Source organism: Bacillus sp. B1-WWTP-T-0.5-Post-4, assembly GCF_009183795.1.
Taxonomy (GTDB): domain Bacteria; phylum Bacillota; class Bacilli; order Bacillales; family Bacillaceae_G; genus Bacillus_A; species Bacillus_A cereus.
This window is the reverse complement of sequence record NZ_WEIJ01000005.1, coordinates 287,599-345,269: the sequence shown is the minus strand read 5'-3', so window position 1 is coordinate 345,269 and position 57,671 is coordinate 287,599. Positions and strand designations below refer to the sequence as shown.

The window sequence follows — 57,671 nt, the reverse complement described above, 5'->3', positions numbered from 1 at the left end:
TACTTAGATTGAATCCACGGAAGTAATTCCTTTGTTAAAAATGTATTCATTTTATCGTTATAAGTTAGCTCTTCTAATCGATCAACAGGATCTATAGTAACAGCAATACACGATGGGATTTCTTTTTCGTAAATTAAATAATTAAGTGTTTTTGTGATTGAAAGGTCATTAATGAATGAATTCCCATCAAATACAATGAGAAGTTCTTGAATATGTGAAGTGTGAGAATAATCATGAGGCGTATAAATATGAATTTTGCGTGTGTTATTTAAAATCGAACTATAAAAAGAATATGTTTCAATCTTTCCGGATGGATAATCATTTGAAGGAAAACGACTGCTATATTGCACCTCCATTCCTATGTTTAACACAGACGCTTTATTGGTACCTTCTCCAAATGTATTTCGATTAAATTGGTCTATTTCGTACTGTTCACTACGCTTTATCCAATCATTTTCGAAAACATCGTTTACTGAAAAATAGTACGTTGAAATAAAACTCTTATCCGTCCTAAACGTTACATACCAAATATCTGTCTGTAACAATCGTTGTAATTGATTTACAGACAGATCCCAACCAGGAAAACTACCGAATACATAAACATTTTCAGTATTTTGATCGCCTAACCATATATACGTTATAAGTTTATACTGATTATCTGCAGGGCATTGTTCTATTAGTGGCGTGTGATTTGACTTGATTTCATGCAAAAAAGTATAAAGAGCTTTTTTGTTTCCATTCTTTAATTGATTTTTAAGCTTCTCTAACTTAGGACTGATTATTGTAGTCACCTCTCTTTCTCCTTTGTAGTATTTATTCTATATGTAGTTTTTTTCATTAGAATCCCTATATAAAAGTAGTCGTAAGTTATTTGTTTAGCGAAGTTATTTATTAGAAAAATAATCAATTGCCTGAATAGAAAGTTCTAATGATTTTATTCTTCTTTCTAAAAGCGTTCTTTGAGGACTCCCAAGCTTTGACTTAACGTAAATCTTTTCAATTGATGGAAGCAAACCAATTAGAACATTACGAGCTTCTGCTAAATCTTCCTGAGTATAATGATGAGTTTCTTGCTTCCAAACACTTTCTAACATAGCTAAGCCGATACTAGCTGCTTTGAGTCTTTTTTTCACTAAAGTAGTATTTGATCCTTTTTGAGTCATCTGTGATAAGGCATTTTCAAGTTTACTAATTGTTGACTGTAAAGATTTTATTGATTCTACTTTATCTATATTTGATACGTTTTTCATGTTAATGTTATCCCTTCTATGTTGCTAACTTGTTTTGTTTAATGTTTAATGAAATCCTTAAAAGCTTGATTTCACTCGAAATATTTTAACATAAATAACTAACTGTATTCGAGTTGGACAATAACTTAAAGTAAAACAGCTATTCCTCTCTCCTCCCCTGTATCATTCTATTATATGTACTTCTTTCTTCTCATTAGAATTCCTATATAAACTAGTTGTTAATATTGAATGTTTTATGAACAAAAAAACGTACAAGTAATGTAACCTGTACGTTTTCGCTTTTATTCAGTAAGGTAATAAAGTAATAGCTTTCTGGTCTTCTCATAACTTATGAAATCTCTATACAAAATGGGATAATTCACAATTTCTGTTTCTAGAAAACGATATTGCGGAAACCACTCGAAAAACGATTTTCTTAACCACTTTATTTGTTGAAACGTAATGTTCTGTTCGTTTCCATTTAGTACAGAATTTAAAGTAGCTGCTGTATGCATCCAATAATGATTAAAATCAGCGTTTATACAGTCATCTTCGGTAAATTTACTTTTTAAATCTCGCTGCAATTTTGCTGTAGCACGATAAGGAAACGGTTTATGAAGTGGACTATGCATTTTCTGCAATTCCTTAAAAATAATTCGTTTTCCTAACTTCAACTTTCCACCCCTTTATTTCTCTATCCAATTTAATAAGTTTTCATAATGATATTGAGCATCGATATACCCAAGATTATATAGATTAACGAGCTTTTCCTTATTTCTTTCTATTCCGCTTATAGGAAGCTGTACACTTGGTTGAATTACATAAAAATTATCTTTTTGTTCTTCTCGATTCATATAAGATATCGTCTCATTATAAAAACGATAATGGTCTACTAAATTCTCTGCGATTTTCGGATATTTTCTATATAAAATTTTAGCCAGGCCTGAAAATTTATTTCGCTGCTTCTCATATCCTTCTGGCTTTGTCATAATTACAACGTTCTTTTCATAGCCATCCTTTTGGGCTTTCAAAACAGGTATAGGGTCTATAATCCCTCCATCTAATAATTTTCGATTATTATATTCTACAGCAGGTGCTATAAACGGCACAGAGCTAGATGCACGAATGATTTTTAAAATATCATTTCCGTGTTCTGCTTTATTATAATAAATGGCTTGTCCTGATTCGCAATCAGTTGTCCCTATAACAAACTGTTCATTACAGTTTAAGAAAGTTTGAAAATCAAATGGTACAATTTTATTAGGTACTTCATCAAATAAAAAATCCATTCCGAATAATTCACGTTTTCGAATTAAGTTTCGATAAGATATATACCTGTAATCTGATACTAGCTCTGTATTTACTTTCTTATTTCTACCTTTTTGACGTGACAAATAGGTTGCTCCCATACAGGCTCCAGCTGATACGCCGACTACATATGGAAAGAATAAGTTCTTTTCCATGAAATATTCGAGTACACCTGCAGTATATAAACCTTTCATTCCTCCGCCCTCTAATACTAAACCAATATTCTTCATGCTATATCCCTCTGCTTCTTTTTTCTTAATTTCATATTAGCATAAGATTTTAAGATGAGGTTATATAAACTAATTACAACAATAACCAGAAACTACTAAAGTAATGTCATAATATCTTTGTGAGTAACATGTTACAATATAAGTAATTCATTCCACATATATTAAAGGAGGAATTTAATATGGGTTTATTTAGCGGTATTTTAGGAAATGCATCAAATACGAGTTCTGAAAGTGTAGAACGTGATTTAGAGAAGATTATGCTAGACGATGAAAAAGTAGAGCATGCTTATAAATTAATTCGTGATCTAATCGTATTTACAAATCGTCGTCTTATATTAGTAGATAAACAAGGAGTAACTGGCAAAAAAACAGAATACCATTCTATTCCTTATAAAAGTATTACACAATATAGCATCGAAACGGCTGGGCATTTTGATTTAGATGCAGAACTTAAAATTTGGGTGTCTAGTATGGAGGAACCAATTACGAAAGAATTTAAAGGTGACGATAGTATTTTAAGCATTCAAAAAGCGCTAGTAACCTTTACGACAAAGTAGCGGTTTTTGTATCTTTATTCATTTTCAAAATTACTAACCCGAGTATTTTGGAAGAACATACATTATTTTTGTATATTTAATCTGAAATAACATAAAAAGGTAAAGCGTATTTTAAATGCTTTACCTTTCTTTTTTGTAATAAACAAGTGTAGTTTTATCATTTAATTTCTTTATTACTTCTGTTCTTTTATACCCCATTTTCTCGTATAGAAAACAATTTCTTTCTTCTTCTAAAATCGTAGCAAGTTCAAAACTTCGTGCTTCTGGAAACATTTCTTCAATTAAAATAAGTACCTTCTGAGCAATTCCTTTCCCTTGATAGATTGGATGAATAAACATTGGACTAATCCAAAATTTATAAGGTAGTTCTTTTGCGGATATACATATTGCTCCAACAAGTTTCGAATCTATTATCACCTTATAAAAATTACTGCTGGGATTATTTATTCTAAAAATAGTTTTTTCAATAGTTTCATTTGCTGGATTTGTTTCATAGTCTTTATATTTATGTAATAAAGAGCTAAATGAGTCTATTTGCATTTGAAATATAACTTCTGCATCAGTTTCTGTCACCTTTTCTAATATAATCTCCATGTTACCAATTTAGACGCTTTCTTAAAGAAGTAATATGAGCGGTATGGTGACGACCATGCCATGCATATAGTCCTATTGCAACAGCAAGTTCTGTTTCACCAGTTTCAGGATGGTTAAATGTCTTTTCTAAATCTTCAATTTCTAGAGAATATAAAAGGTTAACCCATCTTTTATGTAATGAATCTAGCATTACTAGTGAAACATCTACCGGTAATTTTGAATCGGGTAACTCTGCCCACTTCTCTTCTTTATACGGTTTAATAGTTGGATTCTTTTCTGTAAGTGCTAATTTGAAGCGTATGTAGCTATTCATATGGCTATCAACAACGTGATGAACAACTTGACGGACAGTCCACCCTCCAACGCGATATGGTGTATCTAACTGCTTCTGATCTAAATCTTTAATTGCCCTTGTTAGTTCATTAGGTAAATCTTCAATTTCTTGAATCCATGTATCAATCATTTCTTCAGTTATAGGACGTTTGTATGTAAATTGGCCAATTGGATAACGTAAATCATTCATGAATAAGTCCTCCTTATTATAAGTGTGAAGTATTTCTCCAAATATAGTGTACAAACTTCACATGTTCTCCATTTAATTCTACAGATGTTATATCTGATTCGTTTTGATAAGAAGAAAATCCGCTTTTTTCTAGTACAATTTGTGATGCGAGATTATTAGTCGTTGTTTTAGCATAAACTTCAGTAATTTCATTATTTTCCGCTACATCTAAAATTAATTTTACGGCTGCTGTTGCAACTCCTTTTTTAGTAAATTTTTCTCCGACCCGATACCCGAGGGAACTAATTCGAGTTTCCGTATCTATATCTACTAAATTAATTCGCCCTACAATTTCTTTTTCTTCATTACGAATTAAATAAAAATAAGAATCTCCATCCGCTTGTTCTATTAATAAATCGTCTAGTAGTTTTTGGAAATATTCAAATTCAAAATATTTTGAGCCACGATTTGGTACCATTGTTTCAAAAAAAGATTTATTCGTAAGTTCAAACATAAATAAATCCTTAGCATCTTGTTCCTTTAGTTGCTCTATGTATATTTCCATCCCGTATTCTCCTTCTTGATTTACTAACTGTTATACATTCTTTTTTAATCAATTATATTCCTGCTATTTCTTTCGATTAAGTAATATAGATAGTAACACTTTCGGATGAAAAAGATGAAATGGATTACGAATTAAGTTCATCACTCGTACTAACCGAATATAAACATCAGAATTACTTGCAGATAGTCGATATATTTGTTTCGTATACCATAGCTGAAATTTTTGTTTTGTAGTTAATTCTCTCTTTAGTTGCGGGTGACGTGATATTTCTGTTGTTGTCATATCCCAAGGGGTTTCTATTATAGTAGCTGCCTTTTTATAAAATTGTTGTGTAAATGTTTTATCAAGATGTTTTCTATCTTGCAAAAGTAATTGCAATTGGTGAGCCTCCATAGCAGCAACTGATACGCCTTGGCCGAAAACGGGATCAAAACGACATTGCGCATCTCCAACAACTAATAATCCTTCTGGTACATTATTCACTAAATCAAATCGCCGGCGTACTTGATAAGGAATTTTGTATGTCTTTATATCAGTAATTCCCTCGGCCTTGTTTAAGAAATCTGTAACATTAGAAATTGATAGGTTTTCAGCAAAATCATAAAACTCATCATCTGTTTGTGGTGCTTTCTCGTTTGCGTATCCACTGAAAGTAACAAAATAACGATTATCTTCTATCGTTTGAATAAGAACGCCATAAGGGTTATCAGGGAAACTCGGAGACATTAGCACATTGCAACAGTCTAATTTCTCATTTTCTTTAAGTTTGAACATTTTCGTTGCGTAAAATAAATCAATACGAACTTTCTCTTCTTGTACTTCAATTTCGTATTCTCGTAGCCACTCTATACTTTTTGAGCCAAATCCACTCGCATCAACTACAAGATCCGCATGAACTTCTTCTTGTGTGTTTGTCTCTAGATATTTAACTTTTACTCCACACACTTTGTTAAGCTTTGCATCTACCAATAACCCTTTAACCAATGTTTCATATTTAATAGTAATATTTGAAATTTGATGTATTCGTTTTTGAATATGCCATTCTAGCAAAGGACGACTTTGTTGAATCATATGTACTTCCCCTATGAATGGCTGTTTCCATAGACCGAATTGATGCCATTTCAAATCACGAGTAAAGTTATTTACGATACTACCTGCTTCTATTAATTCATTCGTAATATTAGGAAACAATTCTTCAATTGCGTTTTCTCCACCTTTTAATAACACGTGAGGATGATTACTTTGTGGAACTCTTTTTCTCGAAGACTTTCCATCCCATCTTTCACCAGCTTCTATAATGATTACTTCTTTAAAAGAAGTTGATAATGCTTTTGCTGCAAACTTTCCTGCCATACTTCCACCAATAACGATAGCCTTATTAAACATATTTTCCCCCTTAATAAAAAGAGATCCTGCCTTGTATGAATGAAACAGGATCTTAAACTAATTAACTTCTTTATCATTATACTTAAAATACATCAGTAAATTGCAACATTAAAATTAAAATACCTAATCCCCATACGTAATACGCGAATACTTTTAAGGAGTGACGTTTTAAATATTGAATCATCCATGAAACAGCTATGTATCCAAAAAACGCTGCTGATAACGTTCCGACAATTAAAGATGTACTAGAAATAGATTCTGCTTTCCCTTGAAAAACGTCTATAAATTGCAAAATGATAGCTCCAACAATGGCTGGTGTCGATAGTAAAAAAGAAAAGTAAGCAGCAGTTTCACGGTCTAATTTTCTCCATAATGCAGCGACAATTGTCATTCCAGAACGGGAAATGGCTGGAAAAATAGCAGCAGCTTGAAATGAACCGATAATTAATGCGTCTTTATATGTTATGTCATCCATTTTTTTACGACCATTCTTTTGTTTATCTGCCGTGTAGAGAAAGAATCCGGTCACTAAAAACTCCCAACCGATCGTGATTCCTGTTTTTGAAATATCTTCAAAGAAATCTTTAAACAATAAACCAATTACAACTGCGGGTATTGTCCCAACGATAAGTAATAACATGAGCTTTGAAAATGGGTTTTTAATTAAATATATAAATTCTTTTTTGTAATAAATAAAAACCGCAAGTAAAGTCCCAATATGCAGCATCGTATCTAAAAATAAGCCAGCCTCATCTAATCGGAACAAATGCCTTCCTAAATAAAGATGTCCGGTACTACTGATTGGTAAAAATTCTGTTAAACCTTGAATTATACCTAGTATGAAAGCTTCTAACCAATTCATGATGGTCTCCTTTCTCTTTTGCTTGTACCAATATATGAGGGTTAAATTTTCGATATGAAAAAAACTATATTTCTCTATGAATTTACTTTTCATTTATGGATATATATGTAAAGAGGGTTAAGGAGGGTTATTATGTGGAAGCACACAAAATTCGGTAATGTATTACTTTGGGTGGGCCCTATCCTTGTATTTTTAGGACTATGTATGACAAATGTTATTTCAGATATTCCTTTCTTTGAGGGAAAACATAAAACGGTTGGTATTGTACTTATATTTATAGGTGTAATCTGTTTTGTTGCTGCTAATCATTTGAAAAAAGGAGAAAGATATGAAGAATAAATCTAAATAAAAAACAATCCTGGCATATTAGCTAGGATTGCTTTTTATTAATGTTGATTATTTGTAGAATACTTTATCAACGTTATATTTCGCTTTGTATTCATTAATGATATATGTTTCGTAAATTTCTCTTTCTGTTGGATCTTCTACGATACATGCATCAATGCGGTATACTTCATCACGGTGATTTTTAATTGGTGAAACATTATCTTCAAAATGCTTCTTAATACGTTGTCTAATTTTACGAGCTTTACCTACGAAAAGAAGTTCGTCATTAATATTGTAAAACATAAAAATGCCGCCTTTATCTCTAGGGAACAAGTGGAAATCGATAAATCCATTAATTGGAGTAATGATTGGCTCGTCTCCTTTAATAACTTGTTTACGTTCAGTAATTGAAACATCAGCTTCAGGAATATTAATTTTAATCAAGTTCATTCACGTCCTCTTTTATTATAAAGATAAATAATAGCATACATAAGTAAGAAAAGCTATGTTCAGAGGCATATTTCATTTTATAATTCAAATATTATAGGTGTATCATGTAAACTTTTCTTCCAAATCATATGATCACTGGATTCTCCCCAGTAATCTTTCAATACATAGCTAGGTTTTCCAAACTTTTTCATCCATATACTTTGCGCATTTTTATATCCACTATCTAAACAATATTCTGTTATCCCTCTGCTAAGTAATGTAAGAAACATTGTATGTAGTAATAAACTCCCTATTCCCTTTCTCTGATACTCCGGAAGTATGAATACAGTTCCTATTTCATACAAATTTTTAAGTACACCACCTGTACAACTATTAATCAATGTACTTGCTGGACCGATTTCGATTGTTCCAATGATTTTATCGTTACTTGTATCAATTGCTAATAAAAAGTAACAACTTTCTCCGTTACTATCAAAATCACTTTTCAAATACTGCTTTTTTGAGTTAATTTCATTTTCTATGTCATCTAATAATTGTGACAATCCTTCATTTTTGTATGTATTCGTAATAACTATACGGAAAAATAAATATAGTTCATCTATATCATTCAAATTCGGTCTTCTAACTGCAACGTTAGTCATGAATTCAATCTCCAATCCTCATTATGCCATTGTCAATACAACACTTTATATAATCTATTCATCATTATTCTGCAAAAACCTGCATAAATCCAACAGTATAGAAAACTCATTATAAATATTGATAAAATAATTTTTATATCCATAGTTGTATGAACAGCAGGACCAAGTACCGGAAAACGGAAAACATCGAGAACGATCATAATACCAATAAGTAGACAAGTTGCTGAAAAGGAAACAATCCAAATTCTCCTCTTTAATTTTAAAAAAGATACTCCTAAGGCTAGACCTAATAAGCCTGTAGTAAAAGGAAAGACAATTAGTTCACTGGGCTCAATAATAAATAATAGAAAAATAGTAAGAATATAAGAAAGTATTCCCTCACGAATAGAATAGAAAATAGCAAAAAAAATCGGTAATGTCGAAAATGGACTAATGAGCAAACCTATACCAGGAACTAAGTTCCCAGCTGCTTGAAACATGGTGGCCAATGCACTCATCAAAGCTGTAAGTACTAACTCATTCGCAAGGGACAATTTTCTTTTATGAACAAAGCTCGTATCATGTTCTATCATCAGTTGATACCAATAACGTACAAACCGATTCATCAATATCTCCCCCTAAAGATGCCTCATTCATTACTTTCTATATTATTCATACAGTAGTGGTTTATGAGCTGCTTTCTACTTGTTATGAATTACTATATAATAAAAGACTTTTAGGGGGATAAATTGTGCGTTTTGAAACAAAATAAATTCCTTGGATTATTAAACTACGATTGTATATCGTATCAGGGAATAATTTCAAAAATGGTACCTTTGTTAAAATCAGTTACTTTCATAGAACTGTAAACTCCTAAATATAATTTAGTTTGATCCGAATTTGTTCCTAAACTCATATAATAAGCTGGTTGCGTACCAAAATCATAATTGGTTTCAATAGCATGAAAGTCAGCATGTTTACCGTCTGTACCTGCTCTAGTATAGGCTAAAACACCCTTAATTGGAGACTGAGATTCTCCTTTCTTGGCAAGGTCAGTAAAAACAACGCTACCTGTTAAATTTGGAATTGCATTTCCCATATATGGCTGAACTCCTGTAAGTGAAGTTCCTCCAAACTTATCTGTTCTAGAATCTTTATGAAAATAACTAAGTAGAGGCAGAATACGCTTGACTGAAGTTTGTATTGTTTCATCATAATAAACCATTGTTCTCTCATCCAAAGTCTGATTCTCAGAACAATGTCGTATAAAAGAAGTAGGTAAATCCCCTTCCCATCCTCGCCACCCAAAATTGATAACCCCATCTTGATTGGGAGTTAACCTCATAAAATGCATTTGAACAAGTTCTGTAACCGGTATAGGTTTATATTGAATAAATGAAAAAATAGACTCTACAATATCTTGTCCGACATTTCCGGCGTATTTGATATATTGATTATAAAACCTTTGAAATGAAATACCGGTTATATTACGAACACCTTTCGCAATTACTGTAAGTGTTTCTTGTATAGATAGAGGAAGTTCATTAAAGCGTGTAACGAATGGAGGATTATTTATGAATGTATTTTTACTTACATCGATTTCAATAATTTTACCTGCTATTTCTAAATCATCTTGGCTTAAATTGAACGGATCATAACCCGAGCCACCATCTCCATTTGTAAAAACAAGTTTCCCCGTCTCTGGAGAAAAGTTTAAAGTATTTACTCCATTATGATTAAAAAATGGGCGTTTTATATTAAGTAATGTTCTACGTTTTTGAGGGTGCCCGTTTGATTGTAAAATCCATTCTTCAATTGTATCGATATGATCATATTGCGTATCTCTATTTAGCCATTTTAAATTTAAAGTTTTCGAGTCACAAGGATTCGGTTTAAATTGTTCAGAAAGTGCACCTGGCCCTTGAGTTCCAGCGACGGAATAATGAAGATAAAATAAACCGTTTTGATAAAATTGTGGATGGAACGCAAGTCCAAGCAATCCTCGTTCATCATAACCGCTACTAGAAACACCTTCTTCAAATGTACCTAATTTAATAATTAGGTGACGAATATCTAAAAATATCTTTATAACTCCATTCCCTATGTAAAAAATCTCTCCTAATTGGGTTGCGATAAATAGTCTTTCGGTCGATTCGCCTGGAAGTATTGTTGTTTTCAATACGGTTGGTAAATTTATATTATGAACAATGGGTCGTAAACTAACTTTAACTTTTGTCAATTAACTGTACACCCCTTTTTCTTCTTTTTATAGAAGAATATGATTAGAGTAGTTCTGTTAGTATCAAATAAGTCGTATTCCTTTTTATTACAATTTTTTATATAATATAATTATAAATAATATGGGGGACGAACTATGATAATCGTACTACAAATCATCTTACCACTAATTTTCGCAGTCTATTTATTTACCCTCTATCATAACGGGACGTATGGATCAGCTTCATTCATTTTAGCAGTCATGATAGGAATTTTCGGTTTAGAGAATATTTTTCAATATGCTAGTCTAACAGATCATGCTATTTATCCATATTGGGGAAGTTTGAAGGCTGTTGTTATCGTTTTATCAGTCTTATTTCTATTTAAAAAAGGTGGTTTAACAGGAAAATATTGATTTGTAATGCGTTACATATTTTCTTGTTAAATTGCTTTTATTTTATAAAAGAAGAAATATTTATGTGAAAACAAGAAGGGATGTGTTACATATGTCTATAAATATTATTTCAATAATCTCTATCATAATATGGATTGTGTTAATTACAGAACTTATAAAACCTTCAAAAGAACAGAATGGACGAAAAATAGTAACTTTAGTAACTGCTGGTTCCGTATCAACACTTATTTTAACGGTTTCATTTATTCAAAATATCCCGTTTTGGAATTGATAGTGATATAACTAACAAAAATATGTATAAATAAAAAGATTAGGATTCACTCCTAATCTTTTTATATTTTGAGGTAGCACCATATGCCCAGCAAGCTAAGGTCTTGAAGTAGCCCCTAAACAAAATTTTAAATTTTTCTAAAGTTATTTATGTGAATTCAAATCGTTTTCAGGAACATATGTGGTCCTTTTATAATTTGAAGTTCTTTTTAAGCTTCTTATATTTTCTGTACGAACGTCTAACAATGTTTAACATAAAATACGGTATTTTAACGGGGAAAGGCAATTTATAAATGAAAGGAAAATAAAAGGTGAAATATGCCTTTTCTAGGTCTCTCCACTTACTATCTTCTTTTGTTTTTAAGAAATCAGATACATCGACTACATATCCCCTTCCTTTTTCCATCATCACATTTTTCCCGTGAACATCACAAGGAGTTAATCCCTGTTCCCTCGCATACTCTAAAGCCTCATTAATATCAAGTATTACTTGCTTAGGAATTTTAATCCCCTTATGAATAGCATCGTATAAGGTAATTTCTTTTAAACGTTTCAATACTATGAAATTTTCTCCTTTATATATAAGCTTTGAATAAGAAGGATGATCTCCGATTCTTCGGTATACTTCTGACTCTTTTTCAATTCCTTCTCCTTCTCGCACGTAAACTTTCACTACCCAATCTTTGTATTCTTTGTGCATGAATACTGCGGCATAATTACCTGTTCCTAAACACTTCCAAAGTCTAGGAATATCTTTAACTACTACAGGCTCGAATTCATCCTCACTTCTGATACTTACCTCTTTTAATAATTCGTTATTTATCAATCCCACAAAACTATTTATACTCATCATTCCCACTCCGGTTTTGCTAAAAGGGGGCCCACCCACATTTTAACGAAAATATACACTAAGCGAATTTTAGCATAAAACGAGTCATCTTTCTTCCTAAAATAAAAAGCTAACTCGTTTTATTTGAACTGTTGAATACTTAATATTTATTCCGTTATTCATAGCCAAAAACCGTACGATATAAAAATATTTCTAACTATTTTCATTTTTTCAGAGTCAACTGTATAGGGCTTTTCTTAGTACAAGTTCTCTTAGTAAATTACCTATACAAAATCTATATTACTCTATTTTATAATCTAAAACATTGTTTAGAAGTGTAGCAAAGGTTTGTTAATGGTTCCATTCTTGTTCCAATACTATCTTTGTTAGCTAAAACTTTTATTGTTTTAATAGTCTTTTGTTTAATTCCCACAATGCTGTTTTGTTGCTATCCCATTTCAAAAACGTTATTGCTTCCTCAAAGCATAACCATTTATAATTGAAGTGTTCTTTAGATAATGATATGTTTTTTGTAGGGACTTTAAATCCAAAAGAAAATTCTTTTATTACATAAACCTCTTCTCCCCAAAGGAATCCTCCAACTACATCTTCTACTGATAGTGAAGACACAGAATCTAATTGTATATATGGACATTCTCTTGTAATACCAGCCTCTTCAAATGCTTCCCGTTTTGCTGATTCAATAGGAATCTCACCGTCTTCTCCGCCACCAGCTATTCCTTGCCAATAACCATAATCACTTCGGTTAAAAATGGCATATTGAATAGAATCGGCAGTTTTTATATAAGGAAATATCAATACTTGATATGGCGCTCTCATTACTTAACCTCCTCTCGAAAATAAGTTTTAAAGCAATATGAATAAAGAGCCGACATCACAATTCTACATTATTAATGCAGGTTTATAATGTCGGCCCTCTATTTTTAAATAATTTTATTTTTCATAAACAGGCTTACTCTTAACAGAGGAAAAACTACTTATTCTCTGTCGAATTTGTTTAGCATGGTTTTTCATAAATGTTAGTAGTACTCCATATTATTCAATTGCGCCAGCAACGTCATAATCATTTAAATCTAATTCAATCGGTTGTCTGAGCGCTAGTTTAGCAAGTTCCGCTCCTAAGTATGGACCAGCTGTTAAACCCGAAGCCCCTAATCCATTCGCAACGAGAATTCCTTCAAAGTTAGGTAGTGGCCCGATAACAGGTAAGAATCCTGGTGTGAATGGTCTGAATCCAACTCTCGTTTCAAGCATTGTAGCATTTTCTAAGCCAGGCGCAACTGTTAATGCCTTATGGAATACTTCATGTAAACCACCTGCTGTTACACGATGATCAAAACCAGTATCATTCTCATGTGTTGCACCAATTACGACATGCCCATTGTCAAACGTTAAAATATATTGATCGTTCGGTGGCATAACAACTGGCATATTTTCTGTTGCTGTATTCTCGATTTGCAGATGAACAATTTGTCCTTTTTGGAATGTAACTAAGAAATTAATTCCTAATGGTTTCAAGATTTCATTCGCCCATGCGCCTGCAGTTACAATAACCTTTTCTGCTAAAATTGTTTCATCGTTTACTGTAACTCCCGTAATATGATTTCCTTCACGGACTAATATAGCATCGCCTTTTATGAAAGTTGCACCATGTTTTTTCGCAGCACTTATTAATGCATTGCGTAATAATCTCCCATTTACTCGTGCAGCACCACTAATATGAACAGAACTATATTCGTCTGATAATGCTGGGAATAATTTTTTTGTTTCTTCAGCTGATAAGCGAGTGATTTCACCAATCTCCGGGGCATCTTCACGTCGTTTATAAGCTCGCTCTTCCATTTGATCTAACTTTTTCTCGTCAGTATGTAAACTAATTGCACCTACACGATTATATCCTGTGTCAGTTTCACCGTCTTCTTCTAATTGCTGAATTAACGAAGAATAGTAACGTGCACCGCCTTTAACAATTTTATACCATGCTTTATTACGACGCTGTGATAACCATGGACATACAATTCCTGCTCCTGCATCAGTTGCTTGCCCTAATTGTTGGCGATCCACGATAGTAACATTCGCACCTGTCTTAGCAAGATGATAAGCAGTAGACGCTCCTAAAATTCCAGATCCAACTACAATATACGATTTCATTTCAAACACCTTTTCTCTTTTGCTAATTATATAAATATAAGAACATTCCTTAGTATAATGGAAGGAATGCTTTTTTCAATGTACTCATCACAATTAATTGTTGCAGCATTGTGACTTCCTTAATCATTATTTTTTCTTCTTACGGAATAATTCAATTGTTTTATAGCCTTGTGAAAGGATTTCTATCATTTTCTCTAGACGTTTTTCACGAGTTTTTTCTTGTTTCACAGAAAAAAGATTACGTGCCCAATCTTTTTGGTATCCAGGCGTTAAACTTTGATAAAACTTAAGTTCATTCGGATGATTAGCTAGTAATGCTTCAACATCTTTAATTCGATCTGCATAATCGGCAACACATTGACTCATAGCAGATGTTTTCGTTATTTTTTTCTTTTCACGTTTTAAACCTACAACAGTAAAGACTTCATCCATACTTACCATTCGTGCAAATTTAATATCGCTTTCTCCCACATAACCATCTTCTCCAACGTTTAATGCCGGAAACATCTCATCACGGTGAATAAACGTACTATAACGAGCATTACCTTTTTTCGGATATGCGAAGAATAGGTAACCTTTTTCAATTAGTAATTCTTCATTACTAATAATAAAATTCGTTTGTTTCACCATTTCATCAAGCGTTTCTACAAATATAAAGATAGCATCGTGTTCTTTTGAGAATCCATTTTCTTTACCTGTAAAAATGTCATAATCACTTGGTTCGTTAATAACGACCATATTTGTATACTTATTAAGTTTCAATTTATCAATAACTGACATAATAATCTTCCTTTACATTCAAAATTCATTGTACATACTTTTTCGTACTGTTCTAGTGTATTATATGTATTAAGAAAATCAAACTTTAAATCGTGTTATTCTGCTGCAAAAGAACAGAATTCTTTAATAGATGGGGTGGTTTTATGCCATATGTAATCCGGGATGAAGGGCTAGTTTTACAAGGGGATGATGGAAAAGAACCAATTTTTCATACATATGAAGAAGCTGAGGAAACATTAAAAACATTAACTATACCGCAGTTTCCGAAACGTATTAGAAGAAAACCATTTACATCAAAAATAATAAAAATAGCCGCTTCTGAATAAGAACCGGCTATTTGTTTATTCATAACTTAATAGAAAATAAAGTATATAAAAACTCTCTATATTGATCTTCTGTAATTTCAAGCTTAGTTTTTTCCCCATGAATAATTTCAGTTAAACTTGTATTCGTTAATGAAATATGACCGGAGTTCGTCAACTTTACTGCAATTGGTCCTTTATTAAAAATAGACTTCTCATCTTCTATCACTCTTCTTTGAACATCGTTTACTACTATCTCATCAATATTATGTTTATAAAAAGCATGACAAACTTTCCATTCTCCATCAGTATCTATTCTTTCTAAAACATAATTTCCTTTACTCGTATCTTTTCGTCTCACCCGGTACGAACCATTTTTTGAAGAGACAGACTTACCAGTAAAAGGTACAGGAACAAGAGGTACTAACGAAGCTATACCTACATCAATTAAATACTGTACATTATCATAAGTTAAAATAATTGTTATATGGCCATCCTCAAGTGCCCATGCATTTATATCGTTTTTATAAACCGTACCTAATGCCAGTTGTACATCATAGCCACAGTCTCTTAAGAAATAGTAAAAAAGAGTATTTAATTCGTAGCAAAGTCCACCACGGGAACTAGTTAAAATTTTCTCTCGTAAGTTTTCCAGAGAGATTTGATTCGTATTTCGTGCTATAACATCTAAATTCTCAAATGGTATAGTATGCGCAAACGAAAAGAGTATGGTAGGTAATTCTTCAAACGTTACTTCATTACGTTTTTTAAGATTTAATCTTGTGAAAAGCTGATCTTGTAAACTTGTCATATTTAGCACCCCTTAAAAATTTATAAGTTTAAATAATATATGCTGATTGTAAATTTTAAGGGGCACTGTAACAACGTACATTTCATTAAACTGTACCGGTACAAAAATTACGATTCACATAGGAGGTGTCATTACACATGTTTTTTGTAATCACTTCTTTTTGTGGCAAACCAAAAGCTACGAATATAAATTTAATAGTTTATCTATAGGCAAACTATTACTATCACTTAAATCAACAAAATATTGAAGTTGCCATGCTTGGCTCTTTTTAGCTTGATTACTAACAGTGGTATCCCAAACAGGATAAATTCTCATTGCCATTTTCCCTGTTTGACTTTGTGTTCTCAATATTTTTTCTTTAAGAAGAATCTCTTTAGGAAAAATAAATTGCCCTAGTTTATTATCAGCAATACAAGTGATTACTAATAAATCAGGAGCAGCTTCATAAGAGAAAGCTCTATTTCGCATATTTTCATCTTTCGCCCAAAAAGAAACGAATTGACCAATTTTATTAGGTGTAACTTTTGATTTTCTAAAACGAATGGTTTTGTTATTTAAGTGGAATAAACATCCGGCATATTCTGCGTTTTGCTTTTCTTCTTTTAGATTCGTAATCATTAAGTTGTTAGGTTTGTAAACTATATTATTTAAATCTTGGATTATATTATTAAAATTGTTCAAAAAAACTCCCCCTTTATTCATCTCTTAGTTTACCACAAACATCAGTTCTTCTATATCGTATATAATTATGAACTAAGTGAAATGGGGGAATTTAGCAGGATATAATTATTACTTTAATGTACTTAGTTTTTTAATTGCTTGTTGTTCAGTTGCTAAGTAAAAAATGTCATTCCCTTTATTACATTCATAAATAAAATCCTTTAAGCTTTTACTAGTATACATAGAGAAATCTCCAACAATAGCAATCTTTACCTTGTAGTTTATAAACTTTTGAAGGATATCGCCCGCAAGCCGTGTTTTTAGATCAAAGAAATCTTCACTTATTAAAGATTTATGGATAATAATATGTTTCGCATCTACCTCATATTGAACTGTTGCCATAGTATCTAATGCAGACTGAACATCCGATATTAATACCTTATCGTTTCTAATGAGCGCAATATTGATTCCATCGATTACTACTTTCTTTATTTCCATAGTCCCACCTGTACAGAGATAATAAAGTTGTTTAATTTACAATAAAGTCATTTAAAAAATAATATAGTAGTTTAAAAATCCTTCTTCTACTAACGAGGCAGGTTAGTGGAAGAAATAGCAAGTGGTTTTAACTAGGAGAAGTGTCGATGACATTAAAGAAGACACCGAGGTGTCTTCTGTTTTTTAAATTACGGATATCGATAAATTAAGATTTATTTACTTAACATTATACTTATTTTCGGACCGAAGCACCTAATCGATGAGTATATACAAACCAAGTAATGCTTGCTGTTAATAATGTTGACGAAATTAAAGCTGTAAGAACACTATATGTTTGCCAAATAAGTATCGTTGACCAATCGAAGGCAAAAAACATTATACACTGGGCAATCGTAGCGATTAGGAAAATAATTGTTACGATTGTTCTCTTTTTTGTCATTGGCTGCTGCTCATTCATTTTCCTTTTTCTTAATCCTAAGAAAAATAACAGAACGGCTAATAGGCAAAGAATAATTGTGGTAGACGACAAAATGATGTCCAAAAGCTGTGTGCCGCTTATTTCATATGACTGAGTTAGATTGCCGTTTAATATATCATTAACTTGTAGTACCAGGTTTATATTGGTATTTGCGCCGTTGCTCAGTAAGCAGATGGCTGTTCTTTCATTTGGCAGTATGGCTACTTTGGTACTAAAATTTGGATTACGCCCAGTGTGTTCTATAAACGTTTGTTCGGCGTTTACCGACCAACCTGCCGCATAATACATATCATTGACAGCCGAAACAGACATATCACCTCTATGTGATTTTTCGATGGCCCTGTGAAATATTTCGGGTATGTCCTGCACGATACCCATCTGTATGCCCATCCAACGCACCATATCTTTTGTATTAGAAATGATATAGCCGGCAGGTTTATTCCCAGCATAATCCGGAGCGTTAAATGGAGTTGTTATAAAAAAGGAAGAACGGTAGCCCTGTGCTAACTGTCCAGTGGCTTGAGCATCTTCTTTATAAACATACGTCTGGTGAAGACCTAAGGGTAGAAATACCTGTTCCTTCATAAAGTCTTCATAGCTTTGTCGTGATACAATCTCAATAACCAAACCCAATACGTCATAATTAACGGTTCCATAGTTATATTGTTCACCGGGAGAGAACGCCAATTCTGCATCTACCAGCGTTTCCACAGTCTTTTGCAACATATCAGGCGTATTACCTTGTGGAATATTTTGAAGATGTCTAATATTTGTTAGGCCGCTGGTATGGTGAAGAAAGTTATTTAGTGTAAGGTTTTGCATATCAACAGGTTTACCTTGATACTTTAACGTAAACCAAGGTAAATATTTTTGGATAGGGTCAGTCATTGATAGCAGCCCTTGCTCTTCCAATAGCAAAATCCCCATACCAGTAAAAGCTTTACTCACCGAGGCCAACTCATAGAGTGTATTTTCACTTGCAGACAGTCCCTTTTCAAGATCTGCATACCCAGAAGAAAAGTAGAACACTTCACCATCAGCAAGTATTGAGAGTGACATTCCAGGCACACCTGACGTACGACAGGCATCATCTAGCAATGCTTGTATTGCCACAGATTTCGAATCTGACAACGCATAACTTTGTGTTGCGAATCCTGAGAATAATATAAATATCGTTAATACAAAAACAATAGTCTTTTTCATACACTCTCCTTTCTGAAGAATTATAAGGGTATAAATAACTTATTTTTATAACTATAAACTAAATTCTGATTTATATTTCTATTTATCTATATAATATCAAATAATTGTGAAGAGTTACACTTAAAAACGGGGGCGTTAGTTTAATAAGAAGTAAACAACTTTATTATTCATTTTTTAAGCATTACATAAGCAGATGGATATAATTTGAAACAACTTTAAAGAGCCTTGCTGCATATAGAATGTAGTAAGGCTCTTATCTTTTTTAATCAAAATTCAATAACTTTATTATCACTATACACCACCCCTTTATAATTTACACAGTATGAGTAAAATTGTTTTACAAGACTTCGTATTAATCATAGATTAAATTAGCCACAGCTATTAAAATCGCCTCTATTTTTTATTGTAAGTATATATTTTTTATTACTAATACGGTCAATGAAATTAATGATAGTTTCTCTTTTTTTATATTTTTGAATATATATATGGAATTGCCTTTACTTGTTATAAAAATATTGTGGAGTAACATAACTTAACAAATTATCCAAAGTGTTAATCTCGGCATATGGTTGTATTTTGGTAGTATTATTGATTTTCTGAGGGTTAAACCACACCCCTTTTATATTTACATTTTGAGGACCAGCAATATCCTTTTCTAAGTCATCCCCAACAAATAAAGTATGTTCCGGTTGTAAATTTAGCTTATTTAATGCTAGTTCGAATATACGTTTATCAGGTTTACTAAATCCTACTTCTTCAGAAATAATGATTGTTTCAAAATACCTATTTAAATTCGTGTTAAATATTTTAGCTTTTTGCCTCTGAGTTGAGCCATTTGTTATAATTCCAACTTTACAGTGCTTCTTTATTTGATTTAAGAAATGAATAGTATTTTTGTCTATTGAAAAACATCTAGGGAAATTATTATTCCAAAAATCTTGGATGTAATTGCGTGGCAATCTATACCTTGGCGTGAATTCATCAAACAATGATTCTAAAACTGTCGTTTTATTACTTATGCCATATTCTCTTTTATCGTATTCTTTGAATTTCTGTAACATGTTGCTTTTAGCCGCACCATCTACATTTTCATAACACTTTTCTAAAACAATTAAAAATAATGCCTCTACTGCTTTATCCCTATCAAGTAATGTATCATCTAAATCAAACAGCATCGCTTTATAACCCATCAAATCATTTCACAACCTTTCTAGCATTATATAAATCTCTCCAAGTTTGTACCTTTAAACTTTTGGTTTAGCAAGAACATTATTATGTAGTGATTAACGATTAAATAGAAACTAGATGAAAGAAATCCAAAGTTCTTGGCACACACTCTAGTATTACGGTAGTTTCTTCTATATTGAAATTCCTTTTCCTCTTTTGGTAAAGAAGCAAAAGTATATTTTCACAAATTTTAAGAAACTACATACAATTCACATTATTATACATTAGTTTTTCGTAAATATTAATCGTACACCAATTCATACAATAAGTTTTTTTAAGCAATTATTTCTCCATAAAAAAGTAATAAAGCTAATAATACTTTTTGGTAGTAAGCGTTCTATGAAGTTTACTACTGTATCTCCACATAAACTCCAGATTGTACGGCTATAATGACTACCAGAGGTGATATTATGAAAAACTATCATATCCTCGTGGTAGAGGACGATCAAGAAATTCAGGAATTAATTAAACAATTTTTAATGACACAGCATTATACAGTGGTAGTCGCTTCAGATGGACTAGAGGGTATGACACAATTTAATAAGCAATCCTTTGATTTAATTCTTCTAGATGTCATGATGCCCAATCTTAATGGATTTGAAGTTTCTAAAATGATTCGAAGTCAGTCAAACGTACCAATTATTATGCTAACTGCGTTGGAAGAAGAAGAAGATCAAATGAAAGGATTCGATCTTGGGATCGATGATTATATAACAAAACCCTTTTCATTTCATGTTTTGATTAGACGAGTCGAAGCTGTACTTAGAAGAAGTTATGATAAAAATGTAAATAATCATTTGATATTTAAAGAAGTTCGTATCGATGTGGATGCATATAGAGTCTATGTAAATGATGTTGAAATTATATTAACGACAAAAGAGTTTGAAATTCTACAACTACTATTTCAAAATGAGAGAAAAGTACTTACAAGAGAAAATATCGTAGAGAAAGTTTGGGGTTACGATTATTTTGGAGAAACACGAATAATTGATACACATATTAAAAACCTACGCAAAAAATTAGCTATCCCTTATATTAAAACAATAAAGGGTATTGGTTATAAAATTGATGAATAGTATTGTGAAACTCATGAAAATGAAGCAAATCACTTATAAACTCTTTATGACTACATCTCTCATTTTGTTATCCTTTGCAGTATTGATTTATTTAACTTTATACTTCTTTCTCCCTACATTTTATGAGCAATATAAAACAGATCAACTTCAAACAGGGATAAACGAAATCATTGATAAGTCTAAAAATCTTACGTTTCAAGATGCGATACCACTTTTTGATGAATACGCAAAAAAAAATAATGCGATGCTTTATCTTCAAAATAAAGAAGGAGTAATTATTTACTCTCCTTCGTTTTCTTTTATTCAAAGTGGTACGCAAAAAACAGTAGTTACTAAAGCAACACGATTCGAGAATGCAAGTACCCTTAGCAATTCATATAACGTTACGAAACCAATTCAATTCCAAGATGGTAGTTTAACGCTTATAGTCTTTGCTACATTTCAACCGATTGATGAAGCTTCACAGGTTTTAGTCCGCTTTCTCCCCTATATTAGTATCATTGTACTCGTAATTGGTATAGGGAGTGCTTATTTTTATTCCAGGTTTATTACAAAGCCACTTATTTATATTAATGAAGGTGCACAAAAGATGGCAAATTTAGATTTCTCCGAAAAAATTGAGGTTCGCTCTACAGATGAGTTAGGAGAATTGTCTAATAGTTTGAATGACATGTCTATTAACTTACAACAAGCTATGTTTGATTTAAAAAAAGCAAATGAACAATTAAAAAATGATATTGAAAAAGAAAGAGAAATAGAAACAAAACGCAGAGAGTTTTTTGCGATTGTAGCACATGAATTAAAGTCCCCTCTTACTGTAATGAAAGGCTACTTAGAAGGGATGATTTACAATATTGGCCCTTATCAAAATCGCGATCAATATTTAAAGAAAAATCATCAAATTATTGAAAGTATGGAACAATTAGTTCGTGAAATTTTAAGCGTATCGAAATTAGAACAACACACCTTCAAACTAAAAGTAGAGGAAGTTAATCCTTCAAAGTTAATAGGTACAATCACAAAAGATCTCGAATTTTTTGCTTCTCAAAAAAGCATCGAAATAATAAAAGAAATTGATTCTGACCTTTCTATTTATACAGATTGTGCTCTTTTAGAAAAAGCATGTAAAAATATTATTCACAATGCGGTTATGTATTCACCACATAATGAAAAAGTCTATATAAAGTTAAGTGAGGATTCGAAACAAGGTCAAATCGAAATGCAAATTATAAATACAGGTGTCAATATTAAAGACGAAGATTTACAACAAATTTTCAAACCATTTTATCGAATTGAAAAATCAAGAAATCGAAATACTGGAGGAAGTGGTTTGGGGTTATATATTGTTAAACAAATTCTTGAAACGCTAGATATAAAGTATTCAATAAAAAATATGGAACATAGTGTACAATTTCGCATGAGCATTCCATTATCTAAACACAAAAACAAACAAACTCTCCTTTAAATAGGACGAGTTTGTTTGTTTTTGTAGTAAATATAAACTTATTAACAGGTTTTTCACTTAATGGACAAATGCTGCTTCTTAAATGGCGATTATCATAAGTAGTGACAAACTGTATTCAATTTACATATTTATCTTCTACTATAACAGCAAAAAAACGAAATTCCGCATAGCGCAAATTAGATTCTCTTATTTGAGATGCATTTCATCTATGAAACTAAAAAGGAGGATGAAAAATGCATATTTGCCTCCATTTTTCAGATTAATTTGGAATTCTTTTATGATAAGCTATATGTAAAGATTAAACATAAAGGATGATTCGTATGCAAATAAGACCACAAGTAAGTGAATATAGCTCCTATTATGCAACGTATACCAACTTGGTATCAGACGGAAATATCATACATATTCTAGAACAACAAATGAAGGAAACGAATCTCTTATTAAAGGAAATTTCTGATAGTGAGGGACTTTTCCGGTATGCTCCTACTAAATGGAGTATAAAAGAAGTAATGGGTCATATAGCAGATACAGAACGGATTATGGCGTATCGATTGCTATCTATCGCTCGAGGCGAGACAGCAGAACTTCCAGGCTATAATGATGATATGTATGTTCTTAGAGCTGCTTTTGATAAGCAATCTATGCAAAATCTTCTTGAGAATTTAATTGTTGTTCGCCAATCTACCCTGTGTTTACTTAGAAGCTTAGATAAAGAAGCTTGGTCACAAAGAGGAAATGCGAATAATTCTGAAGTTACAGTTCGTGCATTAGCATACATCATTGCTGGTCATGAGCTTCATCATCTTCAAATTATAAAAGAACGTTACCTTGGTTCTGATGTATATCCAGCAACTTAATATTTGAAGAAAAAGATTCCTATTTATGTAGGGCTCTTTTTCAGAATTTATAACGGATTAGCGCTTAGAACCATGGCAATTAAATGTCTTTATTTATAAAATTCACCACATAATATATATGTTATCCCCTCTTATTCTGTACATAATTTTCTTTAGGCTGATATACTATAAACACAATAGTTCTGGAAAGGTGATGATATTATGTATGAACAACAAAATAATAGAGATAGAGATCAAAAAATGATGTTTTCTATGCAAGGAGTTCCCACAAATAAAATTAACATGAATCAATTACCTAAATGGATTAGAATTTTTGGCTATTGCGCGTTTGGTTGGATGATAGTATTTAGTTTAATTATGATTGTAGGTTTAATTCTGCAATAACTATACAGATACATAGGGAAACGGGACAGCATTTAGATCATACATCTAGGTAATGTCCCGTTTTTTATGTGTAATTATCCCATGATATAGGTAACCAATTATAATAAAAAGAACTTGTAGGATATTCTACAAGTTCTTTTTCAAATATTATTAAAACGGGAACGACAAACTATTTTAACATTCAGTACAGGGAGACCATTTTGATTATGGCTTGATTTTATTATAAATCAAATATAAGCTTTTGAAAGGTCTAGTTTTTGAAAAATATGTGAATTAAACAGCTACGATGTTTATATTAGATTTCATTTATGACTAACTTCTTCTTACTTAAATACACTGCACGATCTGATTTTTTAGCAACCTCCTGTGAGTGCGTCACAACAATAATGCATTTATTCTCTTTATGTGCAAGTTCTTGAAACAGTTCTATTATATCCATTGCGGTTTCCTCGTCGAGATTTCCTGTCGGCTCATCTGCAATTAGTAAATCAACATTACAAGATAGTGCTCGAGCGATTGCTACACGCTGTTGTTGCCCGCCACTTAGTTGCAGGACGTTTCGTTTCGCTTCAGCTTCTGAGAGTCCTACCCTCTCTAATAATTCTAATGCTCTTGCTGTTTTATTTTGCACTTTAACACCTGTAATTTCCATTGCTGTTAAGACATTTTGAAGAGCGGTCATATAGGTAATTAAGTTATAAGATTGGAAAATTACAGATACATTTTGATTACGGTATCGATCCAAACCAATTTTTCTAATATCTTTGCCATTATACAGTACATAACCATTTTTAGGGACATCCAGTCCACAACCTAAGCTCAGAGTTGTGGTTTTACCAGATCCAGATGGCCCTAAAATCGTGTAGAAATGTCCTTTTTGAAAAGAAAAGTTAACATTATCTAGTATCGCTACATTTTTCCCATTACTTTCATAATAATAATCCAAATTTTTAAACTGTAAAATCGTCTCCATATCGAGCCTCCTCATTCATCTTTTAAAAGAATTTGTTTTGGGTTTAAACGTAGAATAGATAATGCTGGAAGAAGCGTTGCTATTATAGCAATAGCTAGTCCAATTCCACCCATTTTTCCTACATCTTCTCCTGTTACACTTACATCAATTTTATCAATTGGATCTTCTTTTTGATTTTGTAGAGTACCACCGGGTCCAGCCATCATTACAGTACCATGTTGCGAAGTATCTGTTTCTTCGCTTGCAGTAGCAATTTCATTCGAAAGTAAATTATCCCCGATATATTGAGAAACTTTAGCTCCTGTTGTTATGGATAATCCAAATGCTAAAATAGCGACACACACTACTTCTACTACGAATTGCGCCATCAGTTTCCACTTTTTCTCTCCAATAGACAATAGAATTCCCATTTCTTTACGACGCCCTTTAATTGATAGCATAATGATTAATCCTAAAATGATCGCACCTGCAATCGATACAATATAAATAATCATTTGAGAAGTCGAAGAGATATTTTCGATAGGACCAATCATTTGCTTGTACAATGAATCATGCGCATCTAATTTATAATAATTAAAATCAATGTTAGATTTTTTTGCTTCTTTTTTAAATGCATCAATATATTGTGGATCATTCAAGAAATACACGACTTGACCACTACTTATACCTTGGTCTACTTCTAATTTTTTCATAGTTGAATGCGGCATATATAGTTTATTAGCTGGATCCATAATAGGAGGAGCCTGTTGACCCATTGCTTGCTCATTTGTTTCGTAAATGCCGATAATTTCAACCTCAAGAGTTTCCTTCTTATCCCCTGATTGTACTTTAACTTTGTCTCCTACTTTCAAATTGTTTAATTCCGCTAATCGTTTTTCCATTAAAGCTACATTCTGATCCTTCATTTGCTCTGTAATTGGTTTTCCATCAATGATTTTACTTTTTCCGTTTTTAAAGCTTTCTTGTAATGCAGTCTTGCGAACTCCCTCAATCATAAAAGAAGCATTCATATCTATTTCTGTACCAGAGCTTGAACCGCCTCGCACAGCCGCCATTCCGGCTTTACCTTTTCCTTCTTCTTCTGAAGCTCCTACTAGTTTAAGTCCATCAGAAATACCAAAAGTGTTAGCTATGTAATTATAGTCTTTTACATACTTGGATTTCGCTAATTGATCTGTTTCTTTTGTATCGAGCTGCGGTGGATTTGGCATTTCTCCAGTTTCCTTAGCTTTTTGACCTAATTTGTCGAAATCAAGACCTAAAGTAACATCTGCACCAAGTTTTTTTCTCGCAGCATCCGCTGCTTTTTTTGACGCATTTTGGATTGTGAAACCTGAAAGAACCAAATTTGTAACAATCAGAAAAACTGCCATCAAAATTAATGATGTTCCTATCCTTTTTTTCATACTGAGAATTGCTCGTTTCATAAAATTCATTTTTTCTTACCTCCTTGATATCTTGTATTCTATATAGGTTATCTAGAGTTTATATGGAGCTAATCGGTAGTTTAACTAGAGATATAAGGAGTTTATGTGTAGTTATTTACCTGTTTCAGAAAAGCTAGAACACAAATTCAAAAACGTAGCCGTTTTTGAATATTGGTAAGGAGTTATTCCGTTTAATAAATTTATATAAAGGTTAAGATTAATTTAATATATGTAGCACAAAAAATATTTACTGTGTAATTTCTATACAATAAATATAGAGAAACCTATTTGGATATCTATAATAGGGATTTTAATATAGTTACTGTATCTCATACAAATCACGTCGCTTTAAAAGGTGCATCTTTTAATACGAAAATAAGCAAGTTAATATTCTCTTATATGAATAAGAATATTAACTTGCTTTTTAGATTTTAGTATAATATATTTATAGTTTTATTTTATTGCAAGCTTTATAATATGATATACAAATTTATCACCTACTATTAGGAAAAGAGAATATTTTATAATTAATTTACAACATAAATTTTGTCCAGGTTTTAAACAATATGTATTTTGGAGGAGGTTAATTTGATTTTTTCAAAACTCATTGATCGGTACGCCTTATATGATTTACACAAAAAAAGAAGTGTAGCGTTTCAGTTTACTTCCCTTTCTAACACTTCATTAAATATAAAGAACATAGAATCTTTTTATAAAGTAAAACCATCACATTTTCATTTTGACATTAAGCATTCAAAGCAGGAAAATGAATACATGGTTGGGCAATTCAACTATAAAAGTTCGATTCAATCCGGTGATTCACACAACGACTCTGTAACTGGGGAATTATTCTTACATAAAAATGAAAATGCACCTCATGTTATCTTTGTTCACGGTTGGAGAATGGATTCTAACGAACGTGTGAAAAAAATATTCCACGATCATATGACCAGCCTGAAGTGGAATATGTATTATTTCACTCTACCCTATCATTTTGAAAGAAAACCCGATCAATCCTTATTCAGTGGAGAGTATATGGTAAGTGCAAATATTGAACGAACATTACAAGCAACTAGACAAGCGGTAGCTGATTTACGAGCTTTGATTAAATGGATTAAAGCAAATAAAAAGGGGCCCCTGATTCTAATAGGAATTAGTTTAGGCGGATTTATTACTAACTTAACCTCTCTTGTTGAAGAAGAAATTGATGTGTTAGCATCCATTTTCTATGCAAATCGACTTTCTTATTCGATTTGGAATACAACTCCAGGTAAATTTATTAGAGAAGACTTGGAACATCATGGTGTTACGTATGATGATTTAATAGATTATTGGAAAATCACTGAACCGAGTCAAGCATTGCCAAAAGTAAAAAAAGAAAATATTTTATTAATTTCAGGTAAGCATGATCTATATGTGCATTCTGAGGATACAGACTACTTGTGGGAATCTTGGGAAAGACCTCCACGATATATTTATACATGCGGGCATGCCGGGATCGTTCTTAAACGTAAAAAAATTGCAACTGATACTATTGATTTTATTCAAAATCGATTGAACTCCCCACACTTATCCAATGTCATGCCTTAAATCGCGAGATTACTAAGTACAAAATCTTATACTTGTATTGTTATATTTTTTACTAGTCACCTTTGTAAATCTTAGCCCCAAGCCTTACACGATTGAAAATGAAATAAAATAAATAACTAAGGAACTAATTTACCATATGGAAAAACATTGCTCAGCATTTTCACCAGTGGTCCCTGTATATGAAATATTACATACAAAAATCTTTATGTATTACGTTATTAATTTAAAAATAAATTATTCATCCATTAATCTATACCATCCATATTTACAGTTATGGATACCCTAATTACATATGAAAAAGAGAGAAAAACATTGGTTAGTTCTTCTCTCTTTGTTTATTTTTAAGATAACCATCTATAAAATTTTGCTTTTCATAATTCTTCATGAGTCTAGAAAAGAAATTTTTCTAATGTACATAATTACAACGACATTAAACCTCTTTGCTCTTAAATCCACTACTTGTATTATTGATTGCATGAAACTCCTTCTTGAGAAAGGTTTTAATTTCCGAATATTCTGTTGACCGTTATAACATATCCAATTTACAATTTAATTGTGGTGTTCTTTCACAATTAAACTACTTAGAATACACTTCATTTATTTGAAAACAATTACAAATAGAGGTGCTAAAATGAAAACTAGAGTAAATCCAGAATTATTACAAGGGTTAGAGATGTTTCCGGATCTCGATTTACGCCCAGAAAATTTGCAATCAATCAGAGAAGGAATAGCTCAAATGAGACCACCTACCGTTGTTGATGACTCTCTTTCTTTAACAGATAAAGTCATTGTTGGGCCTGATGATAATCCGTTACCATTACGAATTTATCGTCCAAAATCAAATCATGAATCTTTACCTGTCTTATTATGGATACATGGTGGAGGTTATATCTTAGGGTCTATAAATGATAACGATGATACTTGTATGAGGTTTGCAAAAGAAGCTAGCTGTGTGGTCGTGTCTGTAGACTACCGCTTAGCACCTGAACACCCTTACCCAGCACCAATTGAGGATTGTTATTCAGCTTTAAAATGGATTGCTGATAATGCAAAGTCATTAAACATTGATTCGAATCGAATTGGGGTTGCAGGAGTAAGCGCTGGCGGTGGACTAACAGCAGCATTATCATTATTAGCACGAGATCGAAAATATCCTTCAATTTGTTTACAAATGCCACTATATCCAATGATTGATGACAGAAATGATACACCTTCAGCGAATGAAATTAAAGAGGGGTTTGTTTGGAACCAAAAGGCAAATGAAGCTGGCTGGAAAATGTATTTAGGAGAAATGTATGGAACGGATCAAATCCCTGCCTATGCAGCACCTTCTCGAGCTGAGGATTATAGTGACTTACCGTATACTTACACATTTGTTGGTCAATTAGATCCATTCCGCAGCGAAACATTAACCTATGTAAGCAAACTAGCACAAGCTGGTGTTGATGTGGAGTTTCATTTATATCCAAATGCCTATCACTGGTTTGAAGGGTTAAATCCAAATGCCGATGTATCTATTTATGCTGTGAACGAAATAGTACAAGCAATAAAGACTGGTTTCAAACGAGTATCCAAGGTTGAGGCTTAATCCCATTACAAGAGAAACACTTATAAATAGTATATATGTATTTATCATTTAAATATAATAGCCGATTCTAAATAAGAATCGGCTATTAATATGTAAAATCCGCCTAATATATCAAGGTTGAGAAACAGATATAAGATGTTTAGGCGATGTGTTTATTTCCTCTGCTAATGCTTTTATGTTCATCATGATTTGAAGTATTTCTTCTTTTGTTGTTCTTGGGTTGATAGAGCAAAGTCGAATTACTACTTTTTCTTTTAATTTAGTCGTACTTAGCATAGCAAATCCTCTTTGATTAATTTCTTCCACCAATTTTTTGTTTATTTCATGAATTGTATCTGTAGATGTTAGCTCACATGGAATATAACGAAAAGTAACAATTCCTAATTGGGCAGGTGTTACTACTTCCCAATCTTTTTCTTTCCTTAAAAACTCTTCAACTTGTTCAGCTAGCATAATGCCATGATCAATTGCCTCACGAAAAGCTGTAACTCCGAATGCTTTAAAAGAAAGCCATACCTTTAATGCTCTAAATCTACGAGAAAGTTCAATTCCACGCTCCCCAAAATTCACTTTTTCTTCTATATTAGTTTCTGTATCCTTAATATACTCTGGGATCATACGGAATGTTTCACTTAAATATTGGCTATTTCGAATAAGTACACAACCAACATCATAAGGCTGAAAAAGCCATTTATGCGGGTCTAACGTTAAAGAATCGGCACGATGAATTCCACTTAATAACTCCCTTCCTTTTTCACTGAGAATTGCTGCAGCCCCATAAGCCCCATCCACGTGTAGCCATATATCTTCATCACCACATACATCAGCCAATTCATCGAGGGAGTCCACCGCTCCGCAATTCGTTGTCCCTGCATTAGCAATAACACAGAATGGTTTTTTCCCTTTTAATCGATCTTCTTTTATTTGTTTTCTTAAAGTACTAACTGAAATTTTTAAGTCTTCATCTGTCTCAATTCGGCAAATTTGATGCTGTTTAAAACCTAATACTTTAAGTGCTCGATCTACAGAAAAATGAGTTTGGTTAGAAAAATAAACAATCGCATTTTCTATGTCATTATTCAGCTTGACCTGTCTCGCTACAGTAAGTGCAGTCAAATTAGCCATGGAACCACCACTGACAAATAATCCTTCAGCTGAATCAGGGAATCCTAGCATTGATTTTAACCAGTTAATTGTCGTTAATTCAATTTGTTCGGCACCTGCACCTACTATCCAAGCTGTAGGAAATACATTAAACCCACTTGCTAAAAAATCTGCTAATACACCAACATAATTATTAGGACCTGGCACAAAAGCCATAAAATGAGGATGATCCACATGAGTAATTTGATTAAACACATTGTTATTAAGAAAATGAAGTAATTCTTTTGGATTAGATCCGTTTTCCGGAATCGTTTCAATTAGCTTGTCTCTAAAAATATTACTATCAATCGTTTCTGAAACTGGTTTACTTTTTAAATGATTCATATGATCAACAATTAAGTCAACCGCTTGATATCCTAACTGACGCATTTCTTCGGCTGATAACTGTAATTTTTTTGTCATTTGATTTACTCCTATTCTATTTAAAAAGGCGAGTTCTTGCTCGCCTTTTCATTTTTTATAATTTGTAATCACAAATTGTTTGTATTGGATTTTGAAGAATCGTGTTGATTAACCCCTGGATGTGATTTAATATTTCCTGTATTTTCTCTGTTTCATATACCGTTTGATCATATCCAAACTTTATTGTAAGTCTTTCTTCAGGGAAGCACATAATTCCATACTTTACATGTGGCTCATCAACAACTTCGTAATCTGTGATAGCAAAATGTCTGTTTTCATTTGAAGAAAAGATTGCTGGATTAGTTGGATAGTTTTCAAAAACCCAAAGATGGTCAGTCAACTCAGTTTTTAATTCACTTTGCTTTTGTATATCAACAAATGAATAGTATGCATACTCATTACATTTCAATGTCTCTAGTTGTACCTTTTGCAGGAAGTCCACAAAAGATTGCGTTTCTGTCCATGCTAATCGGATAGGCAAAACATTTGTGAACAGACCGAACATATTTTCAATTCCTTCTACTTCGGGAGGTCTGACTGATACTAGATTAGGCAATACTACTTCTCTCGTTCCGTTGAATTTGCCAAGCAATATTCCCCATACAGCTAGTAATGCCGTATTCATAGTTATATTATTTTTAGTTACAAATGTCTGTAACTGATTAGTCAAATCCTTGTCTAATGTTAAATCCATAAAAGTGAAGTTTAACCCTTCACTTTTAGATGGGACTTTCTTTTTAGGAATACTAATTTTCTGATTGTATCCTGATAAATAATCTCGCCAAAAATGACGTGCTTTCTCATGATCTTGTGCCAAAGTCCAATCTATAAATGTTTCAAAAGGTTTTACCATGGGTAACCCCGCCGTAGTTCCGGCATTTGTAGTTTCGTAGAGCTGGAATAATTCGTCTATCAAAATGCTGACGCTCCAACCATCACATAATAGATGATGGGAACTCCAAATTACTTTATGCTCGTTATTACCTAGTTGGAATATACAGAGACGTGTCATAAGTTCATCATTTTTAAATCCTCGACTTAAATTTTCATTCATCCACTGTTTTAGGAATTCTTGCTGTTCTTGTTTCGTCATCTCAATCAAGTTTTTTATTTCTGAATTTATTTGAACATCATATAGAACAGCTTGCCAAGGTTTTGCTTGTTCATCTTGCACAATTATTGTTCTTAAAGAATCATGACGATCAACTAATTGTTGGAAACACTGAATAAAGAGTTTAATATCCAGCTCCCCCTCAAGTGCCCAAATTGTTTGTTCAAAATATGCATTTGTATCAGGTTCATTCGTAGCATGCTCATAAATAACTTCCTGGAAAGGTGCTAACGGGTAAATACGTTCTATTTTTATATCCGGCATTTTTTCTTGTATTTTGTTAAGTGTATGTTGATTAAGTTGTTTATCTTTAACATTTAGTAATGTAGCTTTATTATCGTTCATTATGTTTACATCATTTGTTTGTGAACTTGAAAACTGGTCTAGCTTTTTAACAAATTGAACCATGTCCCTTAATATAGGAAATGAAAATATATTTTTTGGTTCAAGCTCGAATCCTTGTCGATACAGTCTGACGGACACTTGAATCGCTTTTATCGAATCTCCACCTAAGGCGAAGAAATGATCATTTACTCCAACTTGATCTATTTTGAGTACTTCTTGCCAAATACTAGTTAATATTTTTTCCATTTCAGTTTTTGGGGCAATAAATACTTCATTTTTTTGTTTCTCCGGAGTAGGGAGCGCTTTTCTATCTAATTTACCGTTTGGAGTCAGGGGTAATTGGTCCAAATAAACAAAATAAGAAGGAATCATATAATCTGGCAAGTGATCTTGCAAATGCTTTCGTAGTTCTGTTGTACTAATATTTTGCTCAGTTACCACATATGCAACTAAAAATTTTATTCCGTTCTCATCTGTTTGATCAATTACGACAGCATGTTCGACTTGTTTATAAGTTAGAAGACAATGAGAGATTTCTTCTAACTCTACTCGATATCCCTGAATTTTCACTTGGTAATCTTGGCGGCCTAAAAATTCAATATATCCCTCAGAATGCATTTTTCCACAATCCCCTGTTTTATATATAAGACCAAAATCAGGATGTGACACAAACGCTTCATTTGTTTTCTTTTCATCATTTAAATATCCTTTAGCAAGGCCCACTCCCCCGATATATAAATCTCCAATTACACCAACAGGGCACATTTTCTTTTCATAGTTCAACACATAATACGTTTGGTTTGCCAAGGGCATCCCGTATGGAATACTATTCCAATGTGATTCCACCTGTTTGACCGGATAATAAATTGACCAAATCGATGCTTCTGTTGCCCCTCCTAGTGAGACTACTTCTGCAATCGGAAAATGTCGTTTTATTTTTTCTGGTAAAGAAAGCGGAATCCAATCTCCACTATGTAAAACTAAACGTAAAGAAGGATATTCAAAATGAGAACCTACTTGCTCCAATGCCAAATCCATGATTGCAGGCACTGTATTCCAAATTGTAATCCCTCTACGTTCGACAGTGCGGATTAATTCTTGCATGTCTCTCGGATCACGAATCATTACTAACATTGCACCTGTGCTTAAAGCTCCGAAAATATCGTATACAGATAGGTCAAAACACATGGAAGAGATACCAATAATACGATCATCTTCATTCACCTCATATTTTTGATTTATGTCTTGAATAGTATTTGTAACCGCTTGGTGAGTAATAATTACTCCTTTTGGTTTTCCTGTACTTCCTGAAGTGTATATAATATAGGCAATATCTTCTGGACCAGCAATAGCGGGCATATCTTCTGTTGTATAAAATGACAAATGATTTTCTTCATAAAGACTAGGTTCTAATAAAAGCTTGCATGAGCTATTTTTTAAAATATATGTTTGGCGATCTAAAGGATGATCGGGATCAATCGGAACATAAGCGGCACCTGATTTTAAAACACCTAACATATTAACAATTGTGTCAACTCGCCTTTTTGCTAAAAGACCCACTTTGTCACCTAGACCAATACCTTGCTCTTTTAAGAAGTGGGCAATTTGATTAGAACGTTTATGAAGTTCCGAGTATGTTAACCATTCTTGTTCAAATACCACTGCTACTTCATCCGGTGTACGTTTTACTTGGTCTGTAAATAATTGATACAGAGTAGTTGAAGGTATTTTTTCTGTTGTTTCATTGTATTGCTTAATTAAAGTTTGATCCGATTCTTTCATCTGCAAAGATGTTATATCGCTTTGTTTCACCAATTGTTCCAATAAGTCAACAAATTGGGAAAACATTGCTTCTATTACATCAACATCAAACAACTCTTCAACATAGTTCCAGCTAATTAATAACTCTCCATTTTTTTCAATTACTACATTATCCAAATACACTTGTGGAGTCCGAGCATGAATATAGCGAAGAGAACCAAGTTGTTCCCAAGAGAAAGCACCTGCACCTGCTAACATCGAGGTGAAAACGATTGGCATAACTGCTTTTGGCGTCATTTGATGATATCGAGTAAAATCTCGAATAAAGTTAACTCCATCGTAATGACGATGTTCAAGGCCATCTAATAAAGTAGCTTGCGTTTCTTTTACTCTAGTAAAGAAAGTTTGCTCTGGTTTTACATCAACATCCAATAAAATAAGTGATGTGAAATCTCCAACAATCTGTTCTACTTCATCATGAACAGGATAACGGTTAAATACAGTCAAGTTAATTGCTAATCGACGTTGATTACTCCAATATGCCAACACATCACCATATATTGTACAAAGTAGAGCGGAAGGCGTTACCTCTTTCTCTTGTGCTAACTTTCGTAGCTTTGTCCATTTTTTATTATCCAGGATTTTTGTAAGTGATTGGAATTTAGGAGTAGCAATCTCTGCTGGATCCTTTTTTAACAGCAAAGAAGGTGCAAACGGAAAGTCAGGAAGCTTACTTGTCCAATAATCTTTTGCTGTTTTATATTCTTCGCTTTGTTCCATTTCATCATAGATAAACATATAATCTTGAAAATCAAAAGATAAAGATTCTAATTTTTGATTTGGTTTATAATAATAATGCAACAAATCCTGTCCAACAATGTTCATGCTTGCTCCGTCCATTAATAAAGCATCGTATCGAAAACATAATAAATACATGTCTTCTTTTAAAAGAAAAGCTTTCAATTCAAACAAAGGCCATTGCCCCAAAGGGAATACATGGTTAGTCATTCGAGAACGCTCTTCTTGTAAGCGAGCATGTTGATTCCTATCATCTAAATCTATGAGACTCACTATTTCAATCTCGTAATCAGGAACGCTTTGTAATATTTGCTGTTTTCCCTCTGGTAAAATTACAGCTCGCAACATTGGATGACGATGAATTACCTTTTGAAAACTTTTTGAAAGACGATTGATATCCAAAGCTGTTTCATATTCAAAATATGTTTGAGGGGAAATACCACTTAATTCAAACTGTGAATTCCGTCCTATCATATACGCTGTCTGAACTTCTGTTAAGGAAAATGGCTTAGACAAATCTTTAACATGAGTTGGTCTACTTTCAAGGTTTTCCTCTTTATGCTCTAGCTTTACACAAGAACTCAGTTGAGCGATTGTGGGGTGCTTAAAAAAATCTGTTGTACTTATTTTTAAGCCGTCTTTTCTTAATAAATTAATTACCTGAAGTGCTTTAATAGATTCTCCTTTTAATGCAAAAAAATTATCATGAATACCGATTCCCTCGATCTCCATAACTTTTTCCCATGCACGCACTAATTTTTGTTCAATTTCATTGCGCGGAGCAACGTATGGAATTGATACATAATCCGTTTGTGTTATATCCAACAATCTTTTTCTATCCACTTTTCCATTTGGATTCAATGGAATCTCTTCTACCTGAATCATTTTTTCAGGAATCATAAACTCAGGTAATTTATCACTTAAATATTTTCTGATTTCATCAAAAGACACCTTGTTATCCGATACATAGTAGGCAGCTAATAATTTCCTATTTCCATACACTTGATCAACAACGATAGCCTGGTTTATTTCTGGATATTCCCTTAATTGAGTTTCGATTTCTCTTAATTCAATCCGATACCCCCGAATTTTCACTTGATGATCCATTCTACCTAAATATTCAAGTTCTCCATTAGGCAACCAACGAACGAGATCACCTGTATGATACATCATTTCCCCTGCCGCAAAAGGACTCGGTACAAACTTTTCATCTGTCAGTTTATTTTTACCAAGATACCCTCGTGCTACCGCTACGCCAGCAATGCAGAGTTCACCGGGAATTCCAAATGGTTTTAATTGGCCATACTTATTCAATATATAGGAATGATAATTCGGGTTAGGTTTGCCAATCGTAACTTCTTTGGAAGTGCTCAAGTCTTTTACTGTTGCGCAAATGGTTGTTTCTGTGGGACCATAAATATTTAAAATTGTTGCTTCACTGATACAACGAATTTTTTCAACCAAATCAATGGAAAATGATTCTCCTGCTAATAAAATAGATTTTAAATCTTTTAGAAAAATCGCCCCTTCTGGATCACTCAAAATCACTTCCATTCGCGATGGCGTTGATTCCCATAAATCCACCTTATGTTTTTTGACCAAATGAGCCAATTCTTTTGTTGCAAACTGGTCCTCTGTAGCAATTACTACTTTTGAACCTTGCGTTAAAGGAAGACATATTTCTAACAAGGAAATATCAAAAGATACACTAGCAAGAAACAAGAATGATTGATTAGCTTTTACTTTTTCTCTCATTACATTTAAAAAATGAACTAGCGATTTTTGTTCTATCATTACCCCTTTTGGATTTCCTGTCGATCCTGATGTGTAAATAACATAAGCTAAATCATTAGGATTATGTTCTCGTACTAAATTACTTTCTTCACCTTGAAAAAGATATTCTTTATCAAGATACAGTACTTCACCTGCAAATTGTGGCAATACTTCCTCTGTTCGCTTACTAAGTAAATATTTTGCTTGACTATCTTGTAACATATATTCAATTCGTTCAGTTGGGTAGTTAGGGTCGATTGGTAAATACGCTGCTCCTGCTTTTAAAATCCCCATCATACCAATAATCATTTCTAATGACCGATCTACCATAACGCCAATAATACTTTCTTTTGAAACACCTTTACTTTGAAGAATAGAAGCCAATTGATTCGCTTTCTTATTCAATTCTCTATATGTCAAAGATTGATCATTACAAACAACAGCAATTTGATCTGGAGTTTTTAATACTTGCGCTTCAAACAAATCTTGAAATGATTGAAACAAGTCTATGCCCGTTTGAAAAGTATTCAATCCTTCTAACAACTCTTTTTCTTCTTCTGCAATAATACAAATATCTTTCAATGCCAAATTCGGATTTTGTGAAACTTGCTTTAAAACATAACAATACGAATTGGCAAACTGTTGCAAAGAAGAGAATGAACGGGACTTGCAAGAAATTTGAAATTCAAATTCATTATGTATTTCATTCCATTTTCTTCGTATCCATAGGGCTAAATTATTCTCTGCGTATTCTTCTAGCGAATTTTCATTATGTAATCCTTCCATCCCGATTACAATTTGAAAAGGAGTTAAATTGTGTTTAACTAATAATTCAGAGAGCGGATACTCCTGATTTTCATACCCGAATAAAGTCGTTTGTTCAATCTCATTTACTAATTGTTTAAAGGTGTGATGCGGCTGGATTTCACTTCCTAAAGGAATCAACTTATTAAGATTCTCACATTGTTCAAGATTCTTTTCAATTATAGGAATACCAATAGTAATTCTTTCTTGATCTGTATAATGTGCCAAACAAACCCTTAAAGCGGCTTGAAACCAGCTAAATAATAATAAATCTTGAGACTTACTTATTTTTTGTATACTTTTACTAAATTCTACATTCACTATGACTTGAACGTATTCACAAGGTGTTTCTTTATTTAGTTGGTAATCGCTATTAAATTTAAATACAGAAAAATCGAGAATCTCGGAAGATAATTGCTCCTTCCAAAACGCTTCTACTTCTTTATTTTCATGAATCGAACTTCGATCTTTAATGTGCATTTTTATCTTTATCCCCCTAATATTCATTTCTTCTACTCGTTAATTTTCAAGCCAACTTCAAGCCCATGAAGAAACACTTGATGATTATCCAAACATAAAAATTGCTGAATATCTTCAAATTTCATATGACCGACTGAACAAACCCCTAAATTTAATGTCTCAGCAACCATATTTAAGGTAGCAGTGATAATGCCTGACTCAATACAAGCAAATAAATATCCAGCTGAACCGTATTTCGGGATGGAAGCGTTCGCATTATAAACCAAATAAACTGAGAAGGCAGATTGAGTAAATAAATCCTGATTAATTAACTCATGATCACTTTTGATTACTTGATCAATGTTGTTTACAATCACAAGACTATTTTTTGATGGGTTATAATAATAAAATCCAGCTTTCATATCCTCTATACGTTTTGGTTTTACATAAACAAAGATATCAATGGGATAGAGCCCGCCTGCACTTGCGTAATGATAGTATATTTTTTCTTCCCTAACCTGTTTTAGAGTTGATAAGAATCGGGAAAATTCCGAAAAACTAATATGTTTTTCCATATCAAATTGACGACAAGACCTACGTTCCTTGATTATAGTAGGTAGCTCATTTGTTGTTTCAAGTTGAATTTCGGTCGACCGTGCAGCAACGTGCGTGCGATTTAATTGTTTACTCATATACTTATCTAACTTTTCTTTAGAAAAGCGAATCTGCTTGCTATATGGATTTGAAAAAATCTTTTCTTGTGAAGAAAATACTTCTCTTGGGTGTAATATATTACTTACTAACACACGATTTTTTATCATGAGCTCTATGTTTTTTTGTGTCTCTTCTACATTTCCTAACGAAAAGCGCTCTACTAGTTCACTAATTTTCACACCTTTTTGAGCCATAAAATAAAAATCTGGAAACCACTCAGACAGAATACCTGTAAATCTCATTTCCCCTATCAAAACTTCATTATGCAACTTCTCCCAATGCTTAATCGGAGACCAGTAATAAATTTTCTCGCTCATATAACCCTCCATAAACGTTTAACTTATTTTTGAAATGCAATTTTCTAATTTACAAAAATTTTTTCGAATTCTGCTCCTTGTCTCATAGTGATTATAAATACATGCACTTTAACGAAACTTGAAAATAATGAAATAACTTTTTCTTCATTAAAATTTTTTATTTCATCATAAAAAATGATTTCTTTTTGGATATTTCACATCCTTTCCCATAGTAATCCTATAAGGTATAAACCATTTATAACATTGAGAATATTCATGTATTTCCAATGTGAAATTATTGTAATGGATTGGAGAGCGGTTGAATATAGTTATTAAATCAAATAATGTTGAGAAAGTTTTATTTATTATATCGATAAAATTTTATGATGTAATTTATTACAAATAGATTAAGAAAAGAGTTTTAAATTTTTCTTAATCAGTTAGTGTGAAAATATCACATACTATTACATACAATCGAGTTACTTACATTTCATATTCAAAATAGAGAAAAGACACCTTGAATGGTGTCTTTTCTCTATTTTAATTCCATATACTTTTTACGCCTTTGTTATTTTTAAACGATTTGTAGGAATTAATACAACTCGAACATCTAGTTCGTTATATGTTCGAATATATAATAAACATTATATGAATTACGAATGTATTTCAGGTAATTTTATAAATAAACTCAAAGATATCTTCTCCTCCTACTGTCATAAAAGAAATAATCTATTGCTTATTTCTTTTATTAAATTGTAATATAATTACAGTATGTGAAATTATATTACATTAACTTTAAAAGCGAAGTGAGAATAATCTTCACTTCGCTTTTTTTATTTGCAATCCTTGTTAAATTTGCTCAATTCAGTATTTATTTCTACACTCTTCGCTTTTATTTAATCGGTTTTTCTGATTTTAAAACAATGGAACTTAATGCAGGAACTTTAATTTTATTGTCATGGACAACATAAAGTAGTTTACTTCCCGCCTGCTTGCCATCTACTAGTACTTTCCAAGGCCCTTTCGATGGAAGTGTTATTTCAACAGCTTCTCTATTTGCATTGTGAGCTACTGTAAAGTATTCATGTTTATTCCCCTCTATTATATAAGCTACAGTATTTTTTGGAGCATCAATAAATGATACGTGTGTTTTTATTTGCTCTGCAGATGTCATTCGAAAAGCTGAGTACTTTTTGCGTAATTCTATTAAACCCTTCATATAATCTACTTCATTATTAAACGTTGCACGGCGCAGCCAATCCATCTGGTTAATTGAGTCTGGAGATTTGTAACTATTATGATCACCGTATTTCGTCCGCATAAACTCTTGCCCTGCATGTAAAAATGGAATTCCTTGTGATGTTAATAAAATCGAAGAAGACAATTTGTGCATTTGTGTTCGCACTTCATCGCTGTCACCTGGATTAGTTAACTCAAGTTTATCCCATAATGTATGATTGTCATGTGCTTCCACATAAGTTAGCACCTGCTCTGGATCTTGATAGGTAGAAGAATTTGTATCGTAGTCAATACCTGCCGTAATACCTTTTTTAATACGATCTTCCATGTTTTCCTTTCCATTTATAAAACCATTTTCTTTTTCCTCAAATACACTACCTTTTAACCCATCACGTATATTATCGTTAAAATGAGCAATCCCTTTCATTTTCTCTGCATTTTTTTGATTTGCTTTTAGCTCAGCTGCAAGAGGTGTATTTAAATCCCATCCTTCTCCGTGTAGTATAATAGAAGGGTCAATTTGATTAACAGCTTTACGTATTTCATTCATCGTTTCATAATCATGAATACCCATTAAATCAAAACGGAATCCATCTAAATTGTATTCTTTTGCCCAATATGTGACGGAATCTATCATAAATTTCCTCATCATTTTTCTTTCTGAAGCAGTATCATTTCCTACACCAGTTCCATTTGCAAATGTTCCATCTTCATTGTAACGATAATAATAACCTGGAACTAACTTATGGAAATTAGATTCAGCAGCGTTATACATATGGTTATATACTACATCCATCACCACTCGAAGATTATTATCATGTAGTGTTTGAACCATTTGCTTTAATTCAGTTATTCGCACAGTCGGCTCATAAGGATTTGTAGAATAGGAGCCTTCTGGAACATTGAAATTTTTAGGATCATATCCCCAGTTATATTGCGGTTCATTTAAAGTCTCTTCATTTACAGAAGCATAATCAAATATCGGTAAAAACTGAACGTGAGTAACACCAAGATCCTTTATATGATCAAGTCCTGTTTTTACACCTTCTGGCCCTTTTGTTCCTTTTTCTGTTACACCTAAATACTTCCCTTTCTGTTTAATACCACTTTCAGGTTGAATGGAAAGATCGCGTACATGTAACTCATAAATAATAGCATCTTCCGGATTTTTAAATTTTGGCTTTTTGTTTGCTTTCCATTTTTTCGGATTTGTTTCTTCTAAATTAACGACTGCACCTTTATCCCCATTTACAGAAGCAGCACGCACATATGGATCAACCGCTTCAGTCCACTTATCACCAATTTTGACCTTATACGTATAAAAGAGCCCTTTTTGGTTCCCCTTTAGTTCTGCTGTCCAAGTTCCCTTTTCACCTTGTTGCATGTTTATTTCAGCACCTATTTTATCGTTCCAGTTTTTATATGTAACTAACTTCGCTTCGCTTGCAGTAGGAGCCCATAAACGAAACTTTGTATGTTGCGGAGTATATGTATTTCCTAAATCGTTACCACCATAATAAAATAAATTATCAAATTCTTCGCTACGAATGACTTTACCAATTTCAGTATTCGTATCAGCTAAGTTTTCTATTTTAACTTTGTATGTTTGTTTTAAATCAATTTTCTGTTCCGTAATTATTTTGACCTTATTAGTAATATCTCCACTGTTTATATCATAAGGAGTAATATTCTTAATTTTAATGCCTTCAATTTCAATTTTCTTTTCCTTAATATGAAACGGGACATTAGTCGTTACAGTAATTTCATGGAAACTATCAATAGTTGCTTTTTGAATTGAGAGATCCGATGATGGCTTAGAGTTATATACTTTTTCATCACCCGAAAGAATCCATACTTCAGCACGACCGTCCTTTATATTTTCAATCCAACGATCCCCACCATCTTTTTCCCATTCATTTGTTCGAACTATAAATCCTACACGATTATAGTCACCGTCTATTTTTATCTTAGCGTATTTTCCAAATTCATCTTCACCAGTAAATTCATAAGATGTACCATTTGCATTTTCTCCCCATAACCAAAGATTCCAGTCTTTTGTATTTCCAAGCTTTTCTTTGTAATGAATGATAATTTCAGTTGTTTTCGAATTTGAAACTGCCTTCACACTCTGAAAGGAGAAAACAGATGATAACATAACGATTAAAGTAAGTAATAAAACTGTTTTGTTAATTAATCTTTTTATAATTTGCACCACATACACCCTTTCTTCAAATATTACTAACGATTTATTATGCTTTCACTACATAACACTGCTTAAATTAATCTAGAAATCTCTTTTACTTCACCTCCATATTGGCTATTTTCACGTATGTATTTCAATGACCTTTCAATACGAAAACGTTTGCATTAGTACTTAAAAAAATAGATTTGTTTATGCCTTCATATATTTGTAAATACTAAAAGATCAGGGAAAACATTTTAAAGCAATCGTTTGTTATCGCTTTCATTTTATAGACTTTCTATCAAGAGGTCAATATATTATTAATTTTCTGTTTTTATATATTTTAAACCTTATTTATTTGCCACAACTTCTTACAGGTAAAGTGCCTCATTATTGCTTAGTCAGTTTATTTTCAATAATACATTGCTACGTAAAAAACAGCTAATATCCTTAAAATGACATTAGCTGTTTTTCATAATGTATTAATATATGAATGATAACTATATTTCTAAATTACTTAATTTTTGCTGCATCAAATGCTTTTTGAACTGCTTGAACTTCAGCTGTATTCGCACCATATTTATTAGTTGCCACTCGAATACATGCTGATCTCAATTCTTTGAAATTAGAAGTCATGTTTAACTCATCTGTATTTGCATAATAGAAAATATCAAACATTTTATCTTCACCAATTCCTTTAACAGTTACTCCGTTATGAGTTCCGCCTTTTGCAATCAGATACGCAACTTTATTAATAATACTTGAATTAAAATGAACACCGCCTTGATCCCATCCATTAAAATCGTTAAATTCACTGTAATCATCTGGATAAGGCACTCCAAGTGAAGATGGAACAGAAGCTGGGTTTTCCATATCACGGAAAACAGATCCCGTTTGTTCTCCCATTGTCCAGTTAAAGTTTCCATTATTTACGTATTTCTCAATAGATGTTCCCATAATATCAGATAGCGCCTCATTAATCGCACCGGATTCCCCGTAATATTCAAGATTAGATTCGCTAGAAGTAACAGCATGTGTAAATTCATGTCCAGCTACGTCATATGCTTTAACAATAGGATCGCCATATACAAGCATACTTCCATTATTAGCACTTAATGCATTCTGCCAATTTTTCGGATCATTCGTCTCTTCAGAATCCCAAGCGTGTACAACTGAAACTACCTTTTGTCCCTTATTATCAAAGCTATTACGCTTGTATTTATCTTTATAAAAATCAAATACTTTTGTTGCTAAGTAATGAGCACTTACTGCTTTTGGATCGTTAAATGTTGCCGAAGTACTTGTCGCTAATGTACCAGGATAATAGCTTTCTTCTTTAGTAATATCTCTGTAATTCACATCATATGTTTCAATGCCTTGCCCTCTTGTATAATCAGCAAGAGCATATTTGCCATTACTTTGTTTAGAGATACCAAATGAACGATTAATACCTAAATCATCTTTTCCTGTTCCCGTTAATGATGTAAGGCTGCTTTGTTTACTTTTCTTTAAGGCTCCAACTAGTTTTTCACTTGCTTTTAAGTTAGATTCTTTTACCATATTTTTTAACATATCACCATTTTGTGCATTTACTAAATAAGTACCAGAAACATAGTTTGGTGTTGCAGCTTCGAAGGTAACTTGGTATGCATTGCTAGCTTGTCCATTATTTTCATCAACAAAAATAACCTCTTTAACTTCTGGCTCAGAAATAAACTTGATATCGTTCCCGTATTTCGTATAAATATATTGTTTTGCTTCATCTTTTGATAGATTAATAGTTTTTTTCAATTCTTCTTGTTTTAAATTTTGCGCGCTATCGCCTGAAACACTTTTAATAACACCCTTATTATCTACGTGTGCAGTTAATTGATGTCCATATACTTCTTTTCCTTCGTATGTTTGCTGCATACGCACAAGTGTAGTTCCATCATACGAACCACGTTTTTGAAGGACTTTATAATCTACTCCTGCTTCTCCATTGACTTGTTTTTGGGACAGAGCTTGTTCTGTTTTCTCCTTAAGTGCATCCTTTACTACATTTTCTGGTGCCTTTTGTGACGGCTGTGTAAGTTCACCCGAACGGAACGATTCCTCCTGAATTTGAACTTGTAGTTGATCTGTTTCCTCTGCATGACCTACCCCATATGGTGCCACAGCTGTTAAAGCTAATCCTGTTGTTAATGCTACCTTAGTTAATGTCTTTTTGTTTTTCATTATTTCACCTCGTATAATTTTTGAAATAGAAAGCTTGTACAAAGTATACTGTCTATTAATGTCTAAAAAAAGAGAAAATACACAATTTATGTAACATTATGCAAAATTACATAAATTAAGGATGATGCTACAATTAAAGAACAACTCATATAAATGCATTAATTTCAATAAAAAAGAGCTCCCTAAGACGCTCATCCAATTGGTTAGTTATTAATTATCTATATTCATTCTAATAAAAGTATACTTACATCTAAATAACAACATAAAAACCCACTCTTAACTATTTTAAGAGTGGGTTTCATGCTATTAAAATAACAATTACTATAAGAAATTTTATAATTTATATTTTTTTAGTAATCCTACTAAGTTTTTTGTAAAATTCACCTTTTGTCTTTACATGATTAAACTGATTTGGATTAATATTTGCTTTTTGTGAGAGTAATATAATCTCTTCTTTTGAAATTGAGTCTTTCGTATTTATAGATGCTATATTTGTGTATTTTCCGTCTTCTGTTTTTGGAATTTCTAAAATCCCTTTATTCACAAGATCAACTACCGCCTTATGCTCTGAAGAATGTAAATCTACACCAGTAATTTTCCAATTACGCATAACTTTTGGCGTGTATACACCGTTCTTTACCTCTTTTAAATATGTAATAGCAAGGTTACGAATGGTCCCACCTGTTTCTCCAAATGCATTCTCTTGTTTAGATGACCAAATTTGTTCAAACTTACGCCCCTCTAAAGCTCCTCCTTTTGCCTGAAGAGCCTCCATTCTATATGCATTCATTCCCAGCGTCATAGCATCGCTCATTTTGATTGGTTTGTTTGTACGAATAGAGCGTAAATTTGTAATTCTACTTCCATATGGTTTTGTTAAGTCAATTTCGTATTTTACGCCTCCAAAGAAATCGTTCGTACTGTATTTAGAGGCACGGCGGGTTTTATCAAAGCTAACGGTTACATCTCCGGCACGAGATGAGTTAAAATATCCTGCTGCCCATTCCATATAGTCTTTTAAATCTTTTCCAGAAATCTTATATACTGTAATTTCTCCCAAGGCATATTGGTAATTGTACGCAATATCTTTTTTCTTAATAGGACCTATATCTAAACGGGCATAATCATTATCAATTTGATGGGCTACTACATCTGCTTTACTGTAGTAGAGCATGACTTCATGAAAGAAATCTGATAAAGGTGTTTCTTGAATCTGAACACTTGGAATACCCTTTATTTCATTTTCAGGAACAAGATTTCTACCCTTTAATTGAGCGACTACAACATTTGCATCTCCTCTCGCATATTCGTGAAAAGGTGTTAATGTTTCTTCAAGTGTAGGATCAGATAATATTGTTGTTCCATCAGCATTTTTTACAGGTATAGCGGTAGCAGTTTTATTTTTTAAAGCCAACTTCCCATCTTGCTTTGTAAAAGTAAGGTCAATACGTGAAATATGTGTTCCATATTTATCTGGTTCTGTAATAATTACGCCATTTACAACTTCTTTTTTTACAAGTTTATGCATGTGAGCCGCAAAAATAGCGCTTAGTTCCGGACAAGCATTTGCAATATCTTGAACACCAGTACCAGGGATACCATTCTCATTTTCTAATCCCATATGCATAACTCCTACCATTACATCTACTTTACCTTCTAATTCCTTAATTGCCTTTTTCGTCTCTTCTACCGGATTTTTCACCACTAAACCATTTAAGTGATCTGTCCCTTTTTCAAAATCACTAATCATTGGTGTATTCATACCAATAATCCCAACTTTAATTCCACCTTTTTCTACAATTGTATATGCAGGAAGAAAGCGCTCTCCATTTTCCTTATAAATATTTCCTGCTAACGTTTTTCCCTTATATTGCTCACTAACTTTTTTCAATGTATCTAATCCAAAGTTGAATTCATGATTTCCAAATGCCCAGGCGTCATATCCCATTGTATTCATCGCTACCATCATTGGCGATTGTGGCTTATCGTTGAATAATTCTACTGAGTTTCCTTGAATTGTATCCCCGGCATCTACTAATATGGTATTTGGATTTTCTTGACGGACCTTCTTTATAACCGTATAAAGCTGTGTCAAACTTCCACTCATATTTGCTCCATCAAGCGCATAATCCCAAGGCATAAATCTACCATGAATATCTGCAGTACCTAACAATGTGATATTAACTTCAGATTCCTCAGCCTTAGAGATAGGTGGTTTGACTATTACTGCTGTTCCAAGCAGTAATAGAATTACAAAGTAACATACAAAGTTCTTCCATTTCATTTTTTGCATAATAATAATATTTCTCCCCTTTTTGTAATTTCATAAAGTTGCTTGAACTTTAAAAATGTAACTTATTATTCAGGAAACTTCAACTACAAAAGATAATTTTGAAGGTGGTTCTGTTGCAAAAATAAAGAGAATAAATTGCATACATCCTCTAACAGAATTGTATTTTATCATTTCCTGACAGAATACCCCTTTCTTAAGAGTGTGAAGTGTACTTTCAAAATAAGGACATATCATTTATCATCATAAAAATCATCATTTCAATTTATTAAAACGGGCATATACAATATGTTATGATGATTAATTTTTTGAATTTCGTTACTGATTTATCTCCTTCTAAATAAAAACACTTTCAAAAAAATAACCCCGCTCTTCATTTAAGACGGGGGTTACACTTATACAGAAAATCGGATAGTTTCATATTTTCTTAAGCTTATTGGTTACTTTCAACTAATTTCATTCTATTTTTGGTTTCTTCTGAATCAATAAGAATCAACCGTTTTCCCCTGTTTATAATACGTATCGATAATAAATAGGGAATAATTTTTACTTTTCAATTTCACAAAGCAATTTTATCTCTTTGATTTGTAATATATGACGCTGTTCATGCAAATAGATCAGTTCTATCCACTGATCAAGGGGCAATTCTCCAAGAGCTGGATGCATCACTGATTTTTTCGCTAATACAGACTCATCTTCTATTGTACTCAGGAAACGCATCAATTCTTTTCTTGATTTGCTTAGCATATTGAGCATTTGCTGCACTTCAAATGGTTCTATACTTGGTTCAATCATTTCTGGAGCTATAAACTTTTTCGTTCTATCTAATAAAATAGTGTGAATTTCTTTACGCTCATTTTGGGTACTATCTAACTTTTTTAATCCTGACGAAATAACTGTTATCACTCTCTCATCTAATAAAACTAAATGATGACAAACTTGTGCAATACTCCATTTATCCTTATCTGGTTTCCTATTAAATTGAGCATTACTCAACAAAGTAATTTCCTCAACTAATTGATTTCTCGTTTCATAAAACTTGTCATTTACAATTGTATCCATGTGGATTCTCCTTTCATTGCAGCCTACATACCTAAATTTCTACGCTAGAAATATTATCTTCGAAAAAAGATTTTCTTTCACTACTATTCCAATTTCATTTTAAAACCACAAATGAAGTTATTTGTTTTATATATATTTTTAATTGGCACAAATAAATCAACCTTTAACTTTCCTTCTAGATCTTCAGCAACATTATTTAAGCAAAACTCTAAATTATCTCTATCATAATCTGCATCATACTCACTATTTGGTAGCCACTCTGCATACATGTATTGATACGCTTCACTTAATTTATGAGGTTCATCATAGAACTGGCATAGACCATATGTACCTCCATCTAATCTTTTAAATTGCACAGTATGATACTTTTCTTTATCGAAGTTTTCAGGAATCGTAATACATGCATCATGCCGGCACTTATGACTTGCAACAAGTTCAGGATTATCCAATGATATTCCGATAAATGATTGCTCTGGTGGATACAGTTTATTTTCAATTGACCAATTCAGTAACTTTCCCCAGTGATCTTGCGGTTCAAAGTAGCTACCAGTTCGTCTTATATACGCTACTTCTAATGGTGGTAATTTTTTTATAACAACTTTCATTTATATCTTCTCCCCTATAAATATGTACACTGTTTAATTAGCTTTCTTTAACATTTATTCCTTCTTAAATAAAAAGAATTCTCTAATCATATAAAGTGAAACTTTAATCAGCGGGAGATGAATTTGAATTGAAATATAATTGATTACTATTACTACTAAAGTAGTATGTACTTTCATACTTTTATTTGATTTTACATTCTTTTTAAAAGGTGGAGGATTTTAATTGATTAAAGGAATATACGAAGCGCATTTACCAGTATAATGTCCTATCAATTTATCATTAAATAAATGTAAAAAATGACCCTATTTATTTATTTTTAATGCGTATGTATGTACATTTGTTAATTTATTCGATATATTATGGGTATTGAATGATTACGTGAAGTGTATAGGTCGCTTATATAACACCTTATATTTTTATATCCGTGAAAACTACAAAGTGTATGAAAATCCATTTGTCAAATGAATTTAGTGCGGAAGGAGGTTTGTGGTTACTTCATAGGGTATAATAATCAGTTTTTTACTGATAAAAATATAGGAGGCGACATAATGTTTCGTACGATTTCAAATTTCATGAGAGTAGCTGAGATAAGAAGGAAAATCCTTTTTACACTAGCGATGTTAATCGTTTTTCGAATTGGCACGTTTATTCCAGTTCCTCATACTAACGCAGAGGTATTAAAAGTACAAGATCAAGCTAACGTTCTAGGTATGTTAAACGTATTTGGCGGAGGAGCATTGCAACACTTCTCAATCTTTGCTGTAGGTATTACACCATATATTACAGCTTCCATCATAGTACAGTTACTACAAATGGATGTTATACCTAAATTTTCGGAATGGGCAAAGCAAGGAGAAATGGGCCGTAAGAAATCAGCTCAATTCACTCGATACTTTACAATCATTCTCGCATTCATACAGGCCATCGGAATGTCTTATGGCTTTAATAATATAGCAGGTGGACAATTAATAACAGATCAAAGCTGGACTACATACTTATTTATTGCGACAGTTTTAACTGCAGGTACTGCATTTTTACTTTGGTTAGGCGAACAAATTACCGCTAACGGAGTTGGTAATGGTATTTCGATGATTATCTTCGCAGGTCTTGTTGCTGCGATTCCAAATGTTGCAAATCAAATTTATTTACAACAATTCCAAAATGCTGGCGATCAGCTATTTATGCACATAATAAAAATTGTTTTAATTGGACTCGTAATTTTAGCGATAGTTGTTGGTGTTATTTACATTCAACAAGCTGTACGTAAAATACCGATCCAATATGCAAAAGCTGTTTCAGGAAACAATCAATATCAAGGAGCAAAAAACACTCATTTACCGCTTAAAGTAAATAGTGCTGGTGTTATACCAGTTATCTTTGCTTCTGCATTTTTAATGACGCCGCGTACAATTGCGCAGCTCTTCCCTGATTCAAGCGTATCAAAATGGTTAGTTGCAAATCTTGATTTCGCACATCCAATTGGAATGACACTTTATGTCGGTCTTATTGTTGCTTTCACATACTTCTACGCATTTATTCAAGTAAATCCTGAACAAATGGCTGAGAATTTGAAAAAGCAAAATGGATATGTTCCTGGTATTCGTCCTGGTAAAGCAACTGAACAATATGTAACTAAAATTCTATACCGTTTAACATTTATCGGTGCAATTTTCTTAGGTGCTATTTCTATATTACCGCTCGTATTCACGAAAATTGCTACGTTACCACCTTCTGCTCAAATTGGTGGTACAAGCTTACTTATCATTGTCGGTGTAGCACTAGAAACTATGAAGACGTTAGAAAGCCAGCTTGTAAAACGTCATTATAAAGGCTTTATTAAAAAAGTGAATTAATTATCAAAAACACAGTTGGTTATTTTTTCAACTGTGTTTTTGATTTTATCAGTCCTGTAATATACAGGGCTGTTGCTTTATTAAACTACATCTCCTTCTCTAATAACCGCCCTTTTTTGAAATAAGTCCGTAGTGTTGAACGATTGGCCAAAAATACACCAATCAATATAAGACAAGCCCCCATTCCCATTGTAGGATTTAAAGGTTCTCCTAAGATGATATATCCCACAATTATTGCAATTAATGGTGATACATATAACCACGTCGATGGAAATACTGGATTTGTTTTTGATAAGAGCCAGTAATATAATCCGTGTCCACCAATCGATCCGATAAATATGAGATATAAAATAGGCCATTGCACACTCCATGAAGTTAATACGGTTACATTTGGTTGTTCTACAATAATAGATGCGATTAGTAGTAAAATCCCTCCATAAAACATTTGAATACCGTTAATAAGAAATGGTGATACATTTGATAAATCTGACAGTATTTCTTTCGAACGAATAGAGCCTATTCCGTAAAATAACTCCCCTATAACTAAAACAATACAAGCAATACTCCATATGAAACTTACTTGTTGATGCATTCCTGGTAAAGAAACAAATATAACACCTATTAGTGCAATAACTAAAGCAACGAGTTGTTCCTTTTGTAATTTCTCCCTATTCCTCTTTGCTTGTATTAATAAAATCATCATTGGTCCCGTAGCAGAAAGAACAGCAGCTAATCCCGAAGAAATATATTGTTCTGACCAATATAAACTTGCGAATGTCATAAATGTTAAACAAAATCCAGCATACATAATGCGTTTTGAAAATATATGTGGCATAATTTCTTTTCGCTTTAATTTAAAAATAATCATAAGGATTATGCCCGCTAAAAAGAAGCGAATTCCTGCTGAAAACAACGGTGGCGCCCCTGCTTCAATTCCAATTTTTATCGTTAAAAATGTTGTCCCGAAAATAATACATACTAAAATGTAATTAAAAATGACCATTTTGCTTCCTCCTTTTTACTCTTAGAATGAGTATAGAGGCTATGGTGTATAACAGTGTATCGGTACATATAACAGTTACTTCAAGTTGTAGTTGATTCCCTATATATTTTTCGCTTTAATTAAGTTAAAAAGAAAAATAGGTGAACCTATGAAAATTGTATTGCGTAAAGAAACAAACATACCGTATTACAAGCAAATATATATGCAAATTGTTGACAGAATACAAAGTGGTATGCTTTCACATGGTGAATCTCTTCCTTCTTTACGTTGTATGGCCACAGATTTACAAATCAATGTATTAACAGTTCGTAAAGCGTATAAACAGTTAGAAACGAAAGGGTATATACGCATCGAACAAGGAAAAGGTGCTTACATATATAAACGGGTAAAGAAAGATTTCAAACCAATTCCGTATAAATGGCAACAAACGAAAACGATTAATGTTATGCGTTCTCAATATGCAATGAATAAGCACCGTAAATATTATAATTTTTCACAAGCAATTCTGTATCCTCGTCTGTTACCAAATCCATTTTTGGCAGATGAAATGCATAAATTGCTGGATAAAAATCCGATGTTGTTAGCAACTTATGGGCCAGTTCAAGGCGATTATGAATTGCGAGTTGAAATAGCAAATTACTTACATGAACACCAGAAATTAGTGACAGACCCATCTCAATTATTAATTACAAGCGGCGCACAACAAGGAATTGATTTAATTGCTCAAACATTATTAAAACCTGGAGATATTGTATTGGTAGAAAGTCCATGTTACAGTGCTGCGCTTGATATTTTCATCAATAAAGGTGTTCAAATCATTCCCGTTTCTCTTGATAATCATGGAGTTCGCTCCGACTTAATTGATGATATTTGTCAAAGTAAAAATCCCGTTTTATTGTATACGAATCCCACCTTCCAGAATCCGACAGGTACAGTAATGAGTAAAGAACGAAGAATGGAACTTATAGAACTATCGGAGCTATATCAATTTTTTATTATTGAAGATGATTCTTTCGGAGAAATATATTTTGAGGATGCTATAATCCCGCCCCCAATCAAAAGTTTTGATAAGGATGGCCACGTAATATATATAAAAGGATTTAGTAAAACGTTAGCACCAGGACTGCGTATTGCAGCACTTATTGCCGATGGTCCTATTTTTGAATGGCTATATGCAGTAAAAGGTTCAATGGATATCGGTAGTCCTTTATTAACACAAAAGGCACTTCTACCGTTTTTACGTGCAGAACGTATGAAAAACCATTTAGAAAAATTACGTACAGCTTTACAAATGAGACGTGATTTAACAATTGATATATTATCGCCATTAAAAGAACTACACTTTGAAATACCAAATGGAGGTTTTAATTTATGGGTGACACTACCTGATTCGATAGATCCCTTTACCTTATTACAAAAAGCAAATGAAGTAGATGTCTCTTTTTTACCAGGAACAGCTTGTCTATTAAACTACGAAACAAATGATAACCAATTAAGAATTAGCTATTCAATGTTAAACGAGAAAGATATGGAAATTGGATTAGAGAAATTACATGATACAATACGAAAAAGTATTTGTTAGAAGCAATATCACATTAGCCAACAATAAATAATACCCGCAAATGAAAATGTATAGTATGGGATATTATCTATTGTTGAGCTTTTTCGTTATTCTTAACAACCGGTTTTAAAACTTGTCTTTCTTTTAATTCTTCAACACTGCCATATCGATCAATAACGATTGCTTTCATTTTCTCTCCTCCTTGCTGTTTATTTTAATAACATACAATTATTTCTCAAAATTTTTTCCTTGAATTACCATATACTTATTTTTGGGGGTAATTATGCAAAAAGCATTATAAAGTGAAACTTTAATCATTCCTCACCAATCGGGCTCTTACTGCCCGGCAAATAGCGGGATGAATTTCAAAAAGAATCTTACACACATCTTAGAATTATTCAAAACTGTATTATTAATTAAATTCAAAAGAAATGGGGCTAACTTTATGAGTGAAAAGATATTTAAAATAAACGGTATTGATATATGTACAGAAAGCTTCGGTAACTCTAATGATCCCGCTATTTTATTAATTATGGGAGCTACTTGTTCAATGATATATTGGGATGAAGAATTTTGTGAACAGTTGGCGAACACAGGAAAATTTGTTATTCGCTTTGATAATCGCGATGTTGGACGCTCTGTTACATATGAACCTAGAACTTCCAATTATACAGTAACAGATATGGCTGAAGATGCAATTGGAGTACTAGATGCTTATCATATTAATAAAGCTCACCTATTTGGTATGTCATTAGGTGGTATGATTGCTCAAATTGCTGCTGTAAAACATCCCGAAAGAATTTTGACGCTGACTTTACTAGCGACTAGTGTAATAGGATCTGATGACAATACTCGCGATTTACCTCCAATGGATGAAAGGATTTTAACACATCATGTAAATGGCACAAGTATAGATTGGGCAAATAAAAATGATGTGGCAGAGTATTTAGTTTCAGGATCTCGTCTATTATGTGGATCAGAACGAATATTTGATGAAAATAGAGTTTATAAACAAGTAAAACAAGAAATAGAACGCGCAAACAATTTATTAAGTATGTTTAATCACGCTTTACTTCAAGGTGATGATGCATATGAAGGTGTACTTCAATCCATACAAGCACCTACATTAGTTATTCACGGAACAGACGATACAGCACTACCATTTGAACATGGCCTCGCACTAATTGATGAAATTCCAAACTCAGTACTATTAACCCTTAAAGGGGCAGGCCATGAAAACCATCCAGATGACTGGGAAAGCATAATTAACGCTGTTTCTAAACATACATCTAAAATTTAGATAAATAACTAATGGAAGGGGGCACAAATTGTGCCCCCTTCTAGTTACAAACAAAAACCCATCACTGTATTCGTATGTATAGTGATGGGGACTTTGTATATTTTTCTATGTTTAAAAAAATGGACAATCTAATTGATCAACAGATTCCCATAATTTTTTTTTTGCATTTTCGGTGGATGTATTTGTGTCTAGTGTCATGTTTTTAAAAGGGTTTACTTCGACTTTTAATAAGGATGAAGGCTCCACATATAATGAGAAAACATGGCTGCTTGGTAAAGCTTTTGAAACGTCAATATCTCCAACTTGTTTAAATAGTTGCTGCGCAGCAAAAAAGAAGAAATTAGTTGGATTTGATTGTTTATTCAGCCACGCAAGCATTTCAGGTGATACCGATTTATGAATATTGATTTTTACTCGATCACCACGTTTATATCGCCTAGATCGCATACTTCCACCAACTAACTTATCGTTAAGTTTGTAAATCCTAACTCTTTTTGCTTATGCTCTCTATATTTTGGCGAACAAGTATAGACTAATAATCCTCGTGCATTTGTAAATAACGGATTATCTACAAAGATTACATTTTTGAGTCGTCCTTTTTGCTTTAAAATCATTTTTAAACTGTTTTTAATAATTACTGCACCCCCGCCATAAATAAACACGTATGGATCGTCTTTCATATCATCAATTTTATTTATAATATCTGTTGCAACACGTGCTGCTAAACCTAATAGCGCTGGCTGTGATTCCTCAACTAATAAGGTATTTCTCGGATGCTTATCATTTAAATAAATTTGATTGAATTCTGTAATACTATCAATCGTTTTAGTTGGATACTTCCGGTTCCATCTCGTAATGATTTGTAGTAACGTCTCTTTTACACCATAAGATAAACCTTTACTTAGTTGCGGACGGAAATTCACCCCTAATGAAACGACTTCTTCTGTCGTCCCTGCACCAATATCAAAAGAGAGTAGAGTTTTATCTACAAAATCAATTTCAGAAACTTGATTTTGCTCACATTCTATTTTATGTTTCACAACATTTCCTTCTTCATCGTATACAATGCCCCACGTACCAGAAGCGCCCTCAGGCAGGCATTTACAATACTCAATTGAAACATTAATTGTCACATCGCGTCCGTTCGGATAATGGAAAATAACCTTATGATTTCCCATATAACGTTTTGCATTTTCAGCAGCTATTTCTTGTGTAATAAGCTGCATAGGAAGAGCGACAGATAAATCATAACGAATATTAATATGGCTAGAAGTTGGACTTTGACGCATAGCGCTTACCGCCAAACCTGATAGTATTGTAATAACCATTAACTCATCCGTTGACTTATTCGATTTCTTCTCTACCTCAGTACCTTTTAATTGATCTTGAATAACTTTTTCTCCAACGATGTATCGTACATTATTTAGCATTAACGATGGCGAACTTATAGTCACATCAATGTGGTTTTCTAATTCAGATAATGAAACATCTACCTCATCTAAGAGTCCTGTAGGCTCACCTATATATAAAGAATAAATACTCGGAATAAAAATAGGGTCTTGCCCTTTCACCATTAACTTCAAACCGTTGTTTCCTGCATCTGCACCAGCTTTTAAAAGTATAGACATAACTACCCCCTAAATTAATCTGACATCCCTTCCAAATATATGCGAGCCCATTCTTTTACATTCAAATGTATTGTAATTTTTTATTTATCATAAAACCAAAATATTGCATACTTACATATTTCGTGTAAAAAGTATTTGACATGATACTTTTCCAATTTTATACTTATATTTGTAAAAAGTTTTTTACAATCGAGGGGGCAATTATTTATTGAATACTAAAAAAACTATTTTTATAATCATTGTTTTAGCATTAATTGCAATACTAGTACATGGCACATATAAATACATAACTGAAGGTTCTATTTTAGGTGGTACGATTTTTGCTATTTCGTTAATACTTAGTAATTTAATTAATCACATTACTTGGGGAGATCCCCACGGTGTGTCAGAAGAAAGTCAAGATGAGATGGGACAACAAATTACATATAAAAGCTTTAAAATTGCGTATTTTGTGCTTGTAGTTGTAATGTTCCTTTTATTAATCTTCTCCGAAGGATTTTCTATGGGGGCTAATTTAGATGGAGTAAAAAACCTCCCTCTGTTCATCGCAATTTGCTCTTCATTCTTTATTTATCCTATTGTCGAACTCATAGTTGCAAAACAATATAAGTAAAAAGATGAGGTTTTCTACATGTAGAAAACCTCATCTTTTTATATTTACATACTCTCTACAACTGCTTTTAATTTATTCACAGTCCGCCAATTTCTAACTGTAGCTGGTGTATGTGACTTCTGAAACTGGTTCATTAATTTAGAATTTCGAATGCTATTTTTGAAAAATAAATAAACGACCTTCTCATCTATATAGCAATCTTCAAGTTCATTTTTAAATGTAAGCAATTGACTACTCTCTTCTTCAGAAAGTACATTAGCTAAAAAAGCAATATGAACACTTTCTCCTTCTAACAATGAATGAACTTCATATGGACATTGTTTAATAATATTTATAAATTCATCATGTGTTCTTAGCATGACTGGAACATCGAAATCAAATTCTTTTTTTATTTCAGATTGTATTCGGTCCTTTAGAAAGTTTATACCTTCCTCAGATTCGAACACAATATTACCACTTTGTATATATGTTTTCACTTGTTTTAACCCTATTGATTCAAACACTCGTTTTAAATCAGCCATTTTGATTACTTTATGGCCACCGACATTGATTCCTCTTAGTAATGCAATATAAAGTGTCATATTATCCCCCCACAGTAAAATGAACTTATCAATTGAATCGGTTTTCCCACTCATATT

General features: G+C 32.6%; 51 protein-coding genes (1 of these 51 running past the window's edge). 15 read left to right on the top strand and 36 right to left on the bottom strand.

All coding sequences use genetic code 11. The features are described from left to right. The 4 genes from GBN91_RS18425 to GBN91_RS18410 all read right to left on the bottom strand — a co-directional run. Positions 1-791: the 5' portion of an alpha/beta hydrolase-fold protein gene (locus GBN91_RS18425; protein WP_006929712.1), read on the bottom strand. It extends 337 nt beyond the left edge of the window; only the first 791 of its 1,128 coding nucleotides appear in the window; it begins with the start codon at positions 789-791; its stop codon lies beyond the left edge, outside the window. A 93-nt stretch (positions 792-884) separates the two neighbouring features. Next, positions 885-1,250: a hypothetical protein gene (locus GBN91_RS18420; protein ID WP_000800305.1), complete on the bottom strand. Its 366-nt coding sequence runs from the start codon at positions 1,248-1,250 to the stop codon at positions 885-887. A gap of 281 nt (positions 1,251-1,531) precedes the next feature. Continuing rightward, complete coding sequence (locus GBN91_RS18415; protein WP_000765936.1) at positions 1,532-1,903, bottom strand: YxiJ-like family protein; 372 nt, start codon at positions 1,901-1,903, stop codon at positions 1,532-1,534. A gap of 12 nt (positions 1,904-1,915) precedes the next feature. Then, positions 1,916-2,767: a patatin-like phospholipase family protein gene (locus GBN91_RS18410; RefSeq protein WP_016122609.1), complete on the bottom strand. Its 852-nt coding sequence runs from the start codon at positions 2,765-2,767 to the stop codon at positions 1,916-1,918. Positions 2,768-2,946: 179 nt separating this feature from the next. Between GBN91_RS18410 and GBN91_RS18405 the strand changes: the two genes are divergently transcribed. Next, positions 2,947-3,324 (top strand): PH domain-containing protein, encoded by a 378-nt coding sequence (locus GBN91_RS18405; protein WP_000522476.1) that lies wholly within the window; start codon positions 2,947-2,949, stop codon positions 3,322-3,324. 120 nt (positions 3,325-3,444) lie between these two features. Here GBN91_RS18405 and GBN91_RS18400 read toward each other — a convergent pair whose 3' ends face one another. The 5 genes from GBN91_RS18400 to GBN91_RS18380 form a co-directional block, all read right to left on the bottom strand. Continuing rightward, positions 3,445-3,918: a GNAT family N-acetyltransferase gene (locus GBN91_RS18400; RefSeq protein ID WP_002005126.1), complete on the bottom strand. Its 474-nt coding sequence runs from the start codon at positions 3,916-3,918 to the stop codon at positions 3,445-3,447. A 1-nt stretch (position 3,919) separates the two neighbouring features. Then, positions 3,920-4,441, bottom strand: a complete 522-nt coding sequence (locus GBN91_RS18395; protein WP_152121940.1) for a YfiT family bacillithiol transferase — start codon at positions 4,439-4,441, stop codon at positions 3,920-3,922. 16 nt (positions 4,442-4,457) lie between these two features. Then, positions 4,458-4,985, bottom strand: coding sequence for a GNAT family N-acetyltransferase (locus GBN91_RS18390; RefSeq protein ID WP_086412071.1), 528 nt, complete (start codon positions 4,983-4,985; stop codon positions 4,458-4,460). A gap of 63 nt (positions 4,986-5,048) precedes the next feature. Next, positions 5,049-6,371, bottom strand: coding sequence for an FAD-dependent oxidoreductase (locus tag GBN91_RS18385; RefSeq protein WP_152121938.1), 1,323 nt, complete (start codon positions 6,369-6,371; stop codon positions 5,049-5,051). An 82-nt stretch (positions 6,372-6,453) separates the two neighbouring features. After that, on the bottom strand, positions 6,454-7,233 hold the full coding sequence (locus tag GBN91_RS18380; RefSeq protein ID WP_001104303.1) for an undecaprenyl-diphosphate phosphatase: 780 nt from the start codon (positions 7,231-7,233) through the stop codon (positions 6,454-6,456). 132 nt (positions 7,234-7,365) lie between these two features. Here GBN91_RS18380 and GBN91_RS18375 point away from each other — a divergent pair, with 132 nt between their 5' ends. Continuing rightward, entirely contained in the window at positions 7,366-7,572 is a 207-nt protein-coding gene (locus tag GBN91_RS18375) for a hypothetical protein (protein ID WP_000265477.1), read from the top strand. A 57-nt stretch (positions 7,573-7,629) separates the two neighbouring features. Here GBN91_RS18375 and GBN91_RS18370 read toward each other — a convergent pair whose 3' ends face one another. The 4 genes from GBN91_RS18370 to GBN91_RS18355 form a co-directional block, all read right to left on the bottom strand. Beyond that, positions 7,630-8,010, bottom strand: coding sequence for a nucleotide excision repair endonuclease (locus GBN91_RS18370; RefSeq protein ID WP_001048941.1), 381 nt, complete (start codon positions 8,008-8,010; stop codon positions 7,630-7,632). Between the two features lie 77 nt (positions 8,011-8,087). Continuing rightward, complete coding sequence (locus tag GBN91_RS18365) at positions 8,088-8,651, bottom strand: GNAT family N-acetyltransferase (protein WP_152121936.1); 564 nt, start codon at positions 8,649-8,651, stop codon at positions 8,088-8,090. A 32-nt stretch (positions 8,652-8,683) separates the two neighbouring features. Further along, on the bottom strand, positions 8,684-9,256 hold the full coding sequence (locus tag GBN91_RS18360) for a YybS family protein (RefSeq protein WP_086412072.1): 573 nt from the start codon (positions 9,254-9,256) through the stop codon (positions 8,684-8,686). 182 nt (positions 9,257-9,438) lie between these two features. Continuing rightward, positions 9,439-10,869 (bottom strand): PQQ-dependent sugar dehydrogenase, encoded by a 1,431-nt coding sequence (locus GBN91_RS18355; RefSeq protein ID WP_152121934.1) that lies wholly within the window; start codon positions 10,867-10,869, stop codon positions 9,439-9,441. Between the two features lie 135 nt (positions 10,870-11,004). Between GBN91_RS18355 and GBN91_RS18350 the strand changes: the two genes are divergently transcribed. Both GBN91_RS18350 and GBN91_RS18345 read left to right on the top strand, forming a co-directional pair. Then, positions 11,005-11,262, top strand: a complete 258-nt coding sequence (locus GBN91_RS18350) for a hypothetical protein (protein ID WP_023522110.1) — start codon at positions 11,005-11,007, stop codon at positions 11,260-11,262. Between the two features lie 91 nt (positions 11,263-11,353). Continuing rightward, positions 11,354-11,533 carry a hypothetical protein gene (locus GBN91_RS18345; RefSeq protein WP_000026312.1) on the top strand — a complete coding sequence of 60 codons (180 nt, stop codon included), beginning with the start codon at positions 11,354-11,356 and terminating at the stop codon, positions 11,531-11,533. A 189-nt stretch (positions 11,534-11,722) separates the two neighbouring features. Here the strand turns inward: GBN91_RS18345 and GBN91_RS18340 are convergent, their stop codons facing one another. The 4 genes from GBN91_RS18340 to GBN91_RS18325 all read right to left on the bottom strand — a co-directional run bounded on the left by GBN91_RS18340 (position 11,723) and on the right by GBN91_RS18325 (position 15,313). Beyond that, positions 11,723-12,391 carry a protein kinase family protein gene (locus GBN91_RS18340; protein WP_152121931.1) on the bottom strand — a complete coding sequence of 223 codons (669 nt, stop codon included), beginning with the start codon at positions 12,389-12,391 and terminating at the stop codon, positions 11,723-11,725. Positions 12,392-12,760: 369 nt separating this feature from the next. Then, the gene (locus GBN91_RS18335; protein WP_023522111.1) at positions 12,761-13,201 is read right to left on the bottom strand and encodes an NUDIX hydrolase; all 441 of its coding nucleotides are present in this window, start codon (positions 13,199-13,201) and stop codon (positions 12,761-12,763) included. A 216-nt stretch (positions 13,202-13,417) separates the two neighbouring features. Further along, entirely contained in the window at positions 13,418-14,533 is a 1,116-nt protein-coding gene (locus GBN91_RS18330) for an NAD(P)/FAD-dependent oxidoreductase (RefSeq protein ID WP_152121929.1), read from the bottom strand. A gap of 126 nt (positions 14,534-14,659) precedes the next feature. Beyond that, on the bottom strand, positions 14,660-15,313 hold the full coding sequence (locus GBN91_RS18325) for a YdeI/OmpD-associated family protein (protein ID WP_000110841.1): 654 nt from the start codon (positions 15,311-15,313) through the stop codon (positions 14,660-14,662). A 143-nt stretch (positions 15,314-15,456) separates the two neighbouring features. Between GBN91_RS18325 and GBN91_RS18320 the strand changes: the two genes are divergently transcribed. Then, positions 15,457-15,639 (top strand): hypothetical protein, encoded by a 183-nt coding sequence (locus tag GBN91_RS18320; RefSeq protein WP_001147159.1) that lies wholly within the window; start codon positions 15,457-15,459, stop codon positions 15,637-15,639. A 19-nt stretch (positions 15,640-15,658) separates the two neighbouring features. On the opposite strand, the gene GBN91_RS18315 is transcribed toward GBN91_RS18320, so the two are convergent. From GBN91_RS18315 to GBN91_RS18295, 5 genes are all read right to left on the bottom strand, one after another. Further along, the gene (locus tag GBN91_RS18315; RefSeq protein WP_000202756.1) at positions 15,659-16,426 is read right to left on the bottom strand and encodes an arylamine N-acetyltransferase family protein; all 768 of its coding nucleotides are present in this window, start codon (positions 16,424-16,426) and stop codon (positions 15,659-15,661) included. A 177-nt stretch (positions 16,427-16,603) separates the two neighbouring features. After that, a complete protein-coding gene (locus GBN91_RS18310; RefSeq protein WP_080353311.1) occupies positions 16,604-17,128 on the bottom strand; it encodes a MepB family protein in 525 nt (174 codons plus the stop codon). Positions 17,129-17,215: 87 nt separating this feature from the next. Further along, a complete protein-coding gene (locus GBN91_RS18305; protein WP_006929740.1) occupies positions 17,216-17,584 on the bottom strand; it encodes a DUF4180 domain-containing protein in 369 nt (122 codons plus the stop codon). 232 nt (positions 17,585-17,816) lie between these two features. Continuing rightward, entirely contained in the window at positions 17,817-19,265 is a 1,449-nt protein-coding gene (locus GBN91_RS18300) for a serine hydrolase domain-containing protein (RefSeq protein WP_000751389.1), read from the bottom strand. A gap of 497 nt (positions 19,266-19,762) precedes the next feature. Beyond that, entirely contained in the window at positions 19,763-20,455 is a 693-nt protein-coding gene (locus GBN91_RS18295; RefSeq protein WP_000540710.1) for an HAD family hydrolase, read from the bottom strand. A gap of 447 nt (positions 20,456-20,902) precedes the next feature. Here GBN91_RS18295 and GBN91_RS18290 point away from each other — a divergent pair, with 447 nt between their 5' ends. The 4 genes from GBN91_RS18290 (at position 20,903) to GBN91_RS18275 (ending at position 24,274) form a co-directional block, all read left to right on the top strand. Continuing rightward, on the top strand, positions 20,903-21,568 hold the full coding sequence (locus GBN91_RS18290) for a response regulator transcription factor (RefSeq protein ID WP_000800727.1): 666 nt from the start codon (positions 20,903-20,905) through the stop codon (positions 21,566-21,568). A 13-nt stretch (positions 21,569-21,581) separates the two neighbouring features. After that, positions 21,582-23,033, top strand: coding sequence for a sensor histidine kinase (locus tag GBN91_RS18285; RefSeq protein WP_002024224.1), 1,452 nt, complete (start codon positions 21,582-21,584; stop codon positions 23,031-23,033). Positions 23,034-23,353: 320 nt separating this feature from the next. Continuing rightward, positions 23,354-23,890 carry a DinB family protein gene (locus tag GBN91_RS18280; RefSeq protein WP_046392780.1) on the top strand — a complete coding sequence of 179 codons (537 nt, stop codon included), beginning with the start codon at positions 23,354-23,356 and terminating at the stop codon, positions 23,888-23,890. 201 nt (positions 23,891-24,091) lie between these two features. After that, the gene (locus GBN91_RS18275) at positions 24,092-24,274 is read left to right on the top strand and encodes a hypothetical protein (RefSeq protein ID WP_000273238.1); all 183 of its coding nucleotides are present in this window, start codon (positions 24,092-24,094) and stop codon (positions 24,272-24,274) included. 295 nt (positions 24,275-24,569) lie between these two features. On the opposite strand, the gene GBN91_RS18270 is transcribed toward GBN91_RS18275, so the two are convergent. Then, the gene (locus GBN91_RS18270) at positions 24,570-25,247 is read right to left on the bottom strand and encodes an ABC transporter ATP-binding protein (protein WP_000447851.1); all 678 of its coding nucleotides are present in this window, start codon (positions 25,245-25,247) and stop codon (positions 24,570-24,572) included. Positions 25,248-25,258: 11 nt separating this feature from the next. Beyond that, the gene (locus tag GBN91_RS18265) at positions 25,259-26,683 is read right to left on the bottom strand and encodes an ABC transporter permease (RefSeq protein WP_102956051.1); all 1,425 of its coding nucleotides are present in this window, start codon (positions 26,681-26,683) and stop codon (positions 25,259-25,261) included. Between the two features lie 579 nt (positions 26,684-27,262). Here GBN91_RS18265 and GBN91_RS18260 point away from each other — a divergent pair. Further along, positions 27,263-28,264, top strand: a complete 1,002-nt coding sequence (locus tag GBN91_RS18260) for an alpha/beta hydrolase (RefSeq protein ID WP_006922694.1) — start codon at positions 27,263-27,265, stop codon at positions 28,262-28,264. Positions 28,265-28,895: 631 nt separating this feature from the next. Continuing rightward, positions 28,896-29,852: an alpha/beta hydrolase gene (locus GBN91_RS18255; RefSeq protein ID WP_152121927.1), complete on the top strand. Its 957-nt coding sequence runs from the start codon at positions 28,896-28,898 to the stop codon at positions 29,850-29,852. A 111-nt stretch (positions 29,853-29,963) separates the two neighbouring features. On the opposite strand, the gene GBN91_RS18250 is transcribed toward GBN91_RS18255, so the two are convergent. The 8 genes from GBN91_RS18250 to GBN91_RS18215 form a co-directional block, all read right to left on the bottom strand. Further along, the gene (locus tag GBN91_RS18250; protein WP_000162820.1) at positions 29,964-31,418 is read right to left on the bottom strand and encodes a pyridoxal phosphate-dependent decarboxylase family protein; all 1,455 of its coding nucleotides are present in this window, start codon (positions 31,416-31,418) and stop codon (positions 29,964-29,966) included. 55 nt (positions 31,419-31,473) lie between these two features. After that, a complete protein-coding gene (locus GBN91_RS18245) occupies positions 31,474-38,490 on the bottom strand; it encodes a non-ribosomal peptide synthetase (protein ID WP_152121925.1) in 7,017 nt (2,338 codons plus the stop codon). A 32-nt stretch (positions 38,491-38,522) separates the two neighbouring features. Next, complete coding sequence (locus GBN91_RS18240) at positions 38,523-39,500, bottom strand: SagB/ThcOx family dehydrogenase (protein WP_152121923.1); 978 nt, start codon at positions 39,498-39,500, stop codon at positions 38,523-38,525. Between the two features lie 871 nt (positions 39,501-40,371). Continuing rightward, positions 40,372-42,930 carry a type I pullulanase gene (gene pulA / locus GBN91_RS18235; RefSeq protein ID WP_139849353.1) on the bottom strand — a complete coding sequence of 853 codons (2,559 nt, stop codon included), beginning with the start codon at positions 42,928-42,930 and terminating at the stop codon, positions 40,372-40,374. Positions 42,931-43,413: 483 nt separating this feature from the next. Continuing rightward, entirely contained in the window at positions 43,414-45,117 is a 1,704-nt protein-coding gene (locus tag GBN91_RS18230) for a M4 family metallopeptidase (RefSeq protein WP_000791448.1), read from the bottom strand. Positions 45,118-45,457: 340 nt separating this feature from the next. Then, a complete protein-coding gene (locus GBN91_RS18225) occupies positions 45,458-47,410 on the bottom strand; it encodes a bifunctional metallophosphatase/5'-nucleotidase (RefSeq protein WP_001171052.1) in 1,953 nt (650 codons plus the stop codon). A gap of 543 nt (positions 47,411-47,953) precedes the next feature. Continuing rightward, on the bottom strand, positions 47,954-48,469 hold the full coding sequence (locus tag GBN91_RS18220; RefSeq protein ID WP_152121921.1) for a DinB family protein: 516 nt from the start codon (positions 48,467-48,469) through the stop codon (positions 47,954-47,956). Positions 48,470-48,552: 83 nt separating this feature from the next. Further along, the gene (locus GBN91_RS18215) at positions 48,553-49,074 is read right to left on the bottom strand and encodes an AraC family transcriptional regulator (RefSeq protein ID WP_152121919.1); all 522 of its coding nucleotides are present in this window, start codon (positions 49,072-49,074) and stop codon (positions 48,553-48,555) included. Between the two features lie 549 nt (positions 49,075-49,623). Between GBN91_RS18215 and secY the strand changes: the two genes are divergently transcribed. Then, positions 49,624-50,928 (top strand): preprotein translocase subunit SecY, encoded by a 1,305-nt coding sequence (gene secY / locus GBN91_RS18205; RefSeq protein WP_000490135.1) that lies wholly within the window; start codon positions 49,624-49,626, stop codon positions 50,926-50,928. Positions 50,929-51,013: 85 nt separating this feature from the next. On the opposite strand, the gene GBN91_RS18200 is transcribed toward secY, so the two are convergent. Then, positions 51,014-51,931 (bottom strand): DMT family transporter, encoded by a 918-nt coding sequence (locus GBN91_RS18200; protein WP_000234337.1) that lies wholly within the window; start codon positions 51,929-51,931, stop codon positions 51,014-51,016. A 148-nt stretch (positions 51,932-52,079) separates the two neighbouring features. On the opposite strand from GBN91_RS18200, the gene pdxR reads away from it, so the two are divergent. Together pdxR and mleBCA are read left to right on the top strand one after the other, a co-directional pair. Further along, complete coding sequence (gene pdxR, locus GBN91_RS18195) at positions 52,080-53,513, top strand: MocR-like pyridoxine biosynthesis transcription factor PdxR (protein ID WP_006922681.1); 1,434 nt, start codon at positions 52,080-52,082, stop codon at positions 53,511-53,513. 424 nt (positions 53,514-53,937) lie between these two features. Further along, on the top strand, positions 53,938-54,792 hold the full coding sequence (mleBCA, locus tag GBN91_RS18190; protein ID WP_001290788.1) for a BCA family alpha/beta fold macrolide esterase: 855 nt from the start codon (positions 53,938-53,940) through the stop codon (positions 54,790-54,792). A gap of 111 nt (positions 54,793-54,903) precedes the next feature. On the opposite strand, the gene GBN91_RS18185 is transcribed toward mleBCA, so the two are convergent. Both GBN91_RS18185 and GBN91_RS18180 read right to left on the bottom strand, forming a co-directional pair. Continuing rightward, positions 54,904-55,239 (bottom strand): hypothetical protein, encoded by a 336-nt coding sequence (locus GBN91_RS18185; protein WP_001257760.1) that lies wholly within the window; start codon positions 55,237-55,239, stop codon positions 54,904-54,906. Between the two features lie 11 nt (positions 55,240-55,250). Next, on the bottom strand, positions 55,251-56,420 hold the full coding sequence (locus GBN91_RS18180; protein WP_000025622.1) for a ParM/StbA family protein: 1,170 nt from the start codon (positions 56,418-56,420) through the stop codon (positions 55,251-55,253). 208 nt (positions 56,421-56,628) lie between these two features. Here GBN91_RS18180 and GBN91_RS18175 point away from each other — a divergent pair, with 208 nt between their 5' ends. Beyond that, the gene (locus tag GBN91_RS18175; protein ID WP_001093141.1) at positions 56,629-57,033 is read left to right on the top strand and encodes a hypothetical protein; all 405 of its coding nucleotides are present in this window, start codon (positions 56,629-56,631) and stop codon (positions 57,031-57,033) included. Between the two features lie 44 nt (positions 57,034-57,077). Here GBN91_RS18175 and GBN91_RS18170 read toward each other — a convergent pair whose 3' ends face one another. Further along, positions 57,078-57,614, bottom strand: a complete 537-nt coding sequence (locus GBN91_RS18170; protein ID WP_152121917.1) for a DUF1697 domain-containing protein — start codon at positions 57,612-57,614, stop codon at positions 57,078-57,080. Positions 57,615-57,671 lie beyond the last annotated feature (57 nt).

Bases quoted from the DNA above. Each gene is read 5' to 3' on its own strand.
- GBN91_RS18420 (WP_000800305.1), bottom strand. From the start codon at position 1,250: ATGAAAAACGTATCAAATATAGATAAAGTAGAATCAATAAAATCTTTA.
- GBN91_RS18410 (WP_016122609.1), bottom strand. From the start codon at position 2,767: ATGAAGAATATTGGTTTAGTATTAGAGGGCGGAGGAATGAAAGGTTTA.
- GBN91_RS18405 (WP_000522476.1), top strand. From the start codon at position 2,947: ATGGGTTTATTTAGCGGTATTTTAGGAAATGCATCAAATACGAGTTCT.
- GBN91_RS18400 (WP_002005126.1), bottom strand. From the start codon at position 3,918: ATGGAGATTATATTAGAAAAGGTGACAGAAACTGATGCAGAAGTTATA.
- GBN91_RS18395 (WP_152121940.1), bottom strand. From the start codon at position 4,441: ATGAATGATTTACGTTATCCAATTGGCCAATTTACATACAAACGTCCT.
- GBN91_RS18390 (WP_086412071.1), bottom strand. From the start codon at position 4,985: ATGGAAATATACATAGAGCAACTAAAGGAACAAGATGCTAAGGATTTA.
- GBN91_RS18385 (WP_152121938.1), bottom strand. From the start codon at position 6,371: ATGTTTAATAAGGCTATCGTTATTGGTGGAAGTATGGCAGGAAAGTTT.
- GBN91_RS18380 (WP_001104303.1), bottom strand. From the start codon at position 7,233: ATGAATTGGTTAGAAGCTTTCATACTAGGTATAATTCAAGGTTTAACA.
- GBN91_RS18375 (WP_000265477.1), top strand. From the start codon at position 7,366: ATGTGGAAGCACACAAAATTCGGTAATGTATTACTTTGGGTGGGCCCT.
- GBN91_RS18370 (WP_001048941.1), bottom strand. From the start codon at position 8,010: ATGAACTTGATTAAAATTAATATTCCTGAAGCTGATGTTTCAATTACT.
- GBN91_RS18365 (WP_152121936.1), bottom strand. From the start codon at position 8,651: ATGACTAACGTTGCAGTTAGAAGACCGAATTTGAATGATATAGATGAA.
- GBN91_RS18360 (WP_086412072.1), bottom strand. From the start codon at position 9,256: ATGAATCGGTTTGTACGTTATTGGTATCAACTGATGATAGAACATGAT.
- GBN91_RS18350 (WP_023522110.1), top strand. From the start codon at position 11,005: ATGATAATCGTACTACAAATCATCTTACCACTAATTTTCGCAGTCTAT.
- GBN91_RS18345 (WP_000026312.1), top strand. From the start codon at position 11,354: ATGTCTATAAATATTATTTCAATAATCTCTATCATAATATGGATTGTG.
- GBN91_RS18335 (WP_023522111.1), bottom strand. From the start codon at position 13,201: ATGAGAGCGCCATATCAAGTATTGATATTTCCTTATATAAAAACTGCC.
- GBN91_RS18330 (WP_152121929.1), bottom strand. From the start codon at position 14,533: ATGAAATCGTATATTGTAGTTGGATCTGGAATTTTAGGAGCGTCTACT.
- GBN91_RS18325 (WP_000110841.1), bottom strand. From the start codon at position 15,313: ATGTCAGTTATTGATAAATTGAAACTTAATAAGTATACAAATATGGTC.
- GBN91_RS18320 (WP_001147159.1), top strand. From the start codon at position 15,457: ATGCCATATGTAATCCGGGATGAAGGGCTAGTTTTACAAGGGGATGAT.
- GBN91_RS18315 (WP_000202756.1), bottom strand. From the start codon at position 16,426: ATGACAAGTTTACAAGATCAGCTTTTCACAAGATTAAATCTTAAAAAA.
- GBN91_RS18310 (WP_080353311.1), bottom strand. From the start codon at position 17,128: ATGAATAAAGGGGGAGTTTTTTTGAACAATTTTAATAATATAATCCAA.
- GBN91_RS18305 (WP_006929740.1), bottom strand. From the start codon at position 17,584: ATGGAAATAAAGAAAGTAGTAATCGATGGAATCAATATTGCGCTCATT.
- GBN91_RS18300 (WP_000751389.1), bottom strand. From the start codon at position 19,265: ATGAAAAAGACTATTGTTTTTGTATTAACGATATTTATATTATTCTCA.
- GBN91_RS18295 (WP_000540710.1), bottom strand. From the start codon at position 20,455: ATGGGTTATAAAGCGATGCTGTTTGATTTAGATGATACATTACTTGAT.
- GBN91_RS18290 (WP_000800727.1), top strand. From the start codon at position 20,903: ATGAAAAACTATCATATCCTCGTGGTAGAGGACGATCAAGAAATTCAG.
- GBN91_RS18285 (WP_002024224.1), top strand. From the start codon at position 21,582: ATGAAAATGAAGCAAATCACTTATAAACTCTTTATGACTACATCTCTC.
- GBN91_RS18280 (WP_046392780.1), top strand. From the start codon at position 23,354: ATGCAAATAAGACCACAAGTAAGTGAATATAGCTCCTATTATGCAACG.
- GBN91_RS18275 (WP_000273238.1), top strand. From the start codon at position 24,092: ATGTATGAACAACAAAATAATAGAGATAGAGATCAAAAAATGATGTTT.
- GBN91_RS18270 (WP_000447851.1), bottom strand. From the start codon at position 25,247: ATGGAGACGATTTTACAGTTTAAAAATTTGGATTATTATTATGAAAGT.
- GBN91_RS18265 (WP_102956051.1), bottom strand. From the start codon at position 26,683: ATGAATTTTATGAAACGAGCAATTCTCAGTATGAAAAAAAGGATAGGA.
- GBN91_RS18255 (WP_152121927.1), top strand. From the start codon at position 28,896: ATGAAAACTAGAGTAAATCCAGAATTATTACAAGGGTTAGAGATGTTT.
- GBN91_RS18250 (WP_000162820.1), bottom strand. From the start codon at position 31,418: ATGACAAAAAAATTACAGTTATCAGCCGAAGAAATGCGTCAGTTAGGA.
- GBN91_RS18245 (WP_152121925.1), bottom strand. From the start codon at position 38,490: ATGCACATTAAAGATCGAAGTTCGATTCATGAAAATAAAGAAGTAGAA.
- GBN91_RS18240 (WP_152121923.1), bottom strand. From the start codon at position 39,500: ATGAGCGAGAAAATTTATTACTGGTCTCCGATTAAGCATTGGGAGAAG.
- GBN91_RS18230 (WP_000791448.1), bottom strand. From the start codon at position 45,117: ATGAAAAACAAAAAGACATTAACTAAGGTAGCATTAACAACAGGATTA.
- GBN91_RS18225 (WP_001171052.1), bottom strand. From the start codon at position 47,410: ATGCAAAAAATGAAATGGAAGAACTTTGTATGTTACTTTGTAATTCTA.
- GBN91_RS18220 (WP_152121921.1), bottom strand. From the start codon at position 48,469: ATGGATACAATTGTAAATGACAAGTTTTATGAAACGAGAAATCAATTA.
- GBN91_RS18215 (WP_152121919.1), bottom strand. From the start codon at position 49,074: ATGAAAGTTGTTATAAAAAAATTACCACCATTAGAAGTAGCGTATATA.
- secY (WP_000490135.1), top strand. From the start codon at position 49,624: ATGTTTCGTACGATTTCAAATTTCATGAGAGTAGCTGAGATAAGAAGG.
- GBN91_RS18200 (WP_000234337.1), bottom strand. From the start codon at position 51,931: ATGGTCATTTTTAATTACATTTTAGTATGTATTATTTTCGGGACAACA.
- pdxR (WP_006922681.1), top strand. From the start codon at position 52,080: ATGAAAATTGTATTGCGTAAAGAAACAAACATACCGTATTACAAGCAA.
- mleBCA (WP_001290788.1), top strand. From the start codon at position 53,938: ATGAGTGAAAAGATATTTAAAATAAACGGTATTGATATATGTACAGAA.
- GBN91_RS18185 (WP_001257760.1), bottom strand. From the start codon at position 55,239: ATGCGATCTAGGCGATATAAACGTGGTGATCGAGTAAAAATCAATATT.
- GBN91_RS18180 (WP_000025622.1), bottom strand. From the start codon at position 56,420: ATGTCTATACTTTTAAAAGCTGGTGCAGATGCAGGAAACAACGGTTTG.
- GBN91_RS18170 (WP_152121917.1), bottom strand. From the start codon at position 57,614: ATGACACTTTATATTGCATTACTAAGAGGAATCAATGTCGGTGGCCAT.